At 53.4% G+C, this 56,950-nt stretch carries 55 protein-coding genes (2 of these 55 only partly in view); 38 read left to right on the forward strand and 17 right to left on the reverse strand.

Annotation, left to right across the window (positions count from 1 at the left end):
• Positions 1–213: the 5' portion of an ArsC family reductase gene (locus ACJHXA_RS14365; protein ID WP_000258247.1), read on the reverse strand. Its footprint begins 144 nt before the window's first position; the window shows 213 of its 357 coding nt (coding positions 1–213); its start codon is at positions 211–213; its stop codon lies off the left edge, out of view.
• Positions 214–593: 380 nt separating this feature from the next.
• On the opposite strand from ACJHXA_RS14365, the gene ypfM reads away from it, so the two are divergent.
• Complete coding sequence (gene ypfM, locus ACJHXA_RS14370) at positions 594–653, forward strand: protein YpfM (protein WP_001386977.1); 60 nt, start codon at positions 594–596, stop codon at positions 651–653.
• A 98-nt stretch (positions 654–751) separates the two neighbouring features.
• Here the strand turns inward: ypfM and acrD are convergent, their stop codons facing one another.
• Together acrD and narQ are read right to left on the reverse strand one after the other, a co-directional pair.
• Entirely contained in the window at positions 752–3,865 is a 3,114-nt protein-coding gene (gene acrD, locus ACJHXA_RS14375) for a multidrug efflux RND transporter permease AcrD (RefSeq protein ID WP_001273141.1), read from the reverse strand.
• A gap of 163 nt (positions 3,866–4,028) precedes the next feature.
• The gene (gene narQ, locus ACJHXA_RS14380) at positions 4,029–5,729 is read right to left on the reverse strand and encodes a nitrate/nitrite two-component system sensor histidine kinase NarQ (RefSeq protein ID WP_000636129.1); all 1,701 of its coding nucleotides are present in this window, start codon (positions 5,727–5,729) and stop codon (positions 4,029–4,031) included.
• Between the two features lie 205 nt (positions 5,730–5,934).
• Between narQ and aegA the strand changes: the two genes are divergently transcribed.
• The 3 genes from aegA to ACJHXA_RS14395 all read left to right on the forward strand — a co-directional run bounded on the left by aegA (position 5,935) and on the right by ACJHXA_RS14395 (position 9,726).
• Positions 5,935–7,914 carry a formate-dependent uric acid utilization protein AegA gene (aegA, locus tag ACJHXA_RS14385; RefSeq protein ID WP_001078875.1) on the forward strand — a complete coding sequence of 660 codons (1,980 nt, stop codon included), beginning with the start codon at positions 5,935–5,937 and terminating at the stop codon, positions 7,912–7,914.
• 67 nt (positions 7,915–7,981) lie between these two features.
• Positions 7,982–8,557 (forward strand): GDP-mannose pyrophosphatase NudK, encoded by a 576-nt coding sequence (gene nudK / locus ACJHXA_RS14390; protein WP_000193711.1) that lies wholly within the window; start codon positions 7,982–7,984, stop codon positions 8,555–8,557.
• A gap of 125 nt (positions 8,558–8,682) precedes the next feature.
• Positions 8,683–9,726: a DUF1176 domain-containing protein gene (locus ACJHXA_RS14395; protein WP_001270527.1), complete on the forward strand. Its 1,044-nt coding sequence runs from the start codon at positions 8,683–8,685 to the stop codon at positions 9,724–9,726.
• 95 nt (positions 9,727–9,821) lie between these two features.
• Here ACJHXA_RS14395 and tkt read toward each other — a convergent pair whose 3' ends face one another.
• Together tkt and tal are read right to left on the reverse strand one after the other, a co-directional pair.
• Positions 9,822–11,825, reverse strand: coding sequence for a transketolase (tkt, locus tag ACJHXA_RS14400; protein ID WP_000087257.1), 2,004 nt, complete (start codon positions 11,823–11,825; stop codon positions 9,822–9,824).
• Between the two features lie 19 nt (positions 11,826–11,844).
• The gene (tal, locus tag ACJHXA_RS14405; RefSeq protein ID WP_001003709.1) at positions 11,845–12,795 is read right to left on the reverse strand and encodes a transaldolase; all 951 of its coding nucleotides are present in this window, start codon (positions 12,793–12,795) and stop codon (positions 11,845–11,847) included.
• Between the two features lie 288 nt (positions 12,796–13,083).
• Here tal and maeB point away from each other — a divergent pair, with 288 nt between their 5' ends.
• The 18 genes from maeB (at position 13,084) to eutR (ending at position 30,441) form a co-directional block, all read left to right on the forward strand.
• Positions 13,084–15,363, forward strand: a complete 2,280-nt coding sequence (gene maeB, locus ACJHXA_RS14410) for an NADP-dependent oxaloacetate-decarboxylating malate dehydrogenase (protein ID WP_000342642.1) — start codon at positions 13,084–13,086, stop codon at positions 15,361–15,363.
• A gap of 292 nt (positions 15,364–15,655) precedes the next feature.
• Positions 15,656–15,991 carry an ethanolamine utilization microcompartment protein EutS gene (gene eutS, locus ACJHXA_RS14415; protein ID WP_000356956.1) on the forward strand — a complete coding sequence of 112 codons (336 nt, stop codon included), beginning with the start codon at positions 15,656–15,658 and terminating at the stop codon, positions 15,989–15,991.
• 12 nt (positions 15,992–16,003) lie between these two features.
• On the forward strand, positions 16,004–16,483 hold the full coding sequence (gene eutP, locus ACJHXA_RS14420; RefSeq protein ID WP_000820764.1) for an ethanolamine utilization acetate kinase EutP: 480 nt from the start codon (positions 16,004–16,006) through the stop codon (positions 16,481–16,483).
• On the forward strand, positions 16,458–17,159 hold the full coding sequence (gene eutQ, locus ACJHXA_RS14425; RefSeq protein WP_000733906.1) for an ethanolamine utilization acetate kinase EutQ: 702 nt from the start codon (positions 16,458–16,460) through the stop codon (positions 17,157–17,159). Before eutP ends, eutQ begins: the two co-directional genes overlap by 26 nt.
• Positions 17,156–17,959 carry an ethanolamine utilization cob(I)yrinic acid a,c-diamide adenosyltransferase EutT gene (gene eutT, locus ACJHXA_RS14430; protein WP_000651298.1) on the forward strand — a complete coding sequence of 268 codons (804 nt, stop codon included), beginning with the start codon at positions 17,156–17,158 and terminating at the stop codon, positions 17,957–17,959. The genes eutQ and eutT overlap by 4 nt, the downstream gene beginning before the upstream one ends.
• The gene (pta, locus tag ACJHXA_RS14435; RefSeq protein WP_103262108.1) at positions 17,956–18,972 is read left to right on the forward strand and encodes a phosphate acetyltransferase; all 1,017 of its coding nucleotides are present in this window, start codon (positions 17,956–17,958) and stop codon (positions 18,970–18,972) included. The genes eutT and pta overlap by 4 nt, the downstream gene beginning before the upstream one ends.
• 38 nt (positions 18,973–19,010) lie before the next feature.
• Complete coding sequence (gene eutM, locus ACJHXA_RS14440; protein WP_000387713.1) at positions 19,011–19,304, forward strand: ethanolamine utilization microcompartment protein EutM; 294 nt, start codon at positions 19,011–19,013, stop codon at positions 19,302–19,304.
• Positions 19,305–19,410: 106 nt separating this feature from the next.
• Positions 19,411–19,698 carry an ethanolamine utilization microcompartment protein EutN gene (gene eutN, locus ACJHXA_RS14445; RefSeq protein ID WP_000762196.1) on the forward strand — a complete coding sequence of 96 codons (288 nt, stop codon included), beginning with the start codon at positions 19,411–19,413 and terminating at the stop codon, positions 19,696–19,698.
• An 11-nt stretch (positions 19,699–19,709) separates the two neighbouring features.
• The gene (locus ACJHXA_RS14450; RefSeq protein WP_001075711.1) at positions 19,710–21,113 is read left to right on the forward strand and encodes an aldehyde dehydrogenase family protein; all 1,404 of its coding nucleotides are present in this window, start codon (positions 19,710–19,712) and stop codon (positions 21,111–21,113) included.
• A 10-nt stretch (positions 21,114–21,123) separates the two neighbouring features.
• Positions 21,124–21,960, forward strand: coding sequence for an ethanolamine utilization protein EutJ (gene eutJ, locus ACJHXA_RS14455; protein WP_000929729.1), 837 nt, complete (start codon positions 21,124–21,126; stop codon positions 21,958–21,960).
• Complete coding sequence (eutG, locus tag ACJHXA_RS14460) at positions 21,950–23,137, forward strand: ethanolamine utilization ethanol dehydrogenase EutG (RefSeq protein ID WP_001315777.1); 1,188 nt, start codon at positions 21,950–21,952, stop codon at positions 23,135–23,137. Before eutJ ends, eutG begins: the two co-directional genes overlap by 11 nt.
• 116 nt (positions 23,138–23,253) lie before the next feature.
• Positions 23,254–24,480 (forward strand): ethanolamine utilization protein EutH, encoded by a 1,227-nt coding sequence (gene eutH / locus ACJHXA_RS14465; protein ID WP_000512372.1) that lies wholly within the window; start codon positions 23,254–23,256, stop codon positions 24,478–24,480.
• Entirely contained in the window at positions 24,477–25,880 is a 1,404-nt protein-coding gene (gene eutA / locus ACJHXA_RS14470; RefSeq protein WP_001097478.1) for an ethanolamine ammonia-lyase reactivating factor EutA, read from the forward strand. Before eutH ends, eutA begins: the two co-directional genes overlap by 4 nt.
• An 11-nt stretch (positions 25,881–25,891) precedes the next feature.
• A complete protein-coding gene (gene eutB, locus ACJHXA_RS14475) occupies positions 25,892–27,253 on the forward strand; it encodes an ethanolamine ammonia-lyase subunit alpha (protein ID WP_000769961.1) in 1,362 nt (453 codons plus the stop codon).
• 20 nt (positions 27,254–27,273) lie between these two features.
• Positions 27,274–28,161 carry an ethanolamine ammonia-lyase subunit beta gene (gene eutC, locus ACJHXA_RS14480; RefSeq protein WP_000372362.1) on the forward strand — a complete coding sequence of 296 codons (888 nt, stop codon included), beginning with the start codon at positions 27,274–27,276 and terminating at the stop codon, positions 28,159–28,161.
• A gap of 9 nt (positions 28,162–28,170) precedes the next feature.
• Complete coding sequence (eutL, locus tag ACJHXA_RS14485) at positions 28,171–28,830, forward strand: ethanolamine utilization microcompartment protein EutL (protein WP_001111038.1); 660 nt, start codon at positions 28,171–28,173, stop codon at positions 28,828–28,830.
• Between the two features lie 12 nt (positions 28,831–28,842).
• Positions 28,843–29,343, forward strand: a complete 501-nt coding sequence (gene eutK / locus ACJHXA_RS14490) for an ethanolamine utilization microcompartment protein EutK (protein ID WP_000606257.1) — start codon at positions 28,843–28,845, stop codon at positions 29,341–29,343.
• A gap of 45 nt (positions 29,344–29,388) precedes the next feature.
• Positions 29,389–30,441 carry an HTH-type transcriptional regulator EutR gene (gene eutR / locus ACJHXA_RS14495; protein WP_000753700.1) on the forward strand — a complete coding sequence of 351 codons (1,053 nt, stop codon included), beginning with the start codon at positions 29,389–29,391 and terminating at the stop codon, positions 30,439–30,441.
• Positions 30,442–30,446: 5 nt separating this feature from the next.
• Here the strand turns inward: eutR and hemF are convergent, their stop codons facing one another.
• Both hemF and amiA read right to left on the reverse strand, forming a co-directional pair.
• Positions 30,447–31,346, reverse strand: a complete 900-nt coding sequence (hemF, locus tag ACJHXA_RS14500) for an oxygen-dependent coproporphyrinogen oxidase (protein ID WP_000801367.1) — start codon at positions 31,344–31,346, stop codon at positions 30,447–30,449.
• Positions 31,347–31,349: 3 nt separating this feature from the next.
• The gene (amiA, locus tag ACJHXA_RS14505) at positions 31,350–32,219 is read right to left on the reverse strand and encodes an N-acetylmuramoyl-L-alanine amidase AmiA (RefSeq protein ID WP_000102886.1); all 870 of its coding nucleotides are present in this window, start codon (positions 32,217–32,219) and stop codon (positions 31,350–31,352) included.
• Between the two features lie 213 nt (positions 32,220–32,432).
• On the opposite strand from amiA, the gene ACJHXA_RS14510 reads away from it, so the two are divergent.
• The 4 genes from ACJHXA_RS14510 to yfeX all read left to right on the forward strand — a co-directional run bounded on the left by ACJHXA_RS14510 (position 32,433) and on the right by yfeX (position 34,925).
• Positions 32,433–32,858, forward strand: a complete 426-nt coding sequence (locus tag ACJHXA_RS14510; RefSeq protein WP_000406000.1) for a GNAT family acetyltransferase — start codon at positions 32,433–32,435, stop codon at positions 32,856–32,858.
• Positions 32,845–33,294 (forward strand): DUF2919 domain-containing protein, encoded by a 450-nt coding sequence (locus ACJHXA_RS14515; protein ID WP_001300381.1) that lies wholly within the window; start codon positions 32,845–32,847, stop codon positions 33,292–33,294. The genes ACJHXA_RS14510 and ACJHXA_RS14515 overlap by 14 nt, the downstream gene beginning before the upstream one ends.
• 60 nt (positions 33,295–33,354) lie before the next feature.
• Complete coding sequence (locus ACJHXA_RS14520; RefSeq protein ID WP_000838945.1) at positions 33,355–33,930, forward strand: RpoE-regulated lipoprotein; 576 nt, start codon at positions 33,355–33,357, stop codon at positions 33,928–33,930.
• 95 nt (positions 33,931–34,025) lie between these two features.
• Complete coding sequence (yfeX, locus tag ACJHXA_RS14525) at positions 34,026–34,925, forward strand: porphyrinogen peroxidase (RefSeq protein WP_000084590.1); 900 nt, start codon at positions 34,026–34,028, stop codon at positions 34,923–34,925.
• A gap of 57 nt (positions 34,926–34,982) precedes the next feature.
• Here the strand turns inward: yfeX and pbp4b are convergent, their stop codons facing one another.
• Genes pbp4b through murQ form a run of 3 tightly spaced genes read right to left on the reverse strand, consistent with a single transcriptional unit; the run spans position 34,983 to position 38,616 of the window.
• Positions 34,983–36,287 (reverse strand): penicillin binding protein PBP4B, encoded by a 1,305-nt coding sequence (gene pbp4b / locus ACJHXA_RS14530; RefSeq protein WP_001315775.1) that lies wholly within the window; start codon positions 36,285–36,287, stop codon positions 34,983–34,985.
• Between the two features lie 4 nt (positions 36,288–36,291).
• Positions 36,292–37,716 (reverse strand): PTS N-acetylmuramic acid transporter subunit IIBC, encoded by a 1,425-nt coding sequence (gene murP / locus ACJHXA_RS14535; RefSeq protein WP_001040482.1) that lies wholly within the window; start codon positions 37,714–37,716, stop codon positions 36,292–36,294.
• A gap of 3 nt (positions 37,717–37,719) precedes the next feature.
• Complete coding sequence (gene murQ / locus ACJHXA_RS14540) at positions 37,720–38,616, reverse strand: N-acetylmuramic acid 6-phosphate etherase (protein WP_001175648.1); 897 nt, start codon at positions 38,614–38,616, stop codon at positions 37,720–37,722.
• Positions 38,617–38,779: 163 nt separating this feature from the next.
• On the opposite strand from murQ, the gene murR reads away from it, so the two are divergent.
• From murR to cysM, 7 genes are all read left to right on the forward strand, one after another.
• Positions 38,780–39,637 carry an HTH-type transcriptional regulator MurR gene (gene murR / locus ACJHXA_RS14545; RefSeq protein WP_000966468.1) on the forward strand — a complete coding sequence of 286 codons (858 nt, stop codon included), beginning with the start codon at positions 38,780–38,782 and terminating at the stop codon, positions 39,635–39,637.
• 128 nt (positions 39,638–39,765) lie between these two features.
• Positions 39,766–40,557, forward strand: coding sequence for an SDR family oxidoreductase UcpA (gene ucpA / locus ACJHXA_RS14550; protein WP_000517431.1), 792 nt, complete (start codon positions 39,766–39,768; stop codon positions 40,555–40,557).
• 170 nt (positions 40,558–40,727) lie between these two features.
• A complete protein-coding gene (cysP, locus tag ACJHXA_RS14555) occupies positions 40,728–41,744 on the forward strand; it encodes a thiosulfate/sulfate ABC transporter substrate-binding protein CysP (RefSeq protein WP_000290223.1) in 1,017 nt (338 codons plus the stop codon).
• Positions 41,744–42,577: a sulfate/thiosulfate ABC transporter permease CysT gene (gene cysT, locus ACJHXA_RS14560; protein ID WP_000458405.1), complete on the forward strand. Its 834-nt coding sequence runs from the start codon at positions 41,744–41,746 to the stop codon at positions 42,575–42,577. Before cysP ends, cysT begins: the two co-directional genes overlap by 1 nt.
• Positions 42,577–43,452 carry a sulfate/thiosulfate ABC transporter permease CysW gene (gene cysW / locus ACJHXA_RS14565; protein ID WP_000852686.1) on the forward strand — a complete coding sequence of 292 codons (876 nt, stop codon included), beginning with the start codon at positions 42,577–42,579 and terminating at the stop codon, positions 43,450–43,452. The genes cysT and cysW overlap by 1 nt, the downstream gene beginning before the upstream one ends.
• Positions 43,442–44,539: a sulfate/thiosulfate ABC transporter ATP-binding protein CysA gene (cysA, locus tag ACJHXA_RS14570; RefSeq protein WP_000021040.1), complete on the forward strand. Its 1,098-nt coding sequence runs from the start codon at positions 43,442–43,444 to the stop codon at positions 44,537–44,539. The genes cysW and cysA overlap by 11 nt, the downstream gene beginning before the upstream one ends.
• Before the next feature lie 133 nt (positions 44,540–44,672).
• Positions 44,673–45,584 carry a cysteine synthase B gene (gene cysM / locus ACJHXA_RS14575; protein ID WP_001297645.1) on the forward strand — a complete coding sequence of 304 codons (912 nt, stop codon included), beginning with the start codon at positions 44,673–44,675 and terminating at the stop codon, positions 45,582–45,584.
• A gap of 2 nt (positions 45,585–45,586) precedes the next feature.
• Here cysM and ACJHXA_RS14580 read toward each other — a convergent pair whose 3' ends face one another.
• Positions 45,587–45,955: a YfeK family protein gene (locus ACJHXA_RS14580; RefSeq protein WP_000719943.1), complete on the reverse strand. Its 369-nt coding sequence runs from the start codon at positions 45,953–45,955 to the stop codon at positions 45,587–45,589.
• A 104-nt stretch (positions 45,956–46,059) separates the two neighbouring features.
• On the opposite strand from ACJHXA_RS14580, the gene pdxK reads away from it, so the two are divergent.
• Positions 46,060–46,911: a pyridoxine/pyridoxal/pyridoxamine kinase gene (gene pdxK, locus ACJHXA_RS14585; protein ID WP_000096660.1), complete on the forward strand. Its 852-nt coding sequence runs from the start codon at positions 46,060–46,062 to the stop codon at positions 46,909–46,911.
• A 41-nt stretch (positions 46,912–46,952) separates the two neighbouring features.
• Here the strand turns inward: pdxK and crr are convergent, their stop codons facing one another.
• The 5 genes from crr to cysZ form a co-directional block, all read right to left on the reverse strand.
• Positions 46,953–47,462: a PTS glucose transporter subunit IIA gene (gene crr, locus ACJHXA_RS14590; protein ID WP_000522247.1), complete on the reverse strand. Its 510-nt coding sequence runs from the start codon at positions 47,460–47,462 to the stop codon at positions 46,953–46,955.
• A 40-nt stretch (positions 47,463–47,502) separates the two neighbouring features.
• A complete protein-coding gene (gene ptsI, locus ACJHXA_RS14595; RefSeq protein ID WP_000623136.1) occupies positions 47,503–49,230 on the reverse strand; it encodes a phosphoenolpyruvate-protein phosphotransferase PtsI in 1,728 nt (575 codons plus the stop codon).
• A 44-nt stretch (positions 49,231–49,274) separates the two neighbouring features.
• Complete coding sequence (gene ptsH, locus ACJHXA_RS14600; RefSeq protein ID WP_000487600.1) at positions 49,275–49,532, reverse strand: phosphocarrier protein Hpr; 258 nt, start codon at positions 49,530–49,532, stop codon at positions 49,275–49,277.
• A 383-nt stretch (positions 49,533–49,915) separates the two neighbouring features.
• Entirely contained in the window at positions 49,916–50,887 is a 972-nt protein-coding gene (gene cysK / locus ACJHXA_RS14605) for a cysteine synthase A (protein WP_000034402.1), read from the reverse strand.
• A 184-nt stretch (positions 50,888–51,071) separates the two neighbouring features.
• Positions 51,072–51,833: a sulfate transporter CysZ gene (gene cysZ / locus ACJHXA_RS14610; protein WP_000254843.1), complete on the reverse strand. Its 762-nt coding sequence runs from the start codon at positions 51,831–51,833 to the stop codon at positions 51,072–51,074.
• 229 nt (positions 51,834–52,062) lie between these two features.
• On the opposite strand from cysZ, the gene zipA reads away from it, so the two are divergent.
• The 3 genes from zipA to ACJHXA_RS14625 all read left to right on the forward strand — a co-directional run bounded on the left by zipA (position 52,063) and on the right by ACJHXA_RS14625 (position 55,355).
• A complete protein-coding gene (gene zipA / locus ACJHXA_RS14615; protein ID WP_001297862.1) occupies positions 52,063–53,049 on the forward strand; it encodes a cell division protein ZipA in 987 nt (328 codons plus the stop codon).
• A 70-nt stretch (positions 53,050–53,119) separates the two neighbouring features.
• On the forward strand, positions 53,120–55,135 hold the full coding sequence (gene ligA / locus ACJHXA_RS14620) for an NAD-dependent DNA ligase LigA (RefSeq protein ID WP_000443665.1): 2,016 nt from the start codon (positions 53,120–53,122) through the stop codon (positions 55,133–55,135).
• Position 55,136: 1 nt separating this feature from the next.
• On the forward strand, positions 55,137–55,355 hold the full coding sequence (locus ACJHXA_RS14625) for a DUF3820 family protein (protein ID WP_000410201.1): 219 nt from the start codon (positions 55,137–55,139) through the stop codon (positions 55,353–55,355).
• Here the strand turns inward: ACJHXA_RS14625 and ACJHXA_RS14630 are convergent.
• Positions 55,352–56,350: a bile acid:sodium symporter family protein gene (locus ACJHXA_RS14630; RefSeq protein WP_039023396.1), complete on the reverse strand. Its 999-nt coding sequence runs from the start codon at positions 56,348–56,350 to the stop codon at positions 55,352–55,354. The genes ACJHXA_RS14625 and ACJHXA_RS14630 overlap by 4 nt on opposite strands.
• 89 nt (positions 56,351–56,439) lie before the next feature.
• Here ACJHXA_RS14630 and ACJHXA_RS14635 point away from each other — a divergent pair, with 89 nt between their 5' ends.
• On the forward strand, positions 56,440–56,950 hold the 5' portion of the coding sequence (locus ACJHXA_RS14635; RefSeq protein ID WP_001109794.1) for a LysR family transcriptional regulator. It continues 416 nt past the right edge of the window; only the first 511 of its 927 coding nucleotides appear in the window; it begins with the start codon at positions 56,440–56,442; the stop codon falls past the right edge of the window.

Here is a 56,950-nt window from a genome sequence, read left to right on the forward strand (position 1 = left end):
ATTGCGGGTGGTTTCGTCCAGTTTACGCCAGGTTGTACCACGGGTGTTCAGTAACGCTTCCCAGCCTAATTCGTTGATAAAACCGTTCAATAATTCGCTGTCCAGCCCATCGACGCGGTAATCATGAAAACGATAGTCGATGTTATTGGCTTCCAGCCAACGGCGAGCCTTTTTAATGGTGTCACAATTTTTGATGCCGTAAAGTGTAACCATAATGAATCCTTTTTCGATTTATGAGAATAAATACTCATTTAAGGGTGAAAACATTTTGCCTGCAAATGATTATCAGGAAATATAACATTATCGAAGTATTCAAATTAACAACTATTAAATAATATTAAACATTTTTAACGTAAACATTAAGAATATTCATCTTGTTATCTGTCTGTATTTTAACCAGAATTAAATCAGTATTAGATGCCGTATGAATATCTCGAAATGTTGCTGTGTATCACATACAAATTATCACCGCAGGACCATAGTATTTACATAAGGTTTGTCCCCCGGAGGTAGTCATCGCAGCAATCGAGTAAATTAGCTTCACCACGGTATATTGTTTCCGTAGAATACCCATAATTATAAGAGAGGTTGTTATGATTGAACGTGAACTGGGGAACTGGAAAGACTTTATCGAAGTTATGCTTCGTAAGTAATTCCCGAGACAAAGTATAAACAGCAAGAACCCGCTGAGCAGGTTCTTAATCGGAAAGTTGAAAAAGGCGACACATTGGCATGTCGCCTTTTTTATTGCTTATTCCGGGCGCGGCTTCAGCGGGAAGCGGCGGCGCACCAGCACAAAGAACAGCGGCACGAAGTAAATAGCCAGAATAGTAGCTGAAATCATCCCGCCCATTACGCCAGTACCCACCGCATGCTGACCACCGGAACCGGCACCCGTGCTGGTTGCCATTGGCAATACGCCGAAGATAAATGCCAGCGAGGTCATCAGAATCGGGCGTAAACGCTGACGGCAGGCGTGGAGCGTCGCTTCAAACAGGTCGTGGCCTTTTTGGTTCATCTCGTTAGCAAACTCGACGATCAGGATGGCGTTTTTCGCCGATAAACCAATGACCGTTAACAGGCCCACCTGGAAGTAAACGTCGTTTTCCAGCCCGCGCATCCAGGTTGCCAGCAGCGCGCCGATAACCCCCAGCGGCACGACCAGCATTACCGAGAACGGTACCGACCAGCTTTCATACAATGCCGCCAGACACAGGAATACTACCAGCAAGGAAATGGCGTACAGCGCCGGAGCCTGCGCGCCGGAAAGCCGCTCCTGATACGACATCGCCGTCCACTCCAGACCAAAGCCGTTTGGCAACTGCTTCACTAACGATTCCATAATATCCATCGCCGTACCGGTACTGACCCCCGGTGCGGCTTCCCCAACAATCTCAACCGCAGAATAACCGTTATAGCGTTCCAGACGCGGCGAGCCTGTCTCCCAGCGTGAGGTCGCGAAAGCAGAGAAGGGCACCATGCCGCCATCTTTATTTCGGACATACCAGAGATTAATGTCATCTGGCAGCATGCGATACGGCGCAGCTGCCTGCACATAGACTTTCTTCACGCGACCGCGATCCATAAAGTCATTAACATAGCTCGAACCCCAGGCGGTTTGCAGTGTGTCGTTAATATCGTCGATATCAACGCCCAGCGCCTGAGCTTTACGCTGGTCGATATCAATCTGCAACTGCGGACTGTCGTCGAGGCCGTTATGGCGCACACGGGTTAGCTCCGGGTTTTCCGCCGCCAGCGCCAGCAACTGGTTACGTGCTGCCATCAGCGCATCGTGACCTGCTCCAGCGTGGTCCTGCAACTCCATATCAAAACCCGCAGAACTACCAAGACCGCTAATTGCTGGCGGGCTGCTGGCGATAACGCGAGCTTCTTTAATCTTGTTAAACGCCTTTGTTGCACGCTCGATAATGGCAAACGAGGTGCCGGTCTTACTGTCGCGTTCGCTCCAGTCTTTCAGGCGGATAAACATTCGCGCCACGTTTTGCCCGTTACCCCCGGGGCCAGAACCAACAGTGGCAAACACCGACATGATGTTGTCTTTTTCATGGGTGAAGTAATATTTCTCGATTTGCTCAACGACTTTCAGGGTCTGTTGTTGGGTTGAACCGCTGGGCAATTGTACCGAGGTAGTAAACATGCCACGGTCTTCCAGCGGTAAGAACGACGTCGGCAAACGCAGGAACAGGAACACCATGCCGCCAAGCAGCAGGACATAAATCACAATCCAGCGCAGGCTACGGTGGAGAATTTTCGCCACCCCTTTTTCGTAGCGTTCGGCGTTGCGGTTAAACATCTGGTTAAACCAGGCAAAAAAGCCTTTTTGCCCGTGATGCTCACCTTTTTTCAGTGGCTTAAGTAGTGTGGCACACAGAGCCGGAGTGAGGATCATCGCTACCAGTACTGACAGCACCATCGCCGCAACAATGGTAATAGAGAACTGGCGATAGATGGCACCGGTGGTGCCGCCGAAGAAGGCCATTGGTACAAATACCGCCGAAAGAACCATCGCAATCCCGACCAGTGCCCCCTGGATCTGCCCCATCGATTTACGTGTGGCTTCGCGAGGAGTGAGTCCTTCCTCACTCATAATACGTTCGACGTTTTCCACCACCACGATGGCGTCATCCACCAGCAGACCGATCGCCAGCACCATCGCGAACATGGTTAAGGTGTTGACGCTGTAACCAAAGGCGTAAAGTACGGAGAAGGTTCCCATCAACACCACCGGCACGGCGATAGTGGGTATCAGCGTGGCGCGGAAGTTTTGCAGGAACAGATACATAACGAGGAAAACCAGAGCGATAGCTTCCAGCAGCGTTTTCACCACGTCTTCAATGGAGGCTTTAACAAACGAGGTGGTTTCATACGCCACCTTGTATTCCAGTCCGTGCGGGAAGTACTGCGCCAGCTCGTCGAGACGATTGAGTACCAGCTCCGCTGTCGCCATTTCGTTTGCGCCGGAGGCCAGTTTTACCCCCAGCCCGGAGGCTGGCTTACCATTGAAGCGGCTAAGATAATCGTATTTCTCCGCCCCCATTTCGACGGTGGCGACATCGCCCAGCCTTACCTCTGAGCCGTCTTGATTCACCCGCAAGGTGATATCGCGGAACTGTTCTGGTGTTTGCAGCAGTGACTGGGCGTTAATGGTGGCGTTGAGCGCCTGCTTATCGACGGAAGGTGTACCACCAAGTTGCCCAACCGCAATCTGCGCGTTCTGTGACTCAATGGCATCAGTGACATCTTTAGCCGTCATCTGGAAACTGTTGAGTTTCGCCGGGTCCAGCCAGATACGCATGGAATATTGCGAACCATAGGCATCGATATCCCCGACGCCATTCACGCGGCTTAACGGGTCCTGAATATTACTGGCAACATAATCGGCAATATCCTGTTTATCCATCGAACCATCGGTAGAGACGAAAGCAATGGTCAGAATATTGGTATCGCCGGTTTTACGCACCGTCACGCCCTGATTTTGCACCGCCTGCGGTAACTTTCGCATGGCTGATTGCAGCTGGTTTTGTACTTGCTGCACGGCTTCGTCCGGATCGGTGCCTGCTTTAAAACTTAAAGTGACAGATGCCTGACCGGTGCCACTGCTCTGAGATGACATATACATGAGATTATCGAGGCCGGTCATATTTTGCTCGATAACCTGGGTCACGGTGTTTTCCAGCGTCTGGGCCGATGCGCCGGGATAGTTAGCGGTCACTCGCACATTCGGTGGCGCGAGATCGGGGTATTGTTCAACGGGCAATGAGAAAATCGCCAGGGTACCTGTCAGACACAACAGGATTGCCAGCACCCAGGCAAAAATGGGGCGATCAATAAAGAAATTCGCCATTAAAAGAGGACCTCGTGTTTCTGCGTATCGTTGTAGGCTTGACTTGCTTCACTGTAGCGGCAAGGTACGAGCCAATCGTGGAGAAAAAAAGGAGTTAATGTAAATTATCATGCCCTTTTATACTGAACCTTAAGTGCAAGTATTCTTTGGTCAGTAGGAGGCATTACATCAGCTGACTTTCCTCACCCTCCGCGGAGCGAAAGCTAATACTCACTAACGTGCCGCCGCCGGAAGGTTGTGAAAAAGTCAGCGTCCCACCCAGCCGTTCCGCGCGTTCGCGCATGATATTCAGACCATAATGACCTTCGGGCTCTTTCGGTTCACCGATGCCAATCCCGTTATCACGGATATAAACCGTGTGATTGCCGTCCGGCGCGGTGACGCAACTGACGGCGATTTCGCTGGCGTTGGCGTGCTTCATCGCATTCAGCACCGCTTCGCGAATAATTTGCAACAAATGCACCTGCATTTGCGCATCCAGCGCCAGGGTTGGCAGACGGCAGTCGAGGGTCAGTTTGGCGCTGGTTTGATTTTGTAACGTATCCAGCATTTCCCTCAACGCGGAGGGGAGATCCGCCTGCTGCAGCGTCAGGCGGAAAGTAGTCAACAGCTCGCGTAACTGCCGATAAGCATCATTCAACGCCTGGGAAAAATCGGCCATGATACTTTGTGCGGTGGCGTTATCTTCCGGTATCGAACGCTTCAGTAACGTCAACTGGATACGTAAGTAAGAAAGTACCTGAGCCAGCGAGTCGTGCAATTCGCGGGCGATGGTTGCACGTTCTTCCATCAACAATAACTGCTGAAAATGCTTCTGCGCCTGATTAAAGTACAAACCGCGTCCCAGCATCGACGAAACGCTGTTAAGCAGCGGTTCTGATGATGAAACGTGACTATTTTGCCAGTGCAGTTCGCCGTAAACCGTCTCTTGCATTGTCACCGGTAAAATCTGCATCGGCAATTCCGGGTTTGGTTGCCCTTCGCTAATCCGCCAGTTTTCACCGACATTTAACTCCAGATATTCAGCCGCTTCATTGTCGCGAACAATCTGCAAAATATGGCGGAAACAATGCACATCAATCTGGCTGGTGTTCAGCGCCTGGGAACATTGATACAACACCTCCAGACGACGCTTGGCCTCGTGGAGATCGCGGGTCTTTTCTTCTACTGACGCCTCCAGCGAAAGGTACAATTTATGCAGCTCGCTCGACATCTGGTTAAAGGTTTTTGCAAGCAGACCAAGCTCATTCGGCAGACTGGTATCCAGCGGCGGCGAGTCGAACTGTCCGTGTTCAATACGCTGACTGGCGGTAACCAGCTGATTCAGCGGGGCAACCACCTGATGGCGTATGCGGCGCAAAGTAAAAAAGACCAGCGTGAAAATACCGATACCGCCAGCCAGGGAAATCGCCACCACCAGCAGCATTTTGCGTTCAGCGTAGTGCTGTAAAGCCAGCACGAACAGGTCTATCTGATTAACATAATTATTAATATTGGCCTGATACCACGGCAAATCGCCCTTGCTGAGCCGATTATTCATCTCCAGCCAGTTGGCATTCAGATGCGCATAGCGAGTTTTTACTGCTTCTGGCACATACCAGACGTTGAGATTGGTTAATACCGGTGAATGCAGTGCCTGCTGAAACAACTGGCGATGTGCATTGAGTTGTGGACTGCCACTTTGCAAGTCGTAGCCCAGGCGGTAACTCTGCATACGCAGCGATCCGGCAATATTGATAGCCTCAGCGTCGCGCAAACTGCTCGCCAGAGTTAGCAGAGCGATACCCGTGGAAAGAATCGACAGCAGCACAATGTAAAAAAAGGCCCGGGCCAGACTGGCCGAGACGGGTCGTTTAACAATCACACGCGTCTTCTCCACAAAAAATCATTAATGTTCCAGTTCGCTGAAACACAATTTAGTCAGTGATGGGATTATTTGATCTGCCACAGTTTATAGCGAAATAGTTACTTATTCTGGGCACATGAACATTGCCGATTCCCCTGTAAGTCGGGTAATAACAACACTCATATAAAGAATAAGGTTTTTACAACCAAAAAAGAAGGTCGTTATGAATCGTTTTATTATGGCCAACAGTCAGCAATGTCTGGGTTGTCATGCTTGTGAAATCGCCTGTGTCATGGCTCACAATGATGAGCAACATGTCCTGAGCCAACACCATTTTCATCCCCGAATTACGGTTATCAAACATCAACAGCAACGTAGTGCAGTGACCTGTCACCATTGTGAAGATGCGCCCTGCGCCCGTAGCTGCCCTAATGGCGCAATCAGCCACGTTGATGACAGCATTCAGGTCAATCAGCAAAAGTGTATTGGCTGTAAATCCTGCGTGGTGGCCTGTCCTTTTGGTACGATGCAAATCGTCCTGACACCCGTCGCGGCAGGAAAAGTAAAAGCCACGGCGCATAAATGCGACCTTTGTGCGGGGCGCGAAAACGGTCCTGCCTGTGTTGAGAATTGCCCGGCGGACGCGCTGCAACTGGTCACTGACGTCGCACTCTCCGGCATGGCGAAATCCCGCCGCTTGCGCACCGCGCGTCAGGAACATCAACCGTGGCATGCCAGTACCGCGGCGCAAGAAATGCCGGTAATGAGTAAAGTCGAACAAATGCAGGCAACGCCCGCGCGTGGCGAGCCGGATAAACTGGCGATTGAAGCGCGCAAAACCGGTTTTGATGAAATTTATCTGCCATTTCGCGCCGACCAGGCACAACGGGAAGCCTCGCGCTGCCTTAAGTGCGGCGAGCACAGCGTTTGTGAATGGACCTGCCCGCTGCATAACCATATACCGCAGTGGATTGAACTGGTGAAAGCCGGAAACATCGACGCCGCCGTCGAGCTTTCTCACCAGACCAACACCCTGCCGGAAATTACCGGACGCGTTTGTCCGCAAGACCGTTTGTGTGAAGGTGCCTGTACTATTCGCGATGAGCACGGCGCGGTAACTATCGGCAACATTGAACGCTATATTTCAGATCAGGCGTTGGCGAAAGGTTGGCGTCCTGACTTAAGTCATGTCACCAAAGTGGACAAGCGGGTGGCGATTATCGGGGCAGGTCCGGCAGGGCTGGCCTGTGCGGATGTTCTGACCCGCAATGGCGTGGCGGTGACGGTGTACGATCGCCATCCAGAAATCGGTGGCTTGCTCACTTTCGGCATTCCTTCTTTCAAACTGGATAAATCCCTGCTGGCACGCCGTCGGGAAATCTTCAGCGCGATGGGGATTCACTTCGAACTCAATTGTGAAGTGGGTAAAGATGTCTCTTTGGATTCGCTTTTGGAACAATACGACGCGGTCTTCGTTGGCGTAGGCACTTACCGTTCCATGAAAGCGGGTTTACCCAATGAAGATGCGCCGGGCGTTTATGACGCGCTGCCGTTCCTCATTGCCAACACTAAACAGGTGATGGGGCTCGAAGAGCTACCGGAAGAGCCGTTTATCAATACCGCCGGACTTAACGTCGTGGTACTGGGCGGCGGCGACACCGCGATGGACTGTGTGCGTACTGCGCTGCGCCACGGCGCGAGTAACGTCACCTGCGCTTATCGTCGTGATGAAGCTAACATGCCAGGCTCGAAGAAAGAGGTGAGGAACGCCCGCGAAGAGGGGGCCAACTTCGAATTTAACGTCCAGCCGGTGGCGCTTGAGCTGAATGAACAAGGTCACGTCTGCGGGATTCGTTTCCTGCGCACGCGTCTTGGCGAGCCGGATGCCCAGGGGCGTCGGCGACCTGTACCGATTGAGGGCAGTGAATTTGTCATGCCAGCCGATGCGGTGATTATGGCGTTTGGCTTCAATCCACACGGGATGCCGTGGCTGGAGTCGCACGGTGTAACGGTAGACAAATGGGGCCGCATCATCGCGGATGTGGAAAGCCAGTACCGTTACCAGACCACCAATCCGAAAATCTTCGCCGGTGGCGACGCCGTGCGTGGTGCGGATCTGGTGGTTACCGCAATGGCAGAAGGACGTCATGCGGCACAGGGGATTATTGACTGGCTGGGGGTAAAATCAGTCAAATCTCACTGATAGCCTGCGCAGACAAACCCGACTTCACAGCGTAATATAATTGTTCATTTCGCGCTGTGGAGTCGGTATGACGCAACAAATCACCCTCATTAAAGACAAAATTCTCTCCGATAACTATTTCACCCTGCACAACATTACTTACGATCTCACGCGCAAAGATGGCGAAGTTATCCGCCATAAACGTGAAGTTTACGATCGCGGTAATGGTGCGACGATCCTCCTGTACAACGCGAAGAAAAAGACCGTGGTTCTGATTCGTCAGTTCCGTGTCGCTACCTGGGTTAATGGCAATGAAAGCGGGCAGCTGATTGAAACCTGCGCCGGGCTGCTGGATAACGACGAACCGGAAGTGTGCATTCGTAAAGAAGCGATTGAAGAGACGGGCTATGAAGTGGGCGAAGTGCGCAAATTATTTGAACTGTATATGTCGCCTGGCGGTGTGACTGAGCTAATCCACTTTTTTATCGCCGAATACAGTGACAATCAGCGCGCTAACGCCGGTGGCGGTGTTGAAGATGAAGATATTGAAGTGCTCGAGCTGCCGTTCAGCCAGGCGCTGGAGATGATCAAAACCGGCGAGATACGTGACGGTAAGACGGTGTTATTGCTTAACTATTTGCAAACGTCACATTTAATGGACTGAAAAATAACAATAATATTTCGTTGTTTATTATTGGCTCAATCCGACAAATCTGATTGAGCCGCGCTACCTGCGCAACGAAGATACGACTTGTGCTGTTTGTTTGAACTTCTGGGGTCGTACCGTCCATGCGCTATCGCATTTTCCTTCTCTTTTTTTTCGCTTTGTTGCCGACGTCTTTGGTGTGGGCGGCACCAGCGCAACGGGCGTTTTCCGACTGGCAGGTCACCTGTAATAACCAAAACTTCTGCGTGGCGCGCAATACGGGCGATCATAATGGACTGGTGATGACCCTGAGCCGCAGCGCCGGGGCGCATACCGATGCCGTTTTACGTATTGAGCGCGGCGGGTTGAAGTCGCCGGATGCGTCTGAAGGAGAGATAGCGCCACGGCTGCTGTTAGATGGTGAGCCGTTGGCGTTAAGTGGTGACAAGTGGCGGATTTCACCATGGTTATTAGTAACCGATGATACGGCAACCATCACCGCGTTTTTGCAGATGATTCAGGAAGGGAAGGCGATCACCTTACGCGACGGCAATCAGACCATTTCTCTGAGTGGCTTAAAAGCGGCGTTGTTGTTTATTGATGCTCAGCAAAAGCGCGTTGGCAGTGAAACCGCGTGGATCAAGAAAGGGGACGAACCGCCGCTCAGCGTACCGCCCGCGCCTGCGCTGAAAGAGGTCGCGGTGGTTAACCCAACGCCGACGCCACTCTCACTCGAAGAACGCAACGTTTTGCTGGATTATGGAAACTGGCGGATGAATGGTCTGCGCTGCTCGCTTGATCCGTTACGTCGTGAGGCGAATGTCACTGCGCTGACTGATGATAAAGCGCTGATGATGATTAGCTGTGAGGCAGGGGCCTATAACACCATTGATTTGGCATGGATTGTGTCGCGTAAAAAGCCACTAGCCTCGCGCCCGGTTCGGTTGCGTTTGCCGTTCAACAACGGTCAGGAGACGAATGAACTGGAACTGATGAACGCAACATTTGATGAGAAATCGCGTGAACTGGTGACCTTAGCGAAAGGGCGCGGATTAAGCGATTGTGGCATTCAGGCGCGCTGGCGCTTTGACGGTCAGCGTTTTCGCCTGGTGCGTTATGCCGCAGAACCCACCTGCGATAACTGGCATGGGCCAGACGCCTGGCCCACGTTGTGGATCACCCGTTAAACAAAATTGCGGGGACATGTAGGCCGGATAAGACGCTGTAGGCCGGATAAGACGCGTCAGCGTCGCATCCGGCAATCAGCATCCGGCGATCACCATCAGGCACCTTTCACTCCCAGCACCTTATGCGCTTTTGCCACAATATTCTCGGCGGTAAAGCCAAAGAACGGGAACAGCTTATCCGCCGGAGCAGATTCCCCGTAACCCGTCATCCCGACAATTGCCCCTTTCAGACCAACATACTTGTACCAGTAATCGGCAATACCTGCTTCCACCGCCACGCGAGCCGCAACGTTAGAAGGCAACACCGACTCCCGATATTCCTCATCCTGGGCGTCGAAAATATCGGTCGAGGGCAGGGAAACTACGCGTACATTGCGACCTTCTCCTGCTAATTTCTCTGCCGCTTGCAGGGTAATTTCCATCTCTGAACCGGTGGCAATCAAAATAATATCTGGCTTACCGCCGCTGTCTTTCAGCACATAACCGCCACGAGCAATCTCTTTAACCTGATCCGGCGTACGTTCCACCTGGGCCAGATTCTGCCTTGAGAGGATCAGTGCCGTCGGTCCGTTGTGGCGCTCAACCGCCAGCTTCCAGCCCACCGCCGCTTCCACCTGATCGCACGGTCGCCAGGTGCTGAAATTTGGCGTTAAGCGCAGGCTGGCCAGTTGCTCAACAGCCTGGTGCGTCGGACCATCTTCGCCCAGGCCAATTGAGTCGTGGGTATAAACCATAATCTGCCGCGCTTTCATCAGTGCCGCCATCCGCGCGGCGTTACGGGCGTATTCAACAAACATCAGGAACGTCGCGGTATACGGCACAAAGCCGCCGTGGTGCGCGATGCCGTTGGCGATAGCGGTCATGCCAAATTCACGCACCCCGTAGTGAATGTAGTTGCCCGCTGGATCTTCCTTCAGCGAAACAGAACCTTTCCAGATGGTCAGGTTGCTGGGAGCCAGATCCGCCGAACCGCCGAGCAACTCAGGCAGCATCGGCCCGTAAGCGTTAAGCGTATTTTGCGAAGCCTTACGGGTAGCGATTTTCGCCGGATTTGCCTGTAACTCATTGATATATTTCTGAGTCGTTTTCTCCCAGTCCTTCGGTAAACCACCGCTCATCCGTCGGGTAAACTCTTCTGCCAGTTGCGGATGAGCCTTTTTATAGGCGGCAAACTTCTCATTCCAGCTCTGCTGCGCTTTTTCGCCTTTTTCACGGGCATCCCAGGCGTGATAAATCTTTTTAGGGATCTCAAATGGCGGATGGTGCCAGCCCAGTTTTTGCCGTGCCAGCGCCACTTCTTCTTCCCCCAGTGGTGCGCCGTGCGCCTCTTCCTTACCTGCTTTATTCGGCGAACCAAAGCCAATCACCGTACGGCAGATAATCAGCGACGGCTTATCTTTCACGCTTTGCGCTTCAAGGATCGCTTCCTTCACCGCCTGCGGATCGTGACCGTCGATTTCATGGATCACATGCCAGTGATAGGCTTCAAAACGTTTTGCCGTATCGTCGGTAAACCAGCCTTCTGTTTCACCGTCGATGGAAATACCGTTGTGATCGTAAAAACCAATCAGCTTGCCCAGTCCCAGCGTGCCTGCCAGCGAACAGACTTCGTGGGAAATACCTTCCATCAGGCAGCCGTCGCCCATAAACACATAGGTGAAGTGATCGACGATCTCATGGTCTGGCTGGTTAAACTGCGCCGCCAATGTACGTTCCGCTATCGCCAGCCCGACGGCGTTCGCCAAACCTTGTCCAAGCGGGCCGGTGGTGGTTTCAACGCCTGCCGTATAGCCAATCTCCGGGTGGCCTGGGGTTTTCGAATGCAACTGACGGAAGTTCTTCAGTTCTTCCAGCGGCAGGTCGTAACCGGTCAGATGTAGCAAACTGTAGAGCAGCATCGACGCGTGACCGTTGGAAAGAATAAAGCGGTCGCGATCATACCAGGTTGGGTCGGTAGGGTTATGTTTAAGAAAATCGTTCCACAGCACTTCGGCAATATCAGCCATGCCCATCGGCGCGCCGGGATGACCAGAATTGGCTTTTTGTACCGCATCCATACTGAGTGCGCGAATCGCATTGGCAAGGTCTTTTCGGGACATATAACACTCCGTGGCTGGTTTATAGTTTGGCGGCAAGAAGATCTTCCAGTTTGCGTTGATCAACAGCGAACAGACGAATGCCTTCAGACAGTTTTTCTACCGCCATCGCATCCTGATTGTGCTCCCAACGGAACTCCGCTTCGCTCATGGGAGCTGGGCGTGGGAACGTCTGAGAAGGTGGGATTAATTTACGTACCACTGGCGAAACTTTTTCCTGCAGCTCCTTCAGCAAATTCGGTGCGATAGTCAGTCGATCGCAGCCGGTTAAGGCGAGGATTTGTTCGGTGCGACGGAAGCTCGCGCCCATCACAATGGTTTCATAGTGGTGTTGCTTATAGTAGTCGTAGATATTGCGCACCGATTTAACGCCCGGATCTTCTTCCACCACATACGGGTCCATCGGCTTGCGTGCCTGATACCAGTCATAAATACGCCCGACAAACGGCGAAATCAGAAAAACGCCCGCTTCTGCACAGGCCCGCGCCTGGGCAAAAGAAAACAGCAGCGTCAGGTTGCAGTTAATACCTTCTTTTTCCAGCTCTTCGGCCGCGCGAATTCCTTCCCAGGTCGAAGCCAGTTTGATCAAAATGCGTGATTTCTCAACGCCTTGTTGCTGATACAAGTCCACCAGATGGCGCGCCTTCTCAATACTCTTTTCTTTATCAAAAGAGAGGCGTGCATCAACTTCTGTTGACACGCGACCGGGTACGATTTTGAGGATTTCAGCACCGAAATTGACCGCCAGTTTGTCACACGCTGCGACCACCTGTTGTTCCTGGGTCTTGCCATTTTTTTTACCCCAGGCGATAGCATCGTCTATTAAATGCTCATATTGTGATAATCCGGCAGCCTTGAGTAACAGCGAAGGATTGGTGGTGGCATCCTGGGGATGATAATGGCGAATGGACTCAATATCGCCGCTGTCTGCCACGACAGTGGTGAACTGTTTGATGCCGTCTAACTCGTTCATAGGAAATACTCCTTGAAAAGTAAAGTGTTAGATGAGTGCGTTAATTCACACTTCTGAGAAATTTCGCTAAACGCATCAAAAAAGCATAGCAGACAGGCATGGTATTGCTGGATTAAGCAGGTAACATCAGTGTTATAGGATTATTACCAAAACATTATATTAATGGTGAGAGTTTGGACTTGCTCAAAGTCTGTAGACTCCGGCAGGGTAATAATGTGCGCCACGTTGTGGGCAGGGGCTGTTGCCCACACACTTTATTTGTGAACGTTACGTGAAAGGAACAACCAAATGGATGACCAGTTAAAACAAAGTGCACTTGATTTCCATGAATTTCCAGTTCCAGGGAAAATCCAGGTTTCTCCAACCAAGCCTCTGGCAACGCAGCGCGATCTGGCGCTGGCCTACTCACCAGGCGTTGCCGCACCTTGTCTTGAAATCGAAAAAGACCCGTTAAAAGCCTACAAATATACCGCGCGCGGTAACCTGGTGGCGGTGATCTCTAACGGTACGGCGGTGCTGGGGTTAGGCAACATTGGCGCGCTGGCTGGCAAACCGGTGATGGAAGGCAAGGGCGTTCTGTTTAAGAAATTCGCCGGGATTGATGTATTTGACATTGAAGTTGATGAACTCGACCCGGACAAATTTATTGAAGTTGTCGCTGCGCTCGAACCGACCTTCGGCGGAATCAACCTCGAAGACATTAAAGCGCCAGAATGTTTCTATATTGAACAGAAACTGCGCGAGCGGATGAATATTCCGGTATTCCACGACGATCAGCACGGCACGGCAATCATCAGCACTGCCGCCATCCTCAACGGCTTGCGCGTGGTGGAGAAAAACATCTCCGACGTGCGGATGGTGGTTTCCGGCGCGGGTGCCGCAGCAATCGCCTGTATGAACCTGCTGGTAGCGCTGGGTCTGCAAAAACATAACATCGTGGTTTGCGATTCAAAAGGCGTTATCTATCAGGGCCGTGAGCCAAACATGGCGGAAACCAAAGCCGCATATGCGGTGGTGGATGACGGCAAACGTACCCTCGATGATGTGATTGAAGGCGCGGATATTTTCCTCGGATGTTCCGGCCCGAAAGTGCTGACCCAGGAAATGGTGAAGAAAATGGCTCGTGCGCCAATGATCCTGGCGCTGGCGAACCCGGAACCGGAAATTCTGCCGCCGCTGGCGAAAGAAGTGCGTCCGGATGCCATCATCTGCACCGGTCGTTCTGACTATCCAAACCAGGTCAACAACGTCCTTTGCTTCCCGTTCATCTTCCGTGGCGCGCTGGACGTTGGCGCAACCGCCATCAACGAAGAGATGAAACTGGCGGCGGTACGCGCGATTGCAGAACTGGCCCACGCCGAACAGAGCGAAGTGGTGGCTTCAGCGTATGGCGATCAGGATCTGAGCTTTGGTCCGGAATACATCATTCCAAAACCGTTTGATCCGCGCTTGATCGTTAAGATCGCTCCTGCGGTGGCGAAAGCGGCGATGGAGTCGGGCGTGGCGACGCGTCCGATTGCTGATTTCGACGTCTACATCGACAAGCTGACTGAGTTCGTTTACAAAACCAACCTGTTTATGAAGCCGATTTTCTCCCAGGCTCGCAAAGCGCCGAAGCGCGTAGTTCTGCCGGAAGGGGAAGAGGCGCGCGTTCTGCATGCCACTCAGGAACTGGTAACGCTGGGACTGGCGAAACCGATCCTTATCGGTCGTCCGAACGTGATCGAAATGCGCATTCAGAAACTGGGCTTGCAGATCAAAGCGGGCGTTGATTTTGAGATCGTCAATAACGAATCCGATCCGCGCTTTAAAGAGTACTGGACCGAATACTTCCAGATCATGAAGCGTCGCGGTGTCACTCAGGAACAGGCGCAGCGGGCGCTGATCAGTAACCCGACAGTGATCGGCGCGATCATGGTTCAGCGTGGGGAAGCCGATGCAATGATCTGCGGTACGGTGGGCGATTATCATGAACATTTTAGCGTGGTGAAAAATGTCTTTGGTTATCGCGATGGCGTTCACACCGCAGGTGCAATGAACGCGCTGCTGCTGCCGAGTGGTAACACCTTTATTGCCGATACCTACGTCAATGACGAACCAGACGCAGAAGAGCTGGCGGAGATCACCTTGATGGCGGCAGAAACTGTCCGTCGTTTTGGTATTGAGCCGCGCGTTGCTCTGTTGTCGCACTCCAACTTTGGTTCTTCTGACTGCCCGTCGTCGAGCAAAATGCGTCAGGCGCTGGAACTGGTCAGGGATCGTGCGCCAGATCTGATGATTGATGGTGAAATGCACGGCGATGCAGCGCTGGTGGAAGCGATTCGCAACGACCGTATGCCGGACAGCCCTTTGAAAGGTTCTGCCAATATTCTGGTGATGCCGAACATGGAAGCTGCCCGCATTAGTTACAACTTACTGCGCGTTTCCAGCTCGGAAGGTGTGACTGTCGGTCCGGTGCTGATGGGCGTGGCGAAACCGGTTCACGTGTTAACGCCGATCGCATCGGTGCGTCGTATCGTCAACATGGTGGCGCTGGCCGTGGTTGAAGCGCAAACCCAACCGCTGTAATTCTTTTTTAACTCTCACGCTTACCCTGAATATTCAGGGTAAGCGGTTTGGCTGCAATATATTAGTAAAGCTTATTACTGAGTTTGCGAATAATAAAAAAAGCAGTCTATATAATATCTCGATATTATTTTATTTATATTCATGCGTTGCATATGAAAGTTTATGCACCACAGCGAATATCTCTCCATTCTTAGTGATCTACCTCACCTTTTAAACGCGCTTGCCGAATTTTGTTATTTACTCTGACGAAAAATTGTCACGATACACGAAAGTTTTTCACAGGCGGCGACTCATGGATAAAGAACGCATCATTCAGGAATTTGTGCCCGGCAAACAGGTCACACTGGCGCATCTCATCGCGCATCCCGGTGAGGAACTGGCGAAGAAAATCGGCGTTCCGGATGCGGGCGCAATTGGCATTATGACGCTAACTCCCGGCGAAACGGCGATGATCGCCGGTGATTTAGCGCTGAAAGCCGCTGATGTGCATATCGGTTTTCTCGACCGCTTCAGCGGTGCATTGGTGATTTATGGCTCGGTGGGCGCAGTAGAAGAAGCGTTATCACAAACCGTCAGCGGTTTAGGTCGCTTATTAAATTATACGCTTTGTGAAATGACCAAAAGTTAATACGAGGCATTCATGAAACGAATTGCGTTTGTGGGTAGCGTCGGGGCAGGAAAAACAACGTTATTTAATGCGTTGCAGGGGAATTATACCCTCGCCAGAAAAACACAGGCCGTGGAATTTAATGATAAGGGCGATATTGATACGCCGGGTGAATATTTTAGCCATCCCCGCTGGTATCACGCCTTAATTACCACGCTACAGGATGTAGACATGCTGATCTATGTCCATGGCGCAAATGACCCGGAAAGTCGGTTGCCTGCCGGGTTGCTGGATATTGGCGTCAGCAAACGGCAAATCGCCGTCATCAGTAAAACGGACATGCCAGATGCTGACGTCGCCGCAACGCGAAAGTTATTGCTTGAGACGGGTTTCGAAGAGCCGATTTTCGAGCTAAACAGCCACGACCCGCAAAGCGTGCAGCAACTGGTGGATTATCTGGCATCTCTCACCAAACAGGAGGAAGCAGGTGAAAAAACTCATCACAGCGAATGATATTCGTGAAGCACACGCGCGCGGCGAACAGGCAATGTCCGTGGTTCTGCGCGCCAGCATTATTACCCCGGAAGCCCGTGAAGTGGCGGATCTACTGGGTTTTACCATCACCGAATGTGATGAATCGATCCCGGTAACGGCGTCCGTGCCCGCCAGCGTGCCAGCCGACAAAACCGAAAGCCAGCGCATCCGCGAAACCATCATTGCCCAGCTGCCGGAAGGCCAGTTTACCGAAAGCCTGGTCGCACAGCTGATGGAAAAAGTGATGAAGGAAAAACAGTCGCTGGAGCAGGGCGCAATGCAGCCGAGCTTCAAATCGGTGACCGGCAAAGGCGGCATCAAAGTGATTGATGGCAGTAGCGTCAAGTTTGGTCGTTTCGACGGCGCAGAGCCGCATTGCGTGGGCTTGACTGATCTTGTGACCGGAGACGACGGCAGCAGCATGGCCGCCGGTTTTATGCAGTGGGAGAACGCATTCTTCCCGTGGACCCTGAACTACGACGAAATCGACATGGTGCTGGAAGGGGAGCTGCATGTTCGCCACGAAGGCCAAACCATGATCGCCAAAGCAGGCGACGTGATGTTTATCCCGAAAGGCTCCAGCATCGAATTTGGTACGACATCCAGCGTGAAATTCCTGTATGTCGCCTGGCCGGCTAACTGGCAATCCCTATGAAAGATTTCATCACCGAAGCATGGCTAAGAGCGAACCATACGCTCAGCGAAGGCGCAGAGATCCATCTCCCTGCGGACAGTCGCCTGACGCCCTCTGCCCGGGAGTTGCTGGAAAGCCGCCATCTGCGCATCAAGTTTATTGACGAGCAGGGCCGCCTGTTTGTTGACGATGAACAGCAGCAGCCGCAGCCCGTTCATGGGCTGACCAGTAGCGATGAACATCCGCAGGCGTGCTGCGAACTGTGTCGCCAGCCGGTGGCAAAAAAGCCGGATACGCTGACTCACCTGTCGGCGGAAAAAATGGTCGCCAAAAGCGATCCGCGTCTGGGTTTTCGCGCGGTTCTCGACAGCACCATTGCGCTGGCAGTGTGGCTGCAAATTGAACTGGCGGAACCGTGGCAGCCGTGGCTAGCGGATATCCGTTCGCGTCTTGGCAACATTATGCGCGCCGATGCGCTGGGGGAACCGCTGGGCTGCCAGGCGATTGTCGGGCTTTCTGACGAAGATCTGCATCGGCTTTCTCATCAGCCGCTGCGCTATCTCGACCACGATCATCTGGTGCCGGAAGCCAGCCACGGGCGCGATGCGGCGTTGCTCAATCTGCTACGTACCAAAGTGCGGGAAACCGAAACCGTAGCGGCGCAGGTGTTTATCACCCGCAGCTTTGAAGTATTACGCCCGGACATTTTGCAGGCGCTGAACCGCCTTTCGAGCACGGTCTACGTGATGATGATCCTGAGCGTAACGAAGCAGCCGCTAACGGTGAAGCAGATCCAACAACGACTGGGGGAAACGCAATGATTATTGAACGTTGTCGTGAACTGGCGTTGCGAGCGCCCGCCAGAGTGGTTTTTCCGGATGCGTTAGACCAACGTGTGCTGAAAGCCGCGCAATATTTACATCAACAAGGTCTGGCAACGCCCATTCTGGTCGCCAATCCGTTTGAACTTCGTCAGTTTGCGCTCAGTCACGGCGTGGCGATGGACGGGCTACAGGTGATTGATCCGCATGGCAACCTCGCAATGCGGGAAGAATTTGCTCATCGCTGGCTGGCCCGCGCGGGCGAAAAAACGCCGCCGGATGCGCTGGAAAAACTTACCGACCCTCTGATGTTCGCCGCAGCAATGGTCAGCGCCGGTAAAGCGGATGTCTGTATCGCGGGCAACCTCTCTTCCACGGCAAATGTGCTGCGTGCCGGATTACGCATTATCGGCTTGCAGCCAGGCTGTAAAACGCTCTCTTCCATTTTCCTGATGTTGCCACAGTACAGCGGCCCGGCGTTGGGCTTTGCCGATTGCAGCGTGGTGCCACAGCCGACGGCGGCGCAGCTGGCGGATATCGCGCTTGCCAGTGCCGAAACCTGGCGCGCCATCACCGGAGAAGAGCCGCGCGTGGCGATGCTGTCGTTTTCCAGTAACGGTAGCGCCCGTCACCCCTGCGTTGCCAACGTCCAGCAGGCGACAGAAATCGTCCGTGAGCGCGCACCAAAGCTGGTGGTTGATGGCGAGTTACAGTTTGACGCCGCCTTCGTGCCGGAAGTGGCGGCGCAAAAAGCGCCTGCCAGCCCGCTACAGGGCAAGGCCAATGTGATGGTTTTTCCGTCGCTGGAAGCCGGAAATATTGGTTACAAAATCGCACAACGACTCGGCGGATATCGTGCCGTCGGGCCACTGATACAAGGACTTGCCGCGCCGATGCACGATCTCTCTCGTGGTTGTAGCGTGCAGGAAATTATCGAGCTGGCGCAGGTGGCAGCTGTGCCGCGTCAGACAAAAGTGAACCGCGAAAGCAGTTTACAAACACTGGTTGAATGAACGGTCCCGTTCTGGACCCTGATAAAGAGGAAAGCACAATGGAAGCATTAGGAATGATCGAAACCCGGGGCCTGGTTGCACTGATTGAGGCTTCTGACGCGATGGTGAAAGCTGCGCGCGTCAAGCTGGTTGGTGTTAAGCAGATTGGCGGCGGCCTGTGTACTGCCATGGTTCGTGGTGATGTTGCAGCCTGTAAAGCCGCGACCGATGCAGGTGCCGCAGCGGCACAGCGTATCGGCGAGCTGGTATCTGTACACGTTATCCCGCGTCCGCACGGCGACCTGGAAGAAGTCTTCCCGATCGGCCTGAAAGGCGATAGCAGCAACCTGTAATCACCCTGTGTGACGTCGATTCGGGCGTCACGCTCTCTCCTTTTTCATTTTACCTTCTGCGGAGGGTAGGGGGAGCTTTTACCTGAAATACGCCACGGAGGCGGGTATGAAACTGGCAGTCGTCACTGGACAAATTGTTTGTACCGTACGCCATCACGGACTGGCGCATGACAAATTGCTGATGGTGGAAATGATTGATCCACAAGGTAATCCTGACGGGCAATGCGCCGTCGCCATCGACAATATTGGCGCGGGAACCGGGGAGTGGGTGTTACTGGTGAGTGGCAGTTCCGCCCGCCAGGCGCATAAAAGCGAAACGTCACCGGTCGATCTGTGCGTGATTGGCATTGTCGATGAGGTGGTGTCTGGCGGTCAGGTAATTTTCCACAAATAAGGCAGAACATCATGAATCAACAGGATATTGAACAGGTGGTGAAAGCGGTACTGCTGAAAATGCAAAGCAGTGACACGCCGTCCGCCGCCGTTCATGAGATGGGCGTTTTCGCGTCCCTGGATGACGCCGTTGCGGCAGCCAAAGTCGCCCAGCAAGGGTTAAAAAGCGTGGCAATGCGCCAGTTAGCCATTGCTGCCATTCGTGAGGCAGGCGAAAAACACGCCAGAGATTTAGCGGAACTTGCCGTCAGTGAAACCGGCATGGGCCGCGTTGAAGATAAATTTGCCAAAAACGTCGCTCAGGCGCGCGGCACGCCAGGCGTTGAGTGTCTCTCTCCGCAGGTGCTGACCGGCGACAACGGCCTGACTTTAATTGAAAACGCGCCCTGGGGCGTGGTGGCTTCGGTAACTCCGTCCACTAACCCGGCGGCAACCGTAATTAATAACGCCATCAGCCTGATTGCCGCGGGCAACAGCGTCATTTTTGCCCCGCATCCGGCGGCGAAAAAAGTCTCCCAGCGGGCGATTACGCTGCTCAACCAGGCGATTGTTGCCGCAGGTGGGCCGGAAAACTTACTGGTTACTGTGGCAAATCCGGATATCGAAACCGCGCAACGCTTGTTCAAGTTTCCGGGTATCGGCCTGCTGGTGGTGACCGGCGGCGAAGCGGTAGTAGAAGCGGCGCGTAAACACACCAATAAACGTCTGATTGCCGCAGGCGCTGGCAACCCGCCGGTAGTGGTGGATGAAACCGCCGACCTCGCCCGTGCCGCTCAGTCCATCGTCAAAGGCGCTTCTTTCGATAACAACATCATTTGTGCCGACGAAAAGGTACTGATTGTTGTTGATAGCGTAGCCGATGAACTGATGCGTCTGATGGAAGGCCAGCACGCGGTGAAACTGACCGCAGAACAGGCGCAGCAGCTGCAACCGGTGTTGCTGAAAAATATCGACGAGCGCGGAAAAGGCACCGTCAGCCGTGACTGGGTTGGTCGCGATGCGGCGAAAATCGCGGCGGCAATCGGCCTGAACGTGCCGCAAGAAACGCGTTTGCTGTTTGTGGAAACCACTGCAGAACATCCGTTTGCCGTGACCGAACTGATGATGCCGGTGCTGCCCGTCGTGCGCGTCGCCAACGTGGCGGATGCCATTGCGCTGGCGGTGAAACTGGAAGGCGGTTGCCACCACACGGCGGCAATGCACTCGCGCAACATCGAAAACATGAACCAGATGGCGAATGCTATTGATACCAGCATTTTCGTTAAGAACGGACCGTGCATTGCCGGGCTGGGGCTGGGCGGGGAAGGCTGGACCACCATGACCATCACCACGCCAACCGGTGAAGGGGTAACCAGCGCGCGGACGTTTGTCCGTCTGCGTCGCTGTGTATTAGTCGATGCGTTTCGCATTGTTTAAGGAGTAACCGATGGCGCACGACGAACAATGGCTCACCCCACGTCTGCAAACGGCGGCAACGCTGTGTAACCAGACGCCTGCCGCGACGGAATCTCCGCTGTGGCTGGGGGTGGATCTGGGCACCTGCGATGTGGTGTCGATGGTTGTCGACCGCGACGGTCAGCCGGTGGCGGTATGCCTCGACTGGGCCGATGTGGTCCGCGACGGCATCGTCTGGGATTTCTTCGGCGCTGTCACCATTGTTCGTCGCCATCTCGACACGCTCGAGCAGCAATTCGGTCGCCGTTTTAGCCATGCGGCGACTTCATTTCCTCCAGGTACGGACCCGCGTATTTCCATCAACGTGCTGGAATCTGCCGGGCTGGAAGTGAGCCATGTGCTGGATGAGCCAACCGCAGTCGCGGATCTGCTGCAACTGGACAACGCCGGTGTAGTGGATATCGGCGGCGGCACTACCGGCATTGCCATCGTGAAAAAGGGCAAAGTGACGTACTCGGCGGATGAAGCCACCGGCGGACATCACATCTCTCTGACTCTCGCCGGAAATCGCCGTATTTCGCTGGAAGAGGCGGAGCAGTACAAGCGCGGTCACGGTGAAGAGATTTGGCCTGCGGTGAAACCGGTGTACGAAAAAATGGCGGACATTGTCGCCCGGCATATTGAAGGGCAGGGCATTACTGATTTATGGCTGGCGGGCGGCTCCTGTATGCAACCGGGCGTGGCGGAACTGTTTCGCAAACAATTCCCGGCGTTACAAGTGCATTTACCGCAGCACAGTTTGTTTATGACCCCGCTGGCGATCGCCAGTAGTGGGCGAGAGAAAGCGGAGGGGCTATATGCAAAATGAATTGCAGACCGCGCTCTTTCAGGCGTTCGATACCCTGAATCTGCAACGGGTAAAAACATTTAGCGTTCCACCGGTGACGCTTTGCGGTCCGGGCTCGGTGAGCAGTTGCGGACAGCAAGCGCAAACGCGTGGGCTGAAACATCTGTTCGTGATGGCAGACAGCTTTTTGCATCAGGCAGGGATGACCGCCGGGCTGACGCGCAGCCTGGCTGTTAAAGGCATCGCCATGACGCTCTGGCCATGTCCGGTGGGCGAACCGTGCATCACCGACGTGTGTGCAGCCGTGGCGCAGTTGCGTGAGTCAGGCTGTGATGGGGTGATCGCATTTGGCGGCGGCTCGGTGCTGGATGCGGCGAAAGCCGTGGCGTTGCTGGTGACGAACCCGGATAGCACGCTGGCGGAAATGTCAGAAACCAGCGTTCTGCAACCGCGCCTGCCGTTGATTGCCATTCCAACTACCGCCGGAACCGGCTCTGAAACCACCAACGTAACGGTGATTATCGACACGGTGAGCGGGCGCAAGCAGGTGTTAGCCCATGCCTCGCTGATGCCGGATGTGGCGATCCTCGACGCCGCGCTGACCGAAGGTGTGCCGTCGCATGTCACGGCGATGACTGGCATTGATGCGTTAACCCATGCCATTGAAGCGTACAGCGCGCTGAACGCCACACCGTTTACCGACAGTCTGGCGATTGGTGCCATTGCGATGATTGGCAAATCGCTGCCGAAAGCGGTGGGCTACGGTCATGACCTTGCCGCGCGCGAGAGCATGTTACTGGCTTCATGTATGGCGGGAATGGCGTTTTCCAGTGCGGGGCTTGGGTTGTGCCACGCGATGGCGCATCAGCCAGGGGCGGCGCTGCATATTCCACACGGTCTGGCGAACGCCATGTTGCTGCCAACGGTGATGGAATTTAACCGGATGGTTTGTCGCGAACGGTTTAGTCAGATTGGTCGGGCACTGCGAACTAAAAAATCCGACGATCGTGACGCTATTAACGCGGTAAGTGAGCTGATTGCGGAAGTTGGGATTGGTAAACGACTGGGCGATGTTGGCGCGACATCTGCGCATTACGGTGCATGGGCGCAGGCCGCGCAGGAAGATATTTGTCTGCGCAGCAACCCGCGTACCGCCAGCCTGGAGCAGATTGTCGGCCTGTACGCAGCGGCGCAATAAATGCCGGATGCGACGCTTGCCGCGTCTGATCCGGCCTTCGGGATTGCACATGTAGGGCGGATAAGGCGTTTACGCCGCATCCGCCAATAAATAACAACTAACAGGGAGTAAAGGCGATGGGAATTAACGAAATCATCATGTACATCATGATGTTCTTTATGCTGATAGCTGCCGTAGACAGGATCCTGTCGCAGTTCGGCGGTTCTGCTCGTTTCCTCGGTAAGTTCGGTAAAAGTATCGAAGGATCAGGCGGTCAGTTCGAAGAAGGCTTTATGGCAATGGGCGCTCTGGGTCTGGCGATGGTCGGTATGACCGCGCTGGCACCGGTACTGGCTCACGTACTCGGGCCGGTAATTATCCCGGTTTACGAAATGCTCGGCGCAAACCCGTCAATGTTCGCCGGAACGCTGCTGGCGTGCGATATGGGCGGTTTCTTCCTCGCCAAAGAGCTGGCGGGCGGCGACGTAGCAGCGTGGCTATACTCTGGGTTAATTCTTGGGTCGATGATGGGGCCAACGATTGTGTTTTCCATTCCGGTGGCGCTCGGCATTATCGAACCTTCTGACCGTCGTTATCTGGCGCTCGGCGTGCTGGCGGGCATTGTGACCATTCCGATTGGCTGTATTGCTGGTGGTCTGGTTGCTATGTACTCCGGTGTGCAGATCAACGGTCAGCCGGTGGAATTCACTTTCGCCCTGATCCTGATGAACATGATCCCGGTGATCATTGTCGCGATTCTGGTGGCGCTGGGGCTGAAATTCATCCCGGAAAAAATGATCAACGGCTTCCAGATCTTCGCCAAATTCCTCGTTGCATTGATCACCCTCGGTCTTGCCGCTGCGGTAGTGAAATTCCTGCTTGGCTGGGAACTGATCCCCGGTCTGGATCCTATCTTTATGGCCCCTGGCGATAAACCCGGTGAAGTGATGCGCGCCATTGAAGTTATCGGTTCTATCTCCTGCGTGCTGTTAGGGGCGTATCCAATGGTGCTGCTGCTGACTCGCTGGTTTGAAAAACCGCTGATGAGCGTCGGTAAAGTACTGAATATGAACAACATCGCGGCAGCCGGCATGGTGGCAACGCTTGCCAACAACATCCCGATGTTCGGCATGATGAAGCAGATGGATACCCGCGGCAAAGTCATCAACTGCGCCTTCGCCGTTTCCGCTGCTTTCGCCCTGGGCGACCACTTAGGCTTCGCCGCTGCCAACATGAACGCCATGATCTTCCCGATGATTGTCGGCAAGTTGATCGGCGGCGTAACGGCGATTGGCGTGGCGATGATGCTGGTGCCAAAAGAAGACGCGACCGCGACTAAAACCGAAGCGGAGGCACAATCGTGAACACTCGCCAGCTATTGAGCGTCGGTATCGATATCGGCACCACCACCACCCAGGTGATTTTCTCCCACCTGGAGCTGGTTAACCGTGCGGCGGTGTCGCAGGTGCCGCGCTACGAATTCATTAAACGCGAAATTAGCTGGCAAAGTCCGGTGTTCTTTACCCCTGTCGATAAACAGGGCGGTTTAAAAGAAGCGGAACTGAAAACCTTAATACTCGAGCAATATCAGGCTGCGGGTATTGCGCCGGAAAGCGTTGATTCTGGTGCCATCATCATCACCGGTGAAAGCGCGAAAACCCGCAATGCTCGCCCGGCGGTGATGGCGCTCTCTCAATCGCTGGGGGATTTTGTCGTTGCCAGCGCCGGGCCGCACCTCGAATCCGTGATCGCCGGTCACGGAGCTGGGGCGCAAACCCTTTCTGAACAACGGCTGTGTCGGGTACTGAATATCGACATCGGCGGTGGCACCGCGAACTACGCCCTGTTCGATGCCGGAAAAATCAGCGGCACTGCCTGTCTCAACGTCGGTGGTCGCCTGCTGGAAACCGACAGCCAGGGGCGCGTGGTTTACGCTCATAAACCGGGGCAGATGATTGTGGATGAGTGCTTCGGTGCAGGCACTGACGCCCGTTCGCTGACCGGCGCGCAGCTGGTGCAGGTTACCCGGCGGATGGCGGCGCTGATTGTCGAAGTGATTGACGGAACGCTTTCGCCGCTCGCGCAGGCATTGATGCAAACCGGTTTGCTGCCCGCAGGTGTTACGCCCGAAATCATTACGCTTTCTGGAGGCGTGGGCGAATGTTATCGCCACCAGCCCGCCGACCCGTTCTGTTTTGCCGATATTGGCCCACTTCTGGCAACGGCGCTGCATGACCATCCGCGCCTGCGTGAGATGAATGTGCAGTTTCCGGCGCAAACCGTACGCGCCACGGTGATTGGCGCGGGTGCACATACCCTTTCGCTCTCTGGCAGCACAATCTGGCTGGAGGGCGTACAACTGCCGCTGCGCAATTTGCCGGTGGCGATCCCGATTGATGAAACGGATCTGGTGAGTGCCTGGCAACAGGCGCTGCTTCAGCTGGATCTTGATCCCAAAACTGACGCGTACGTGCTGGCGCTTCCCGCTTCGCTGCCTGTGCGTTACGCCGCGGTACTGACGGTCATCAACGCGCTGGTCGATTTCGTCGCGCGTTTTCCGAATCCGCATCCCCTGCTGGTGGTGGCCGGGCAGGACTTTGGTAAAGCTCTGGGCATGTTGTTGCGCCCACAGCTACAACAACTCCCGTTGGCAGTCATTGACGAAGTGATTGTCCGCGCGGGGGACTATATCGACATTGGTACGCCTCTTTTTGGCGGATCGGTTGTGCCGGTGACGGTGAAATCACTCGCATTTCCTTCCTGAGGGAACGACTTATGAAACTAAAGACCACATTGTTCGGCAATGTATATCAGTTTAAGGATGTAAAAGAGGTGCTGGCTAAAGCCAACGAACTGCGTTCGGGGGATGTGCTGGCGGGCGTTGCAGCGGCAAGCTCACAGGAGCGCGTGGCGGCAAAGCAGGTGTTGTCGGAAATGACCGTAGCGGACATCCGCAATAATCCGGTGATTGCCTATGAAGATGACTGCGTGACGCGGCTGATTCAGGACGATGTTAACGAAACGGCCTACAACCAGATTAAAAACTGGAGCATCAGCGAACTGCGTGAGTATGTGCTGAGCGATGAAACCAGCGTGGACGACATTGCCTTTACCCGCAAAGGGCTGACCTCGGAAGTGGTCGCGGCGGTAGCGAAGATTTGCTCCAACGCGGACCTGATCTACGGCGCGAAGAAAATGCCGGTAATCAAAAAGGCCAATACCACCATTGGTATTCCGGGCACCTTCAGCGCCCGTTTGCAGCCAAATGACACCCGTGACGACGTGCAAAGTATCGCCGCGCAAATCTACGAAGGGCTTTCCTTCGGGGTGGGCGATGCGGTGATCGGCGTTAACCCGGTGACTGACGACGTGGAAAACTTAAGCCGCGTGTTGGACACCATTTACGGCGTGATCGACAAATTCAACATCCCAACTCAGGGCTGCGTACTGGCGCACGTCACCACCCAGATCGAAGCGATTCGTCGCGGCGCGCCTGGCGGACTGATTTTCCAGAGTATCTGTGGCAGCGAAAAAGGGCTGAAAGAGTTTGGCGTGGAACTGGCGATGCTCGACGAAGCGCGCGCAGTGGGTGCAGAGTTCAACCGTATCGCCGGGGAAAACTGCCTCTACTTCGAAACCGGACAAGGCTCTGCGCTATCCGCTGGCGCTAACTTCGGCGCTGACCAGGTGACGATGGAAGCACGTAACTATGGGCTGGCGCGTCATTACGATCCGTTTATCGTCAACACCGTGGTCGGCTTTATTGGGCCGGAGTATCTCTACAACGACCGCCAGATTATCCGTGCTGGCTTAGAAGATCACTTTATGGGCAAGCTGAGCGGCATCTCTATGGGCTGTGACTGCTGCTACACCAACCACGCTGACGCTGACCAGAACCTCAACGAAAACCTGATGATCCTGCTCGCCACCGCAGGCTGCAACTACATCATGGGGATGCCGCTGGGTGATGACATCATGCTCAACTACCAGACCACCGCATTCCACGATACCGCCACTGTGCGTCAGTTACTCAACCTGCGCCCGTCACCAGAGTTTGAACGCTGGCTGGAAAGCATGGGCATTATGGCAAACGGTCGCCTGACCAAACGGGCGGGCGATCCGTCACTGTTCTTCTGATGACGCGGAGATAACACATCATGGATCAAAAACAGATTGAAGAAATTGTACGCAGCGTGATGGCGTCAATGGGACAAACGGCCCCCGCGCCGTCAGAAGCAAAGTGCGCCACCACCAACTGTGCGGCACCGGTGACCTCGGAAAGCTGTGCGCTGGATTTAGGTTCCGCTGAAGCAAAAGCGTGGATTGGTGTTGAAAACCCGCATCGCGCAGACGTATTAACAGAACTGCGCCGCAGCACCGTGGCCCGCGTTTGTACCGGTCGTGCCGGTCCGCGTCTACGTACCCAGGCGCTGCTGCGTTTCCTGGCCGATCACTCTCGTTCGAAAGATACCGTACTGAAAGAAGTGCCGGAAGAGTGGGTGAAAGCGCAGGGCTTGCTGGAAGTACGCTCTGAAATTAGCGACAAAAATCTCTACCTGACTCGCCCGGATATGGGCCGCCGCCTGTGTGCAGAAGCTGTTGAAGCGCTGAAAGCACAGTGTGTTGCTAATCCGGACGTACAGGTCGTTATTTCTGATGGCCTGTCAACTGATGCCATCACCGTGAACTACGAAGAGATCCTGCCGCCGCTGATGGCGGGCCTGAAACAGGCCGGGCTGAAAGTCGGCACGCCATTCTTTGTTCGTTATGGTCGCGTGAAGATTGAAGATCAGATCGGTGAGATCCTCGGCGCGAAAGTGGTGATCCTGCTGGTGGGGGAACGTCCGGGGTTAGGGCAGTCAGAAAGCCTCTCCTGCTACGCCGTTTACTCGCCGCGTATGGCGACCACCGTTGAGGCCGATCGCACCTGTATCTCTAACATTCACCAGGGCGGCACGCCGCCGGTTGAAGCCGCAGCCGTCATTGTGGATTTGGCGAAACGTATGCTGGAGCAGAAAGCATCCGGCATCAACATGACCCGATAAGGAGGCATCATGCCAGCTTTAGATTTGATTCGACCGTCGGTAACCGCCATGCGGGTGATTGCCTCCGTTAACGCTGAATTTGCGCGTGAACTAAAATTGCCGCCGCATATTCGTAGCCTCGGGCTGATTTCTGCTGATTCCGATGACGTCACCTACATTGCCGCTGATGAAGCGACCAAGCAGGCGATGGTGGAAGTGGTATATGGTCGCTCGCTGTATGCGGGCGCTGCACACGGCCCGTCACCGACTGCCGGTGAAGTGCTGATTATGCTTGGTGGGCCAAACCCGGCGGAAGTGCGTGCCGGTCTGGATGCGATGGTTGCACATATTGAAAATGGTGCAGCATTCCAGTGGGCCAATGACGCAGAAAACACCGCCTTCCTGGCGCATGTGGTTTCGCGTACCGGTTCTTATCTCTCATCAACCGCCGGGATCACGCTTGGCGATCCGATGGCATATCTGGTGGCACCGCCGCTGGAAGCGACCTATGGCATTGATGCAGCGTTGAAATCTGCCGACGTACAGCTGGTGACCTATGTCCCGCCACCGTCTGAAACCAACTACTCGGCAGCATTTTTAACCGGTAGCCAGGCCGCGTGTAAAGCAGCCTGTAACGCCTTTACCGATGCAGTGCTGGAAATCGCGCGTAATCCAATCCAGCGTGCGTAACGGAGGTTGCCGATGATCAATGCACTGGGATTGCTGGAAGTGGACGGCATGGTCGCCGCGATAGATGCAGCGGATGCCATGCTCAAAGCAGCTAACGTTCGTCTGCTCAGTCACGAAGTGCTTGACCCTGGTCGCTTAACGCTGGTGGTGGAAGGCGATCTGGCGGCGTGTCGTGCGGCGCTGGACGCAGGTTGTGCTGCCGCGATGCGTACCGGGCGTGTCATCAGCCGCAAGGAGATCGGTCGGCCAGACGATGACACCCAGTGGCTGGTTACTGGCTTTAACCGCCAGCCGAAGCAACCCGTAAGGGAACCCGACGCGCCAGTTATCGTCGCGGAATCTGCTGACGAGTTGTTGGCGCTGTTAACATCAGTACGTCAGGGAATGACGGCAGGAGAAGTGGCTGCCCACTTTGGCTGGCCGCTGGAAAAAGCCAGAAATGCGCTCGAACAGCTCTTTTCTGCCGGGACGTTACGTAAACGCAGTAGTCGTTATCGTCTCAAGCCCCATTAACCTGTCGGAGGTGCCGGGTGTCCTACAACACCCGGCATTAACATCATGAAAAAGACCCGTACAGCCAATTTGCACCATCTTTATCATGAACCCTTACCCGAAAACCTGAAGCTCACGCCGAAGGTCGAAGTGGATAATGTTCATCAACGACAGACAACGGATGTCTATGAACATGCTTTAACGATTACCGCCTGGCAGCAGATTTACGATCAGCTGCATCCGGGCAAGTTTCATGGTGAATTTACGGAAATTCTACTCGATGATATTCAGGTTTTTCGTGAATACACCGGTCTGGCGCTGCGTCAGTCGTGCCTGGTCTGGCCGAACTCGTTCTGGTTTGGCATTCCGGCGACGCGCGGTGAGCAGGGATTTATCGGTTCGCAATGTCTGGGAAGCGCGGAAATCGCCACCCGCCCTGGTGGCACTGAATTTGAACTGAGCACGCCGGATGATTACACGATCCTGGGCGTGGTGCTTTCTGAAGATGTCATCACCCGGCAGGCTAACTTTTTGCATAACCCGGATCGGGTATTACATATGCTGCGTAGCCAGTCGGCGCTGGAAGTGAAAGAGCAGCATAAAGCCGCGCTGTGGGGCTTTGTCCAACAGGCGCTGGCGACGTTTTGCGAGAACCCGGAAAATCTCCATCAGCCTGCAGTGCGAAAAGTGCTGGGGGATAATTTGCTAATGGCGATGGGGGCGATGCTGGAAGACGCGCAACCAATGGTGACGGCGGAAAGCATCAGTCATCAGAGTTACCGTAGATTACTTTCCCGCGCCCGTGAATATGTGCTGGAAAATATGTCTGAGCCGGTGACGGTGCTGGACTTGTGTAATCAACTGCATGTCAGTCGCCGCACGCTACAAAACGCGTTTCACGCTATTTTAGGCATTGGCCCAAACGCGTGGCTGAAACGCATTCGCCTGAACGCCGTACGCCGCGAACTGATAAGCCCGTGGTCGCAAAGCACAACGGTAAAAGACGCCGCCATGCAGTGGGGATTCTGGCATCTGGGGCAATTTGCCACGGATTACCAGCAGCTGTTTGCCGAGAAGCCGTCGTTGACGTTGCATCAGCGGATGCGGGAATGGGGGTGAGGGAGTTACACCCAATCCCTGACCTTAATAAACTCACTTAACGCCGCTTCTGGGCTGCCATCTTTTGGCTGATAATCATACTCCCAGCGTACCAGTGGCGGCATTGACATCAGGATCGACTCGGTGCGCCCGCCAGTTTGCAGGCCAAACAGAGTGCCGCGATCCCAGACCAGATTGAACTCGACATAACGACCGCGACGGTAGAGCTGAAAATTGCGCTCGCGCTCGCCGTAGGCCATCGCTTTACGTCGCTCTACAATTGGTAAATAAGCGTCGGTGTAGCCTTTGCCTACCGCCTGCATAAAGGCAAAACAGTGGTCGAAATCTGGCGTGTTCAGATCATCAAAGAACAGCCCGCCAATACCGCGCTGTTCGTTGCGATGTTTGAGGTAGAAGTAATCGTCGCACCACTTTTTGTAACGGGGATAAACGTCTTCACCAAATGGCAGGCACAGGTCACGGGCGGTGCGGTGCCAGTGAATGGCGTCTTCTTCAAAACCATAGAAAGGGGTTAAATCGAAGCCGCCGCCAAACCACCAGACGGGCTCTGCACCCGGTTTTTCGGCAATAAAAAAACGCACATTCGCGTGGCTGGTGGGAACATACGGGTTATGCGGATGCACTACCAGTGAAACGCCCATCGCCTCGAAACTGCGCCCGGCAAGCTCCGGGCGATGAGCGGTGGCGGAAGCAGGCATCGCCTCGCCGTGGACGTGAGAAAAGTTGACGCCTGCCTGTTCGAAAACACCACCATTACGCAACACCCGACTACGCCCGCCGCCGCCAGCTTCGCGCTGCCAACTATCTTCGACAAATTCTGCGCCATCGACGGCGGTCAGCTGCTGACAAATCGTATCCTGAAGGTTGAGCAGAAACTGTTTAACCTGGTGTGCGTCGGGTTTCATAACTTATCGCTTTTTCGAATGTGCTTTCTGGTTGTCGAACCAGTGGAAATAACTGATCACGCCTTCAGCAATCGCTGTGGCGATTTTCTGACGAAACGCCGCCGTGCCTAACAGCCGCTCTTCTTCCGGGTTGGTGATAAACGAGGTTTCCACCAGCACCGAAGGAACCGACGGCGATTTCAACACCACAAATGCCGCTTGTTCGGTGTTGCGGCTGTGCAGTTTATGCACCGGCTTAATCTTCTTCAGAATATGCGAGCCGAGCGTCAGACTATTTTTAATGGTATCTGTTTGCACCAGATCAAACAGCACTTGTTGCAATAGGTGATCCTTGTCAGTCGCCTTTTTACCGGCAACTTCATCGGCGCGGTTTTCGCGTTCAGACAGGTATTTCGCCATTGCGCTACTTGCCCCACGGTTAGAGAGGGCAAATACCGAAGCACCGGCAGCTTTCGGGTTGGTAAAGCCATCGGCATGAATTGACATAAACAGATCTGCGCCATGTTTATGGGCGATTTCAACGCGATCGTAAAGTGGGATAAACGTATCGCCAGAACGCGTTAAACGCGCATCAATCCCATGATTACGCAAAATGGAACGGACGTTTTTAGCAATCGCCAGCACCACATGTTTTTCTTTCGAACCGTTGCGTCCGATCGCTCCGGTATCAATTCCGCCGTGACCTGGATCGAGAACAACGACACGTTTGCCGCCAGATTTTTTGGCTTTCGGCTTGCTGTGTCCGTTGCTGGTTTTTAAAAGTTCGTCTTTGGCGATGGCTTGCGACATTCCTGACAACGTCAGGGCAGCCAAACCGGCTTTCAGCACCTGGCGGCGCGAAGTGAGTGTTTTTAGTGGTTTAAAAGTGCTCATACGGCCTGAGTTGTAATAATAAAGTTCCAGATGTTATATCGTATCGCGTAATCCGTTACGACGGTTTGATGTTGAGAATTGTTTTACTTTTCATTTCAATAGTTGACAACTCCCCATTATGCCACTTTTTCAACCGATTTTCGTCAGATATTGGCTAATTCGACCGTTCACGCCATAATCAGCCTTTTAACCCGCAAAAAGGTAACGAATACCATGGAGATACGCGTATTTCGCCAGGAAGATTTCGAAGAGGTCATCACCCTTTGGGAGCGTTGCGACTTGCTGCGTCCGTGGAACGATCCGGAAATGGACATCGAGCGTAAGATGAACCATGACGTCAGTTTGTTTTTGGTCGCTGAGGTAAACGGTGAAGTGGTCGGAACGGTGATGGGCGGTTATGACGGGCATCGCGGGTCTGCTTATTATCTTGGCGTGCATCCAGAGTTTCGTGGGCGTGGGATTGCCAATGCGTTGCTTAATCGGCTGGAGAAAAAGCTGATTGCTCGTGGCTGCCCGAAAATTCAGATCAACGTGCCGGAAGATAACGACATGGTGCTCGGAATGTATGAACGCCTGGGATATGAACACGCCGACGTGCTGAGTCTGGGTAAGCGTTTGATTGAAGATGAAGAGTACTGAGTTTCATCCTGTCCATTATGATGCGCACGGTCGCCTGCGTTTACCCTTGCTCTTCTGGCTTGTGCTATTGCTTCAGGCGCGAACCTGGGTGCTGTTTGTCATTGCCGGTGCGTCGCGCGAGCAGGGTACTGCGCTGCTAAATCTGTTTTATCCCGATCACGATAATTTCTGGCTGGGGCTGATTCCTGGCATTCCGGCGGTGCTGGCGTTTTTGTTGAGCGGTCGGCGGGCTACGTTTCCTCGCACCTGGCGTGTACTCTATTTTCTGTTGCTGTTGGCGCAGGTGGTTTTACTTTGCTGGCAACCGTGGCTGTGGCTGAACGGTGAATCCGTTAGCGGTATCGGTCTGGCGCTGGTAGTGGCGGATATTGTGGCGTTAATCTGGCTGCTGACCAATCGACGTTTACGCGCTTGTTTTAATGAAGAAAAAGAATAACGGCACTTTTTGGTGAATTTGCACTCCAAGCAACGTTATTGAATAACCAAAGGAAGTGACATGAAATCGCTGCGTTTAATGTTATGCGCTATGCCGTTGATGCTGACCGGCTGTTCCACGATGTCGTCAGTTAACTGGTCGGCCGCTAACCCGTGGAACTGGTTTGGGTCGTCCACCAAAGTGAGCGAGCAGGGCGTTGGTGAATTAACGGCGTCCACACCACTGCAAGAACAAGCCATTGCCGATGCGCTTGATGGCGATTATCGCCTGCGCAGCGGAATGAAAACCGCGAACGGCAACGTGGTGCGCTTTTTTGAAGTGATGAAGGGCGACAACGTGGCGATGGTGATTAACGGCGATCAAGGCACGATCAGTCGCATTGACGTGCTGGATAGCGATATTCCTGCTGACACCGGTGTTAAAATCGGTACACCGTTTAGCGACCTTTACAGCAAAGCATTTGGCAATTGCCAAAAAGCTGATGGTGATGATAATCGTGCCGTCGAATGTAAAGCCGAAGGCAGTCAACATATTAGCTACCAGTTCAGCGGGGAATGGAGTGGTCCTGAAGGGTTAATGCCTTCGGACGATACCCTGAAAAACTGGAAAGTCAGTAAAATTATCTGGCGGCGTTAATTTGCGTCTGAACAAACCGCCGCCGCGAAAAAACACGTAAAATAGCGCTCAACAATGCCACGGATTGCGTGGCATTATTATTTTCAGGAGGAACAATGTCTCAGGTTCAGAGTGGCATTTTGCCAGAACATTGCCGCGCGGCGATTTGGATCGAAGCCAACGTGAAAGGGGAAGTTGACGCCCTGCGTGCGGCCAGTAAAACATTTGCCGACAAACTGGCAACTTTTGAAGCGAAATTCCCGGACGCGCATCTTGGTGCGGTGGTTGCCTTTGGTAACAACACCTGGCGCGCTCTGAGCGGCGGCGTTGGGGCAGAAGAGCTGAAAGATTTTCCGGGCTACGGTAAAGGCCTTGCGCCGACCACCCAGTTCGATGTGTTGATCCACATTCTTTCTCTGCGTCACGACGTAAACTTCTCTGTCGCCCAGGCGGCGATGGAAGCCTTCGGTGACTGCATTGAAGTGAAAGAAGAGATCCACGGCTTCCGTTGGGTTGAAGAGCGTGACCTGAGCGGCTTTGTTGACGGTACGGAAAACCCGGCGGGTGAAGAGACGCGTCGCGAAGTGGCGGTTATCAAAGACGGCGTGGATGCGGGCGGCAGCTATGTGTTTGTGCAGCGTTGGGAACACAACCTGAAGCAGCTCAACCGGATGAGCGTTCACGATCAGGAGATGATGATCGGGCGCACCAAAGAGGCCAACGAAGAGATCGACGGCGACGAACGTCCGGAAACCTCTCACCTCACCCGCGTTGATCTGAAAGAAGATGGCAAAGGGCTGAAGATTGTTCGCCAGAGCCTGCCGTACGGCACTGCCAGTGGCACTCACGGTCTGTACTTCTGCGCCTACTGCGCGCGTCTGCATAACATTGAGCAGCAACTGCTGAGCATGTTTGGCGATACCGATGGTAAGCGTGATGCGATGTTGCGTTTCACCAAACCGGTAACCGGCGGCTATTATTTCGCACCGTCGCTGGACAAGTTGATGGCGCTGTAAGCGTTTCTGATTCATTGATTAAAGGCCAGGCAGTAACATTACTGACTGGCCTTTTTATTACTTTTGCTTTAACGCCGCATACACCTGATCAACTACCCAACCATACGTTGCAATCGGCAGCTGACCGCTTTCGAACATATTGGGATTCTTTTGCGGATCGGCAACCGGCGAATGTGGCTTGTTGCTTAACATCACAATCGCCATATGATTCACCGGATCGATAACGGTCACCGTTCCGGTCCAGCCAGTGTGACCGTAGGTTTGCGGGCTTGCCAGCGTGCCAAACGTCGGCGTCATGGTGGCATTACCATTCACGCGCCAGCCGAGGCCAAAAGTGGCATCTTCCTTAGAGCTGGTGGTGAACATCTTCACCGTTTCCGCACTGAACAGCTGCACATCGCCATAGCCCCCGCCGTTCAGCATCGTTTGCATTAACACCGCAATATCGCCGGTATTGGAAAACAAACCTGCGTGCCCGGAAACGCCGCCCATCGAATAAAAGGCTTTTTCATCGTGCACCTGACCCCAGAGAGTGGAGGTGCGGATATTCGGGAAATGGATCACGCCATCGCGGGTATTGCCGTTCAATTCCGTGGCGGCAATTTGCTGCGGTTTAAAGCCTTTCAGCAGCGGGTTAAATACCGTATGTGTCAGGCCGAGCGGGCGATAAATCGACTCTTCAACATAGCGGTCAAGCGGCTGACCGGTGACCGACTCGACGATAAATCCAAGCAGCATATAATCGACATCACTGTAAATATGCTTGCTGCCGGGCTGATACTCTAGCGGCGTGCGCTTGATCATCTCCAGCGTCTGGCCTTTATCCTGGGAATATAACGCGCCCGCGACCGCTTTATTCGGGTATTGCGGATCTGCCGGGAAACCGCCGCTGTGATGCAGCAGGTCAGAAATCCGCAGGGTGTTTTTGCCTTTAATGGTGTCATTTGGACTATCGGCAAACCCCGGAATATATTTCGCAATCCGATCGTCAGGATGCAGTTTGCCTTCGCTCATCAGCTTTTGCAGGGCGAAGTTCGTGGCGTACATTTTGGTGTTTGAGGCCAGGTCATACAGCGTCCCGGTGGTGGCTTTGACAGGCTGTTCCATCAACACGCTGCCATCGTACTTTTTCGCCGCTCCCCAGGCTTTGCGATACACAATCTGATTATCTTTAATGATCAGCAGGTTTACGCCGGGATAACCGGCGTCCACTTGCTGGCTAATCCAGCGATCCATCTGGTTAAGCCGTTCGACGTTGAACCCTGCTTTCTCTGGCGAACTTTCTGTCAGAACAGGGTATTTTGCGGCGCTGACGCTACAACTAACAGCCAGCAGAGAAAGATAGAGCATTGTCCGTTTCATGATATCAGTCCAGATTGACGTTACGGCAGCCAAAGAGCGTGGTGAAAATAAACCCGCAAACCCATGCCACCAGAATCCCGCCAGCATAAACCGCCATTGCCGGAAGGATGCCTTGTGCGGAAGTCATCAGCGGCAGCGCCACCAGACCAGACGGCCCAAAGGCGCTGTTTAAGCCCATCGGCAGACCCCACCAGGCTATCAGGCCGATAAACAAACCGCCCGCTGCGCCGCCTAAACAGGCGGTAATAAACGGTTTCATGCGGGGCAGGGTGACGCCGTAAATCAACGGTTCACCAACGCCCAGCAGACCGGGAATAATCGCCCCGCGTACCTGACTGCGTAATGCACTGTGCGGTTGCGCCCGCCAGTAGAGTGCCAGCGCCGCGCCCACCTGGCCCGCGCCTGCCATTGAAAGGATGGGAAATAAGCTGTTGAATCCCTGGCTGTCCATTAACGCGAGGTAAACAGGAATAAAGCCCTGATGCACGCCAAATACCACGGCGATCAGGAACAGCCCGGCTAAAACCGCACAACCGAACGGATTACTGTTCAGGTGCATAAACAGCCATGACATACCTTCGAATAACCAGCCACCCAGCGGCATAATGATCAGGTACGCAAGCGTAGCGGTGATCAGCAGGGTGATTAACGAGGTCAGCAGCATGTCGAGATCGTCCGGCATAAAGCGGCGCACCATGCCTTCAATGCGGGCGCAGGCCCACGCGGCAATCAGCACGCCGATAATATTGCCGCGCGGATCGATGGGCAGACCAAAGAAATCGTGAAAACCGGCGTAGTAACCGGTGGTTGCAGCGGGGTTATAACCGAGCAAAAAGAGTGCGGCAATAATTGCGCCATTGACGCCCGTGCCGCCAAATGCCTGGGCGGCGTTATAGCCCACCAGAATCACCAGGAAAGTGAACAAACCTTTGCTGAACACCTTCATAAAATTCAGCGCGTCGGGTAGCGTGCCCTGAGCATCTGCCGGAACGTGCATCACCGTGGCAATTAACGTCGCTATCCCCAGCAGCAGACCGGCGGCAATAAAACCGGGGATCAGCGGCGTGAAGATGGTGGCGAATTTGGCGAGAAATTGTTGCACGCCGGAGGTTTGTTTGGCTTTTAACTGACGTTTGTTCTGGGCGGCGATTTCTGCGGCATCCTGTACCGGTGCCTCGCCCAGCAGCTCGCTCATCGCTTTTGCGGCACGATGCGCTTTACCAGGCCCAAAAACGACCTGCACCTGGTCGCTGGTCAAAATGACGCCCTTCACGCCTTCCAGCGTTTTGATATTGGGATCAACCAGTGAACTGTCATGTACACCCAGACGCAGGCGCGTCATACAGTTACCACAACTGGCGATATTTCCCGGTCCGCCGACACGGGTAAGAATGGTGTTCAGAAGTTCACTGCTGATCTCTTTGGCCATGGGTTATTCCTTGTCTAAAACCTGACGAATAAAGCCGCCGTGTTGATCCAGGCGTTTTTTAGCTTCTGCGGCATCGAGATTTTTCAGCACCATCACAATGGCCGTTTTACAGTTGCGCTCGCAGGCAATTAACGCCGCTTCCGCTTGTTCGGCATTACATCCGGTGGCGTTTTTAACGATATTGACCTGGCGCACATGCAGTTTTTCGTTGGTGGCGACCACATCGACCATCAGGTTGCCGAACACTTTGCCAGATTTAATCATCAGCCCGGTGGAAAGCATATTGAGCACCAGTTTCTGCGCTGTGCCTGCTTTCATTCGCGAAGAACCAGTGACCACTTCGGCACCTACAATCGGTGTAATGGCAAACTCGGCGGTGGTGGAAACGGCACTCCCCGGATTACAGGAAATTCCCACTGTGCGGCAGCCGAGCTGGCGTGCGTATTCCAGTCCGGCAATCACATACGGCGTGCGACCGCTGGCAGCAATGCCAACCACCACATCCTGTGCCGTTAAATTAATATTTTTCAGATCGTTAACACCACCTTCCCGGCTATCTTCAGCGCCTTCCACCGCGTGCTGAATGGCATATTCGCCTCCAGCAATCAAACCAACCACCAGACCCGGTTTCACGCCGTAGGTGGGCGGACATTCGCTGGCATCCAGAATCCCCAGACGACCGGATGTTCCCGCACCGAGATAAATCAGACGACCGCCGCCGCTGACCTGGGCGTGGATAACATCGATCGCCGCGGCGATATCCGGCAGGACGCGCTCAACGGCAAGCGGTACGGTTTTATCTTCATCGTTGATAATCCGGCACATTTCCAGCGTCGATACGCGGTCAATTTCAGCCGAGGCGGTGTTCGAGCCTTCAGTAATCATCTTTTCTAGTTGCATCGGTGGTGACCTTACTATTTACGATCAAATAATTGCAGATGTATGGAATCATATATCCCTAATTGACAGACTTAAAGGAATCATTGAGTCTACACTCGCAGAGTGTGAAGAGCGTCATAAGAACTTAAGCGGAATTTATGCTGCCAGCCCAGGAGAGTGGAAGATGTTGTACCTGACGAAAATAAGCAATGCGGGGAGTGAATTCACCGAAAACGAGCAAAAAATCGCTGACTTTCTGCAGGCCAACGTGAGTGAGCTGCAATCCGTTTCTTCACGGCAGATGGCGAAACAGCTCGGCATTAGCCAGTCGAGCATAGTGAAATTTGCCCAAAAACTCGGCGCGCAAGGATTTACTGAATTGCGTATGGCGTTAATAGGCGAATACAGTGCCAGCCGGGAGAAAACGAATGCCACGGCGCTGCACCTGCACAGTTCGATTACCAGTGATGATTCGCTGGAAGTGATTGCCCGCAAATTGAATCGCGAAAAAGAGCTGGCGCTGGAGCAAACCTGTGCGTTGTTCGACTACGCGCGGCTGCAAAAAATCATTGAGGTCATCAGTAAAGCACCGTTTATCCAGATAACGGGCCTGGGCGGATCGGCGCTGGTGGGGCGCGATCTGTCGTTCAAACTGATGAAAATTGGCTATCGCGTGGCCTGCGAAGCCGACACGCACGTACAAGCCACTGTTTCCCAGGCGTTGAAAAAAGGCGATGTACAAATCGCTATCTCTTACAGCGGCAGTAAAAAAGAGATTGTCTTATGCGCAGAAGCGGCACGAAAGCAGGGGGCAACGGTGATTGCCATTACTTCTCTGGCTGATTCTCCGCTGCGGCGGCTGGCGCATTTCACGCTCGATACCGTTTCCGGTGAAACCGAATGGCGTAGCTCGTCGATGTCTACCCGCACGGCGCAAAATTCTGTTACCGATTTACTGTTTGTTGGTCTTGTGCAACTCAATGATGTGGAGTCATTGAAAATGATTCAGCGCAGCAGTGAGCTAACACAACGCCTGAAATGATGCATAAAGCAGCGACTGGATTGAGATTTTCCTGAATTAGTGAGCTGATCCGCAGCAATATTTTGTTTATCCTGTATTTTCAGAGGGAATGGAGTGTAACGCTCTGTATTAACAAGGAGAGCATTAAAATGGGTAAACTCACGGGCAAGACAGCACTGATTACGGGCGCATTGCAGGGAATTGGCGAAGGAATTGCCAGAACTTTTGCGCGTCATGGCGCAAACCTAATCTTGCTGGATATCTCCCCTGAGATCGAAAAGCTGGCGGACGAACTGTGTGGTCGTGGTCATCGCTGTACGGCGGTTGTCGCCGATGTGCGTGACCCGGCGTCGGTAGCCGCAGCTATCAAACGCGCGAAGGAAAAAGAAGGGCGCATTGATATCCTGGTGAATAACGCAGGCGTTTGTCGTCTGGGCAGTTTCCTCGATATGAGCGATGACGATCGCGATTTCCATATTGACATCAATATTAAAGGCGTATGGAACGTCACGAAGGCGGTGCTGCCGGAGATGATTGCCCGCAAAGATGGTCGCATTGTGATGATGTCTTCGGTCACTGGCGATATGGTGGCCGATCCTGGCGAAACGGCGTACGCCTTAACGAAAGCGGCGATTGTTGGCCTGACAAAATCGCTGGCGGTGGAGTACGCGCAGTCTGGTATTCGCGTTAACGCCATTTGCCCGGGATACGTGCGCACACCAATGGCGGAAAGCATTGCCCGCCAGTCGAACCCGGAAGATCCAGAGTCGGTGCTGACTGAAATGGCGAAAGCAATCCCGATGCGTCGCCTCGCCGATCCGCTGGAAGTCGGCGAACTGGCGGCCTTCCTCGCATCGGATGAATCCAGCTATTTAACCGGTACACAGAATGTGATTGATGGCGGCAGCACACTGCCGGAGACGGTTAGCGTCGGTATCTGATTCACCTCTGTTTCCTCCCTGCATTTGTGGGGAGGATTTCGTTTTAAACCCGGTTCTTATTCCCTTTTCAACTTCCAAATCACCAAACGGTATATAAAACCGTTACTCCTTTCACGTCCGTTATAAATATGATGGCTATTAGAAAGTCATTAAATTTATAAGGGTGCGCAATGGCCGTTAACTTACTGAAAAAGAACTCACTCGCGCTGGTCGCTTCTCTGCTGCTGGCGGGCCATGTACAGGCAACGGAACTGCTGAACAGTTCTTATGACGTCTCCCGCGAGCTGTTTGCCGCCCTGAATCCGCCGTTTGAGCAACAATGGGCAAAAGATAACGGCGGCGACAAACTGACGATAAAACAATCTCATGCCGGGTCATCAAAACAGGCGCTGGCGATTTTACAGGGCTTAAAAGCCGACGTTGTCACTTATAACCAGGTGACCGACGTACAAATCCTGCACGATAAAGGCAAGCTGATCCCGGCCGACTGGCAGTCGCGCCTGCCGAATAATAGCTCGCCGTTCTACTCCACCATGGGCTTCCTGGTGCGTAAGGGTAACCCGAAGAATATCCACGATTGGAACGACCTGGTGCGCTCCGACGTGAAGCTGATTTTCCCGAACCCGAAAACGTCGGGTAACGCGCGTTATACCTATCTGGCGGCATGGGGCGCAGCGGATAAAGCTGACGGTGGCGATAAAGCCAAAACCGAACAGTTTATGACCCAGTTCCTGAAAAACGTTGAAGTGTTCGATACCGGCGGTCGTGGCGCAACCACCACTTTTGCCGAGCGTGGCCTGGGCGATGTGCTGATTAGCTTCGAATCGGAAGTGAACAACATCCGTAAACAGTATGAAGCGCAGGGCTTTGAAGTGGTGATTCCGAAAACCAACATTCTGGCGGAATTCCCGGTGGCGTGGGTTGATAAAAACGTGCAGGCCAACGGTACGGAAAAAGCCGCCAAAGCCTATCTGAACTGGCTCTATAGCCCGCAGGCGCAAACCATCATCACCGACTATTACTACCGCGTGAATAACCCGGAGGTGATGGACAAACTGAAAGACAAATTCCCGCAGACCGAGCTGTTCCGCGTGGAAGACAAATTTGGCTCCTGGCCGGAAGTGATGAAAACCCACTTCACCAGCGGCGGCGAGTTAGACAAGCTGTTAGCGGCGGGGCGTAACTGATGTTTGCTGTCTCCTCCAGACGCGTGCTGCCGGGCTTTACCTTAAGCCTCGGCACCAGTCTGCTGTTTGTGTGCCTGATTTTGCTGCTGCCGCTCTCCGCGCTGGTGATGCAACTGGCCCAGATGAGCTGGGCGCAGTACTGGGAGGTGATCACCAACCCGCAGGTGGTCGCGGCCTACAAAGTAACGCTGCTGTCGGCGTTTGTGGCATCGATTTTTAACGGCGTTTTCGGTCTGCTGATGGCGTGGATCCTAACCCGCTATCGCTTCCCAGGCCGCACGCTGCTTGATGCGCTGATGGATTTACCCTTTGCGCTGCCAACGGCTGTCGCCGGTTTAACGCTGGCCTCGCTCTTTTCCGTAAACGGTTTTTACGGTGAATGGCTGGCGAAGTTTGATATCAAAGTCACCTATACATGGCTGGGGATTGCGGTGGCGATGGCCTTTACCAGCATTCCGTTTGTGGTGCGTACCGTGCAGCCGGTGCTGGAAGAGTTAGGCCCGGAATATGAAGAAGCGGCGGAAACGCTTGGTGCAACGCGCTGGCAGAGTTTCTGCAAAGTGGTGCTGCCGGAGCTTTCTCCGGCGCTGGTGGCGGGCGTGGCGCTGTCGTTTACCCGTAGTCTTGGTGAATTTGGCGCGGTGATTTTTATCGCCGGAAATATCGCGTGGAAGACGGAAGTGACGTCGCTGATGATTTTTGTGCGCTTGCAGGAGTTTGATTACCCGGCGGCGAGCGCGATTGCTTCGGTGATCCTCGCGGCATCCCTGATACTGCTGTTCTCAATTAACACTCTGCAAAGTCGCTTTGGTCGGCGTGTGGTAGGTCATTAATGGCGGAAGTGACACAATTGAAGCGTTATGACGCGCGCCCGATTAACTGGGGCAAATGGTTTCTGATTGGCATCGGGATGCTGGTATCGGCGTTCATCCTGCTGGTGCCGATGATTTATATCTTCGTACAGGCGTTCAGCAAAGGGCTGATGCCTGTTTTACAGAATCTGGCCGATCCGGATATGCTGCACGCCATCTGGCTGACGGTGATGATCGCGCTGATTGCCGTACCGGTAAACCTGGTGTTCGGTATTCTACTGGCGTGGCTGGTGACGCGCTTTAACTTCCCCGGACGCCAGTTGCTGCTGACGCTGCTGGACATTCCGTTTGCCGTGTCGCCGGTGGTTGCCGGTCTGGTGTATTTGCTGTTCTACGGCTCTAACGGCCCGCTCGGCGGTTGGCTCGACGAGCATAACCTGCAAATTATGTTCTCCTGGCCGGGAATGGTGCTGGTCACCATCTTCGTGACGTGTCCGTTTGTGGTGCGCGAACTGGTGCCGGTGATGTTAAGCCAGGGCAGCCAGGAAGACGAAGCGGCGATTTTGCTTGGCGCGTCCGGCTGGCAGATGTTCCGTCGCGTCACATTACCGAACATCCGCTGGGCGCTGCTTTATGGCGTGGTGTTGACCAACGCCCGCGCAATTGGCGAGTTTGGCGCGGTGTCGGTGGTTTCCGGCTCGATTCGCGGCGAAACCCTGTCGCTGCCGTTACAGATTGAATTGCTGGAGCAGGACTACAACACCGTCGGCTCCTTTACCGCTGCGGCGCTGTTAACGCTGATGGCGATTATCACCCTGTTTTTAAAAAGTATGTTGCAGTGGCGCCTGGAGAATCAGGAAAAACGCGCACAGCAGGAGGAACATCATGAGCATTGAGATTGCCAATATTAAGAAGTCGTTTGGTCGCACCCAGGTGCTGAACGATATCTCACTGGATATTCCTTCAGGTCAGATGGTCGCGTTGCTGGGGCCGTCCGGTTCCGGGAAAACCACGCTGCTGCGCATTATCGCCGGGCTGGAGCATCAAACCAGCGGGCATATTCGCTTCCACGGCACCGACGTCAGCCGCCTGCACGCGCGCGATCGCAAGGTCGGTTTCGTGTTCCAGCATTACGCGCTGTTCCGCCATATGACGGTGTTCGACAATATCGCTTTTGGCCTGACGGTGCTGCCACGTCGCGAGCGCCCGAATGCCGCAGCCATCAAAGCGAAAGTGACAAAATTGCTGGAGATGGTGCAGCTTGCTCATCTGGCAGATCGTTATCCGGCACAGCTTTCCGGCGGCCAGAAACAGCGCGTGGCGCTGGCGCGCGCGCTGGCTGTAGAACCGCAAATTCTGCTGCTTGATGAACCGTTTGGCGCGCTGGATGCGCAGGTGCGTAAAGAGCTGCGTCGCTGGCTGCGTCAACTGCATGAAGAGCTGAAATTCACCAGCGTGTTCGTGACCCACGACCAGGAAGAGGCGACCGAAGTAGCCGATCGTGTAGTGGTGATGAGTCAGGGGAATATTGAACAGGCTGATGCGCCGAATCAGGTATGGCGCGAACCAGCGACCCGTTTTGTACTCGAATTTATGGGCGAAGTGAACCGCCTGCAGGGAACCATTCGCGGCGGGCAGTTCCATGTTGGCGCGCATCGCTGGCCGCTGGGCTACACACCTGCGTATCAGGGTCCGGTGGATCTCTTCCTGCGCCCGTGGGAAGTGGATATCAGCCGCCGTACCAGTCTCGATTCGCCGCTGCCGGTACAGGTACTGGAAGCCAGCCCGAAAGGTCACTACACCCAATTAGTGGTGCAGCCGCTGGGGTGGTACAACGAACCGCTGACGGTCGTGATGCATGGCGACGATGCCCCGCAGCGTGGCGAGCGTTTATTCGTTGGTCTGCAACATGCGCGGCTGTATAACGGCGACGAGCGTATCGAAACCCGAGATGAGGAACTTGCTCTCGCACAAAGCGCCTGATAGGTTGAGTGAATGTTAAACGCCCGGAGGCGCTTCCCGCGATCCGGGCTTTTTAATGGCAAGGTTTGTAACCTGTAGACCTGATAAGACGCGCAAGCGTCGCATCAGGCAACACCACGTATGGATAGAGATCGTGAGTACATTAGAACAAACAATAGGCAATACGCCTCTGGTGAAGTTGCAGCGAATGGGGCCGGATAACGGCAGTGAAGTGTGGTTAAAACTGGAAGGCAATAACCCGGCAGGTTCGGTGAAAGATCGTGCGGCACTTTCGATGATCGTCGAGGCGGAAAAGCGCGGGGAAATTAAACCGGGTGATGTCTTAATCGAAGCCACCAGTGGTAACACCGGCATTGCGCTGGCAATGATTGCCGCGCTGAAAGGCTATCGCATGAAATTGCTGATGCCCGACAACATGAGCCAGGAACGCCGTGCGGCGATGCGTGCTTATGGTGCGGAACTGATTCTTGTCACCAAAGAGCAGGGCATGGAAGGTGCGCGCGATCTGGCGCTGGAGATGGCGAATCGTGGCGAAGGAAAGCTGCTCGATCAGTTTAATAATCCCGATAACCCTTACGCCCATTACACCACTACCGGGCCGGAAATCTGGCAGCAAACCGGCGGGCGCATTACCCATTTTGTCTCCAGCATGGGAACAACCGGCACTATCACCGGCGTTTCACGCTTTATGCGCGAACAATCCAAACCAGTAACGATTGTTGGCCTGCAGCCGGAAGAAGGCAGCAGTATTCCCGGCATTCGCCGCTGGCCTGCGGAATATCTGCCGGGGATTTTCAACGCTTCTCTGGTGGATGAGGTGCTGGATATTCATCAGCGCGATGCAGAAAACACCATGCGCGAACTGGCAGTGCGGGAAGGAATATTCTGTGGCGTCAGCTCCGGCGGCGCGGTTGCCGGAGCACTGCGGGTGGCAAAAGCTAACCCTGGTGCGGTGGTGGTAGCGATCATCTGCGATCGTGGCGATCGCTACCTTTCCACCGGGGTGTTTGGGGAAGAGCATTTTAGCCAGGGGGCGGGGATTTAAGATTATTGCGCAGGCACCGTTTTATCCGTCTGCGCAATTAGCGCATGTAAAAAAGGCTGTGCGTTCTCATCGCTCTTACCGGGGATCTTCACAATATACGGCTTCCCGGTAATCGATGACGACGAAGCAACCTTATCAATAAACTGCTCGGCAGTGTCAATGCGGTTACGGGTATTGCCCAGCTTCAGACGCAGATGAGAAACCGCTTCATCGCAGGTATGTTCATCACCGTTGCGCACAAATATCAAATCCTTTTTCTGTGCTAATCCCTCCAGCATGGCGTTGATGCGGGCTTCTTCATGGGCAGTTAACTTCGCGTAAGCGGGGAGTGTCATTAGTAGTGTAATGACCAGACAAATGATTTTCTTCATTGAATTACCTTATCCTTGTTTTGTGATAGCCGATTTGACTGCCAGAATCAGGTAAAGTTTCGGTTGGAATACGATGAGGATCATCGGCAAGGAGAAAAAATTAAATGAGTAGTTTGTTGTTGTTTAACGATAAGAGCAGGGCGCTGCAGGCGGATATCGTCGCCGTGCAGTCGCAGGTGGTTTACGGCAGCGTGGGCAACAGCATTGCCGTGCCTGCTATCAAACAGAACGGTCTGAATGTTTTTGCCGTGCCGACGGTATTGCTGAGCAATACGCCGCATTATGACACTTTCTACGGTGGTGCGATTCCGGATGAATGGTTTAGCGGTTATTTGCGTGCGCTTCAGGAGCGTGATGCGCTGCGCCAGCTGCGCGCTGTAACCACGGGCTATATGGGAACGGCATCGCAAATCAAAATCCTTGCCGAGTGGCTGACTGCGCTACGCAAAGACCATCCTGACCTATTGATCATGGTCGATCCGGTGATTGGCGATATTGATAGCGGAATTTATGTCAAACCTGACCTTCCCGAGGCGTATCGACAATATTTACTGCCGCTGGCGCAGGGAATTACCCCCAATATCTTTGAGCTGGAAATCCTGACCGGTAAAAATTGCCGCGATCTCGACAGTGCCATTGCTGCCGCAAAAAGTCTGCTTTCAGACACATTAAAATGGGTGGTGATTACCAGCGCCTCCGGTAATGAAGAAAATCAGGAGATGCAGGTGGTGGTGGTCAGTGCCGACAGCGTGAATGTCATTTCCCATTCACGGGTAAAAACCGACCTGAAAGGGACTGGCGACCTGTTTTGTGCTCAGCTTATCAGTGGTTTGCTGAAAGGGAAGGCGTTAAACGATGCGGTGCACCGTGCGGGGTTGCGCGTACTGGAAGTGATGCGCTACACCCAGCAGCATGAGAGCGATGAATTGATTTTGCCGCCGCTGGCGGAAGCATAAAAAATGGCGCCGATGGGCGCCATTTTTCACTGCGGCAAGAATTACTTCTTGATGCGGATAACCGGGGTTTCACCCACGGTTACGCTACCGGACAGTTTGATCAGTTCTTTGATTTCGTCCATGTTGGAGATAACAACCGGAGTCAGGGTAGACTTGGCTTTCTCTTCCAGTAGCGGCAGATCAAATTCAATGACAGTATCGCCAACTTTCACGCGCTGACCTTCTTCAGCAATACGCTTGAAGCCTTCGCCTTTCAGTTCAACGGTGTCGATACCGAAGTGGACGAACAGTTCAACGCCGCTATCAGATTCGATAGAGAACGCGTGATTGGTTTCAAAGATTTTACCAATGGTACCGTCTACAGGCGCGACCATTTTGTTACCCGTTGGTTTGATAGCAATACCATCACCAACGATTTTTTCCGCAAAAACGACATCCGGCACGTCTTCGATATTGACGATCTCGCCAGAGAGCGGAGCAATGATCTCAATAGTTCCGGTATCCTTCTTGTCGTCGGAAACCAGAGATTTCAGTTTATCGAACAAACCCATGATCTTCTCCTAAGCAGTAAATTGGGCCGCATCTCGTGGATTAGCAGATTGTTTTTTCTTCAATGAACTTGTTAACCAGCGTCATTAACTCGTCCGTTGTCGGTTGAGCAAGAGCCTGCTCTGCTAACACCTTCGCATCTTCGAAGTTCGTGTTACGGATAATCTTCTTAATGCGCGGGATAGAAATGGCGCTCATAGAGAATTCGTCCAGACCCATCCCCAGCAACAGAAGTGTAGCACGTTCATCGCCAGCAAGCTCACCACACATGCCAGTCCATTTGCCTTCAGCATGAGAAGCATCAATAACTTGCTTGATCAAGTTCAGCACGGACGGTGACATTGGCTGGTAAAGGTGTGAAATCATATCATTACCACGGTCAACTGCCAGAGTGTACTGCGTTAAATCATTGGTGCCGATACTAAAGAAATCAACTTCTTTGGCTAAATGACGTGCAATTGTTGCGGCAGCCGGTGTTTCCACCATTACGCCGATTTCAATTGACTCGTCAAACGCTTTACCTTCGTCGCGCAGTTCCTGTTTGTAGATTTCGATCTCTTTGCGCAGTGCACGCACTTCTTCAACAGAGATGATCATCGGGAACATAATGCGCAATTTACCGAAAGCCGAGGCACGCAGGATAGCGCGGAGCTGATCGCGCAGGATCTCTTTACGATCCATCGCGATACGGATAGCGCGCCAGCCGAGGAACGGGTTCTCTTCTTTCGGGAAGTTCATGTATGGCAGCTCTTTGTCGCCGCCGATGTCCATGGTACGAACGATAACCGCCTGCGAGCCACACGCTTCAGCTACTGCTTTGTAAGCAGCAAACTGTTCTTCTTCAGTGGGCAGCGCGTCGCGGTCCATGAACAGGAACTCAGTACGATACAGACCAACGCCTTCAGCGCCGTTACGCTCTGCACCTTCAACGTCACGAACCGTACCAATGTTAGCGCACACTTCTACCTGGTGACCGTCCAGCGTAATAGCTGGCAGATCTTTCAGTTTAGCAAGCTCTGCTTTTTCAGAAGCCACTTGCTCCTGAACAGCGCGCATTTTATCAATAACTTCGTTGGTTGGATTGACGTAAACCTGATTATTTACGGCATCCAGAATCAGATAGTCGTCATTTTTCACCTGAGAGGTGACGCTACCGGTACCCACGATAGCAGGCAGTTCCAGAGAACGCGCCATGATAGAGGTGTGGGAAGTACGGCCACCCGCGTCGGTGATGAAACCCAGCACCTTCTTCAGGTTCAGCTGTGCGGTTTCGGACGGCGTCAGGTCAGCGGCAACCAGAATGACTTCATCCTGAATGGCGCTCAGGTCGATAATCTTCAGGCCCAGGATGTTGCGCAGCAGGCGCTTACCGATATCACGTACGTCAGCCGCACGTTCTTTCAGGTATTCATCATCCAGCTCTTCCAGGGCAGAAGCCTGACCTTCGATAACTTCATGAGCAGCTGCGTCAGCTGTCATGTGCTTATCTTTAATCAGGGCTATGATTTCCTGCTCCAGCTCCTCATCTTCGAGCAGCATAATATGCCCTTCAAAGATGGCTTCTTTTTCTTCACCGAACGTTTCACCAGCTTTCGTTTTGATCGTTTCCAGCTGGGCTGATGCCTTGGCACGACCGCTCAGAAAACGTTCAACTTCCTGATCAACCTGGTCGGCAGAAATTTTTTTCCGGTCAATGACAATTTCGTCTTCTTTCAGAAGCAGAGCTTTACCGAAAGCGATACCCGGGGATGCTAAAATGCCTGAAATCATAACCCTACCTTACTTGTGACTGATTTTTAAAAGAACCCGGGAAATTACTCGAGTTCCGCCATCAGTTTAACCAGATGTTCAACCGCTTTCTGCTCGTCTTCGCCTTCTGCGGAGATAGTCACAACGGTACCTTGAGTCAGGCCCAGAGTCTGCAGTTTAAACAGGCTTTTCGCGCTGGCGCTTTTGCCGTTGGAAGTCACAGTAATTTCAGAAGTGAAGCCCTTAGCTTCTTTTACAAACTGGGCAGCAGGGCGGGTGTGCAGACCGTTCGGAGCGGTAATGGTAACTTCTTGCTGGAACATTGTATTTCCCCAACTTATAGGTTTAGTGTTGTGGAACTAAAGTCTAGCCTGGCGGTTCGACTTTAGCCTGTATTGTTAGCGCCAGTTTTTAACAGACGCGACGCACGAAGAGCGCAATACAGTCCATTGCTGGCGGGTGTTGACCGCTGACGTTTCGTACGTCATTAAACATTATGCCGCTAAAGGAAGAATTGAACCAAATCATAAAATCGATTCAGCTTTGGCTTTTCCTGTAACGATTAATTTCGCGCATCAAAATAATTAGTCTGGTTAAATACCAGTTCCGACAGGCTGAATCAATGCCAGGAGGGGCGAAAGTTTGAAGCAGGCCACAAAAAAGCACCTAAAAAGGTGCTTTTTTACGCATTTTTAACAAGCTGGCATTACTGTTGCAGTTCTTTCTCAGTGAAGAGATCGGCAAACAATGCGGTGCTTAAATAACGCTCACCCGATGACGGTAGAATAACCACAATATTCTTGTTGGTAAAGCTTTCATCTTCTTGTAGTTTCAACGCCGCAGCAACAGCTGCTCCAGAAGAGATACCTGCAAGAATACCTTCTTCTTCCATCAGACGACGCGCGGTAGAAATCGCTTCTTCATTGGTGATGCCAATGACTTTATCGACCAGCTTGAGATCGAGGTTAGCTGGGATAAAACCAGCGCCAATACCCTGAATTTTATGCGGGCCAGGTTTAATCTCTTCACCAGCCAGTGCCTGGGCGATAACTGGAGAATCGGTTGGCTCAACGGCGACAGAGATAAGATCGGTCTTGCCTTTGGTGCCTTTAATGTAGCGGCTGACGCCAGTCAGCGTACCGCCAGTCCCAACGCCAGCAATAAATACATCAACCTGACCGTCGGTATCTTCCCAGATCTCCGGACCGGTGGTTTTTTCGTGAATTTCAGGGTTTGCCGGATTGCTGAATTGTTGCAGCAGCAGGTATTTCTCTGGATTGCTGGCGACAATTTCTTCTGCTTTTTGGATTGCGCCTTTCATGCCTTTAGCACCTTCCGTCAGCACCAGGTTTGCACCTAACGCTTTCAGCAGCTTGCGGCGTTCAATACTCATGGTTTCTGGCATGGTCAGGGTGAGTTTGTAACCGCGAGCGGCAGCTACATAGGCCAGTGCAATCCCGGTATTACCGCTGGTTGGTTCAACCAGTTCAACGCCTGGTTTCAGCACGCCGCGCTTTTCGGCATCCCAAATCATGTTGGCACCGATACGGCACTTAACGCTGAAGCTGGGGTTACGAGATTCCACCTTCGCCAGAATGCGTCCGTTACCGATGCGATTCAGGCGAACCAGCGGCGTGTGACCGATAGTCAGCGAGTTATCTTCAAAAATCTTACTCATGGCCTGTCCTTAACTGTATGAAATTGGGATACAACAGGTAGCATACCCGCTCAGAGAATATGCGGAAGTAAGGATTTAGCATATCTATATACAGAAGGGAAATAATGACATGCAAGATGGAATAAGGGGCGGCATAAGCCACCCCTGTTTCACACAAACGGTTTACAAAATAACCGGTAGATTGTTACCGCCACATCGCGTGTTTATCGCGATAGCAATCGACCCACATCGCCGTCGCGCCACAAACGGCAACGGGCATGATGAACAGATTAAGCAGCGGGATCATCGTAAACAGGCTGGTTAAAGCACCAAACTGCATATTGGTGATTTTGCGTGTGCGCAGGGCGGTGCGCATCTCTTTAAACGGCACTTTGTGGTTATCGAAGGGGTAATCGCAATACTGGATGGCTAACATCCAGGCGCTAAACAGGAACCACAGTACCGGCGCGACGGTTTGCCCAATACCAGGGATTAAGTAAAGAATTAGCAATACAATTGCGCGCGGCAGATACCAGGCAAATTTTTGCCATTCGCGTTTCATGATTCGCGGCACATCTTTCATGATACCGAAAATCCCGGTATCTGGCGGTGTAGCGCCAGTCAATCGTGCTTCCAGTTGTTCAGCCAATAAACCGTTAAACGGAGCGGCAATCCAGTTAGCAATCGTGGAGAAGAAATAGCCAAACACTAACAGCACAGAGATGACAGCCAGAGGCCACAACAGATAACTCAGCCATTGTAGCCAGTCCGGAACGTAACTCATGAGAGTCGGGATCCAGACATCGAGCTGTGTAAAGAGCCACCAGAATGCGCCCCCCATCAACAAAATATTGACCAGCAGCGGTAAAATAACGAAACGCCGAATCCCAGGTTGCGAGACGAGCTTCCAGCCTTGCGCAAAATAGTAAAAACCGCTGCGTGGGGCAGATGTGAATGATGAAACCATAATCAGGATGAGCTCCTTTTGACCAATCCCAGGAAAATTCTGCGTATTTTACCGGGTAATTGCGCAATGGACAGTTAGGATATGTTCGAAAAAACAGCAAAAAGCACGATTTCATCTATCTTTGTGCTGTGAAAGTTAATAGTGCACTTGCACTTGAGGTAATCGGCAAATACTCTTAGTGAGTAAATGTTTGCCGTGGTGGCAAGGTGTTAGAACAACAGAGAATATAATGATGCAGGATTTGCGTCTGATATTAATCATTGTTGGCGCGATCGCCATAATCGCTTTACTGGTACATGGTTTCTGGACCAGCCGTAAAGAACGATCTTCTATGTTCCGCGATCGGCCATTAAAACGAATGAAGTCAAAACGTGACGACGATTCTTATGACGAGGATGTCGAAGATGATGAGGGCGTTGGTGAGGTTCGTGTTCACCGCGTGAATCATGCCCCGGCTAACGCTCAGGAGCATGAGGCTGCTCGTCCGTCGCCGCAACACCAGTACCAACCGCCTTATGCGTCTGCGCAGCCGCGTCAACCGGTCCAGCAGCCGCCTGAAGCGCAGGTACCGCCGCAACATGCTCCGCGTCCAGCGCAGCCGGTGCAGCAGCCTGCCTATCAGCCGCAGCCTGAACAGCCGTTGCAGCAGCCAGTTTCGCCACAGGTCGCGCCAGCGCCGCAGCCTGTGCATTCAGCACCGCAACCGGCACAACAGGCTTTCCAGCCTGCAGAACCCGTAGCGGCACCACAGCCTGAGCCTGTAGCGGAACCGGCTCCAGTTATGGATAAACCGAAGCGCAAAGAAGCGGTGATTATCATGAACGTCGCGGCGCATCACGGTAGCGAGCTAAACGGTGAACTGCTTCTTAACAGCATTCAACAAGCGGGCTTCATTTTTGGCGATATGAATATTTACCATCGTCATCTTAGCCCGGATGGCAGCGGCCCGGCGTTATTCAGCCTGGCGAATATGGTGAAACCGGGAACCTTTGATCCTGAAATGAAGGATTTCACTACTCCGGGTGTCACCATCTTTATGCAGGTACCGTCTTACGGTGACGAGCTGCAGAACTTCAAGCTGATGCTGCAATCTGCGCAGCATATTGCCGATGAAGTGGGCGGTGTCGTGCTTGACGATCAGCGCCGTATGATGACTCCGCAGAAATTGCGCGAGTACCAGGACATCATCCGCGAAGTCAAAGACGCCAACGCCTGATACACTTAAGGCAAATTAACTCCTCTTCGAACCCCCGCTTGTCGGGGGTTTTTAGCATTGATGGTGCGATATGGAATCAATCGAACAACAACTGACAGAACTGCGAACGACGCTTCGCCATCATGAATATCTTTATCATGTGATGGATGCGCCGGAAATTCCCGACGCTGAATACGACAGGCTGATGCGCGAACTGCGCGAGCTGGAAACCAAACATCCAGAACTGATTACGCCTGATTCGCCTACCCAACGTGTAGGCGCTGCGCCGCTGGCGGCTTTCAGCCAGATACGCCATGAAGTACCAATGCTGTCACTGGATAACGTTTTTGATGAAGAAAGCTTTCTTGCTTTCAACAAACGTGTGCAGGACCGTCTGAAAAACAACGAGAAAGTCACCTGGTGCTGTGAGCTGAAGCTGGATGGCCTTGCCGTCAGTATTCTGTATGAAAATGGCGTTTTAGTCAGTGCCGCGACCCGTGGCGATGGCACCACCGGGGAAGATATCACGTCTAATGTGCGTACTATTCGCGCTATTCCGCTGAAGCTGCACGGAGAGAATATCCCGGCGCGTCTGGAAGTGCGTGGTGAAGTGTTCCTGCCGCAGGCGGGGTTCGAAAAGATTAACGAAGATGCGCGACGCACGGGCGGGAAAGTTTTTGCTAACCCACGTAATGCGGCAGCTGGTTCACTGCGTCAGCTTGATCCGCGTATTACAGCGAAGCGACCGCTCACTTTTTTCTGCTATGGCGTTGGTGTTCTGGAAGGTGGCGAGCTGCCGGATACTCATCTTGGCCGTTTACTGCAATTTAAAAAGTGGGGGTTGCCGGTCAGCGATCGGGTAACGCTTTGTGAATCGGCGGAAGAAGTGCTGGCGTTCTATCACAAAGTGGAAGAAGACCGCCCGACGCTGGGCTTTGATATCGACGGCGTGGTGATTAAGGTCAACTCACTGGAACAGCAGGAGCAGCTTGGCTTTGTCGCGCGTGCCCCGCGCTGGGCGGTAGCGTTTAAATTCCCGGCGCAGGAGCAGATGACCTTTGTGCGTGACGTCGAGTTTCAGGTTGGGCGTACTGGCGCGATTACGCCTGTTGCGCGTCTGGAACCTGTCCATGTTGCTGGCGTGCTGGTGAGTAACGCAACCTTACACAATGCGGATGAAATCGAACGTCTTGGTTTACGCATTGGCGATAAAGTGGTGATTCGCCGCGCTGGCGACGTGATCCCGCAGGTGGTTAACGTCGTGCTTTCTGAACGCCCGGAAGATACCCGTGAGGTTGTATTCCCGACGCATTGTCCGGTATGTGGTTCTGACGTTGAGCGTGTGGAAGGTGAAGCGGTTGCCCGCTGTACCGGTGGCCTGATTTGCGGAGCGCAGCGTAAAGAGTCGCTGAAACACTTTGTTTCCCGCCGTGCGATGGATGTTGACGGAATGGGCGACAAAATCATCGATCAGCTGGTTGAAAAAGAATATGTCCATACTCCGGCAGATCTGTTCAAACTCACCGCAGGCAAACTGACCGGACTGGAGCGTATGGGGCCAAAATCGGCACAAAACGTGGTTAACGCGCTAGAAAAAGCGAAAGAAACCACCTTTGCTCGCTTCCTCTATGCACTTGGCATCCGTGAAGTCGGCGAGGCCACCGCAGCAGGTCTGGCGGCATATTTCGGCACGCTGGAAGCGCTGGAAGCCGCTTCGATTGAAGAGCTGCAAAAGGTGCCTGATGTTGGCATTGTCGTTGCATCCCACGTTCACAACTTCTTTGCCGAAGAAAGCAACCGCAATGTCATCAGCGAGCTGTTGGCGGAAGGTGTTCACTGGCCTGCGCCGATCGTTATCAACGCGGAAGAGATTGACAGCCCGTTTGCTGGTAAAACCGTGGTGCTTACGGGCAGCTTAAGCCAGATGTCGCGTGATGACGCTAAAGCTCGACTGGTTGAACTGGGCGCGAAAGTCGCGGGCAGCGTGTCGAAGAAAACCGATCTGGTGATTGCCGGAGAAGCGGCAGGTTCTAAACTGGCGAAAGCGCAGGAACTGGGCATTGAAGTCATCGACGAAGCGGAAATGCTGCGTTTGCTGGGTAGCTGAGATGGAAAAAGAGCAGCTGATTGAAATAGCCAATACGATAATGCCGTTTGGCAAATATAAAGGGCGTCGCTTAATCGACCTGCCGGAGGAGTATCTGCTGTGGTTTGCCCGCAAAGATGAATTCCCGGCAGGGAAGCTCGGTGAGCTAATGCAAATCACGCTGCTGATTAAAACCGAGGGGCTGACGCAACTGGTCCAGCCCCTGAAGCGTCCGCTTTAAGCTTTATCGGCGCTGCTTTCCTGCTGTGCCTGTAACTGTTCGGTCTGGCGTTTGTATCGACGCGCCAGCACCGCACAGACCATCAATTGGATCTGATGGAAAATCATTAGGGGCAGCACCATCATACCGATCACCGATGTGGGGAACAGAATGTTTGCCATCGGGATGCCATTTGCCAGACTCTTTTTCGAACCACAAAAGACGATAGTAATTTCATCTGCCTTATTGAAGCCCAGTCGGCGTGCCATAAAGACGTTAACTACAATCACGATAGCCAGAAGAACGCAGCTGACCACCACGATAAACAGCAATGATCCCCAGCCAACTTTATGCCAGATACCATTAACGACGGCTTCGCTGAACGCTGTATAAACCACCAACAGAATGGACGTCTGGTCAGTTTTCGCAATCCATTTTTTATTGCGCGACACCCAGTCACCAATCCACGGCCGGGAAAGATGCCCCAACACAAACGGCAGCAGCAGTTGCAGCATAATTTTACCGACCTGCTCAAGGCTGCCCCCTGCACCGTGAACATTCATCACCAGACCAACCAGCAATGGTGAAAGGAAAATCCCCAGCAGGCTGGATGCTGACGCAGAACAAACCGCCGCCGCGACGTTACCGCCCGCCATTGACGTGAAGGCGATTGCAGACTGCACGGTAGCCGGGAGAATGCACAAGTAGAGAAAACCGGAGTAGAGCATCGGGTCGACATTTACCGGTTTCCACCAGGCAAACATTACACCCAGAATCGGAAACAGCACGAAGGTGCTGCAAATTACCCACAAATGCAGTCGCCAGTGACCACCGCCAGCAATAATCGCCTCACGCGACAACTTCGCGCCGTGCATAAAGAACAGCAGGGCAATCGCTGCGGTGGTCAGATTTTCAAAGAAGGGGACGAAATCGCCTCTGGCCGGAAAGAAAGAGGCCAGCAACACCACCGTGATCAGGGTTAAGGTGAAAGGATCGAGGATACGAAAAAGTTTCATAAAGACTCCAGATGATCGATGGTTCTATTGTGCTTCTTCCAGTTTGAGAAATAAAATTGATTTATTGCATCCATTCATGAAGAAAACAGATGAATTATTCTTTAAAACAATTAAAGGTTTTCGTCACAGTAGCGCAGGAGAAAAGTTTTAGTCGTGCAGGAGAGCGTATCGGCCTGAGCCAGTCGGCAGTGAGTCACAGTGTGAAGGAACTGGAAAATCATACTGGTGTTCGCCTGCTGGACAGAACCACGCGTGAAGTGGTGCTTACAGATGCAGGGCAGCAGCTGGCTTTGCGTCTTGAGCGACTGCTGGATGAACTGAACAGCACGTTGCGCGATACCGGGCGTATGGGGCAACAACTGAGCGGAAAAGTTCGGGTCGCTGCCAGCCAGACCATTTCCGCGCATCTTATTCCGCAATGCATTGCTGAAAGCCATCGCCGCTATCCAGATATTCAGTTTGTCCTGCACGATCGTCCGCAGCAGTGGGTGATGGAAAGTATTCGCCAGGGAGATGTCGACTTTGGCATCGTCATCGATCCAGGCCCAGTGGGCGATCTGCAATGTGAAGCGATTCTTTCCGAGCCTTTCTTTCTGCTTT

Origin of the sequence: Escherichia sp. WS33 (assembly GCF_046486385.1) — a bacterium.
Taxonomy (GTDB): Bacteria; Pseudomonadota; Gammaproteobacteria; order Enterobacterales; family Enterobacteriaceae; genus ECMA0423.

What these genes read in the sequence shown, in the direction of transcription:
- acrD (WP_001273141.1), bottom strand. Translation starts at nt 3,865, where the DNA reads ATGGCGAATTTCTTTATTGATCGCCCCATTTTTGCCTGGGTGCTGGCA.
- aegA (WP_001078875.1), top strand. Translation starts at nt 5,935, where the DNA reads ATGAATCGTTTTATTATGGCCAACAGTCAGCAATGTCTGGGTTGTCAT.
- nudK (WP_000193711.1), top strand. Translation starts at nt 7,982, where the DNA reads ATGACGCAACAAATCACCCTCATTAAAGACAAAATTCTCTCCGATAAC.
- ACJHXA_RS14395 (WP_001270527.1), top strand. Translation starts at nt 8,683, where the DNA reads ATGCGCTATCGCATTTTCCTTCTCTTTTTTTTCGCTTTGTTGCCGACG.
- tkt (WP_000087257.1), bottom strand. Translation starts at nt 11,825, where the DNA reads ATGTCCCGAAAAGACCTTGCCAATGCGATTCGCGCACTCAGTATGGAT.
- tal (WP_001003709.1), bottom strand. Translation starts at nt 12,795, where the DNA reads ATGAACGAGTTAGACGGCATCAAACAGTTCACCACTGTCGTGGCAGAC.
- maeB (WP_000342642.1), top strand. Translation starts at nt 13,084, where the DNA reads ATGGATGACCAGTTAAAACAAAGTGCACTTGATTTCCATGAATTTCCA.
- eutS (WP_000356956.1), top strand. Translation starts at nt 15,656, where the DNA reads ATGGATAAAGAACGCATCATTCAGGAATTTGTGCCCGGCAAACAGGTC.
- eutP (WP_000820764.1), top strand. Translation starts at nt 16,004, where the DNA reads ATGAAACGAATTGCGTTTGTGGGTAGCGTCGGGGCAGGAAAAACAACG.
- eutT (WP_000651298.1), top strand. Translation starts at nt 17,156, where the DNA reads ATGAAAGATTTCATCACCGAAGCATGGCTAAGAGCGAACCATACGCTC.
- pta (WP_103262108.1), top strand. Translation starts at nt 17,956, where the DNA reads ATGATTATTGAACGTTGTCGTGAACTGGCGTTGCGAGCGCCCGCCAGA.
- eutM (WP_000387713.1), top strand. Translation starts at nt 19,011, where the DNA reads ATGGAAGCATTAGGAATGATCGAAACCCGGGGCCTGGTTGCACTGATT.
- eutN (WP_000762196.1), top strand. Translation starts at nt 19,411, where the DNA reads ATGAAACTGGCAGTCGTCACTGGACAAATTGTTTGTACCGTACGCCAT.
- ACJHXA_RS14450 (WP_001075711.1), top strand. Translation starts at nt 19,710, where the DNA reads ATGAATCAACAGGATATTGAACAGGTGGTGAAAGCGGTACTGCTGAAA.
- eutJ (WP_000929729.1), top strand. Translation starts at nt 21,124, where the DNA reads ATGGCGCACGACGAACAATGGCTCACCCCACGTCTGCAAACGGCGGCA.
- eutG (WP_001315777.1), top strand. Translation starts at nt 21,950, where the DNA reads ATGCAAAATGAATTGCAGACCGCGCTCTTTCAGGCGTTCGATACCCTG.
- eutH (WP_000512372.1), top strand. Translation starts at nt 23,254, where the DNA reads ATGGGAATTAACGAAATCATCATGTACATCATGATGTTCTTTATGCTG.
- eutB (WP_000769961.1), top strand. Translation starts at nt 25,892, where the DNA reads ATGAAACTAAAGACCACATTGTTCGGCAATGTATATCAGTTTAAGGAT.
- eutC (WP_000372362.1), top strand. Translation starts at nt 27,274, where the DNA reads ATGGATCAAAAACAGATTGAAGAAATTGTACGCAGCGTGATGGCGTCA.
- eutL (WP_001111038.1), top strand. Translation starts at nt 28,171, where the DNA reads ATGCCAGCTTTAGATTTGATTCGACCGTCGGTAACCGCCATGCGGGTG.
- eutK (WP_000606257.1), top strand. Translation starts at nt 28,843, where the DNA reads ATGATCAATGCACTGGGATTGCTGGAAGTGGACGGCATGGTCGCCGCG.
- eutR (WP_000753700.1), top strand. Translation starts at nt 29,389, where the DNA reads ATGAAAAAGACCCGTACAGCCAATTTGCACCATCTTTATCATGAACCC.
- hemF (WP_000801367.1), bottom strand. Translation starts at nt 31,346, where the DNA reads ATGAAACCCGACGCACACCAGGTTAAACAGTTTCTGCTCAACCTTCAG.
- amiA (WP_000102886.1), bottom strand. Translation starts at nt 32,219, where the DNA reads ATGAGCACTTTTAAACCACTAAAAACACTCACTTCGCGCCGCCAGGTG.
- ACJHXA_RS14510 (WP_000406000.1), top strand. Translation starts at nt 32,433, where the DNA reads ATGGAGATACGCGTATTTCGCCAGGAAGATTTCGAAGAGGTCATCACC.
- ACJHXA_RS14515 (WP_001300381.1), top strand. Translation starts at nt 32,845, where the DNA reads ATGAAGAGTACTGAGTTTCATCCTGTCCATTATGATGCGCACGGTCGC.
- ACJHXA_RS14520 (WP_000838945.1), top strand. Translation starts at nt 33,355, where the DNA reads ATGAAATCGCTGCGTTTAATGTTATGCGCTATGCCGTTGATGCTGACC.
- yfeX (WP_000084590.1), top strand. Translation starts at nt 34,026, where the DNA reads ATGTCTCAGGTTCAGAGTGGCATTTTGCCAGAACATTGCCGCGCGGCG.
- pbp4b (WP_001315775.1), bottom strand. Translation starts at nt 36,287, where the DNA reads ATGAAACGGACAATGCTCTATCTTTCTCTGCTGGCTGTTAGTTGTAGC.
- murP (WP_001040482.1), bottom strand. Translation starts at nt 37,716, where the DNA reads ATGGCCAAAGAGATCAGCAGTGAACTTCTGAACACCATTCTTACCCGT.
- murQ (WP_001175648.1), bottom strand. Translation starts at nt 38,616, where the DNA reads ATGCAACTAGAAAAGATGATTACTGAAGGCTCGAACACCGCCTCGGCT.
- murR (WP_000966468.1), top strand. Translation starts at nt 38,780, where the DNA reads ATGTTGTACCTGACGAAAATAAGCAATGCGGGGAGTGAATTCACCGAA.
- ucpA (WP_000517431.1), top strand. Translation starts at nt 39,766, where the DNA reads ATGGGTAAACTCACGGGCAAGACAGCACTGATTACGGGCGCATTGCAG.
- cysP (WP_000290223.1), top strand. Translation starts at nt 40,728, where the DNA reads ATGGCCGTTAACTTACTGAAAAAGAACTCACTCGCGCTGGTCGCTTCT.
- cysT (WP_000458405.1), top strand. Translation starts at nt 41,744, where the DNA reads ATGTTTGCTGTCTCCTCCAGACGCGTGCTGCCGGGCTTTACCTTAAGC.
- cysW (WP_000852686.1), top strand. Translation starts at nt 42,577, where the DNA reads ATGGCGGAAGTGACACAATTGAAGCGTTATGACGCGCGCCCGATTAAC.
- cysA (WP_000021040.1), top strand. Translation starts at nt 43,442, where the DNA reads ATGAGCATTGAGATTGCCAATATTAAGAAGTCGTTTGGTCGCACCCAG.
- ACJHXA_RS14580 (WP_000719943.1), bottom strand. Translation starts at nt 45,955, where the DNA reads ATGAAGAAAATCATTTGTCTGGTCATTACACTACTAATGACACTCCCC.
- pdxK (WP_000096660.1), top strand. Translation starts at nt 46,060, where the DNA reads ATGAGTAGTTTGTTGTTGTTTAACGATAAGAGCAGGGCGCTGCAGGCG.
- crr (WP_000522247.1), bottom strand. Translation starts at nt 47,462, where the DNA reads ATGGGTTTGTTCGATAAACTGAAATCTCTGGTTTCCGACGACAAGAAG.
- ptsI (WP_000623136.1), bottom strand. Translation starts at nt 49,230, where the DNA reads ATGATTTCAGGCATTTTAGCATCCCCGGGTATCGCTTTCGGTAAAGCT.
- ptsH (WP_000487600.1), bottom strand. Translation starts at nt 49,532, where the DNA reads ATGTTCCAGCAAGAAGTTACCATTACCGCTCCGAACGGTCTGCACACC.
- cysK (WP_000034402.1), bottom strand. Translation starts at nt 50,887, where the DNA reads ATGAGTAAGATTTTTGAAGATAACTCGCTGACTATCGGTCACACGCCG.
- cysZ (WP_000254843.1), bottom strand. Translation starts at nt 51,833, where the DNA reads ATGGTTTCATCATTCACATCTGCCCCACGCAGCGGTTTTTACTATTTT.
- zipA (WP_001297862.1), top strand. Translation starts at nt 52,063, where the DNA reads ATGATGCAGGATTTGCGTCTGATATTAATCATTGTTGGCGCGATCGCC.
- ligA (WP_000443665.1), top strand. Translation starts at nt 53,120, where the DNA reads ATGGAATCAATCGAACAACAACTGACAGAACTGCGAACGACGCTTCGC.
- ACJHXA_RS14625 (WP_000410201.1), top strand. Translation starts at nt 55,137, where the DNA reads ATGGAAAAAGAGCAGCTGATTGAAATAGCCAATACGATAATGCCGTTT.
- ACJHXA_RS14630 (WP_039023396.1), bottom strand. Translation starts at nt 56,350, where the DNA reads ATGAAACTTTTTCGTATCCTCGATCCTTTCACCTTAACCCTGATCACG.